Below are 57,671 nucleotides of genomic sequence, written 5' to 3'. Positions count from 1 at the left end.
CGTTGAAGCCGCCCGGCTCCACTGTCTCAAGCAGCGGCGCGAGGGCCGGCACCACCAGCAACAGAATGACCAGGAAGGCGGCGATGGCGGTGGCCATGACGAACAGCGGATAGCTCAGCGCCGCGGCCAGCTGGTCGCCGACCGCCAGCCGGCGCTCCAGCACCTGCGCCGCCCGGGCCAGACCCTCCCCGGCGGCGCCGCGGGCCTCGCCGGCGGCCGTCAGGGCGGCGGCGAACTCGAAGTCGGGACCCATCCGCAGCAGGATGGCGGCATCCAGGGCGCCGCCCCCGGCGACATCCTCGGCGATCTGTCTGGCGACCACGGCGGGGGCGCGGCCCCCGGGCCGCGACGACAGGATCTGCAGGGCGGTGCGGATGTCCGACCCGGCCTTCAACAGGGCGGCCAGCTCCGACAGCAAGCCCAGGGCGTCGCGGCGCGAAAGTCGGCCTGAGCCGGCCTTTGTCCCGCGCCCGGACCGGCTGGCGCTCAGCTTGAGCGGGGACAGGCCCTGCTGGCGAAGCTGGGCGTAGGCCGCGGCCTCATCTGCCGCCGACACGGTTCCGCTGACCCGCCCCTTGGCGGGATCGAGGGCGACGTAGCGGAAGACCGGTTCAGACATGGATCGCCGCCAGGACCTCCTCGACGGTGGTCACGCCGGCGATGGCCTTGGCGCCGCCGTCCCTGGCCATGGTCGTGAAGCCGTCCTTCGCGGCCAGGGCGGCGAGATCGGCGCCGTTGGTCTGGACCGCGACGGCGCGCAGCAGGGTCTCATTGGCCAGGAAGGCCTCGCCGATGGCGACACGCCCCTTGAAGCCGGTTCCCGAACAGGCCTCGCACCCGTCCGGGGCCCGCAGGCTGTCCGGGGCCGAGAGGCCAAGGCCCTCCAGGAAGCTGCGCTGGCCGCTCGTGGTCGCGGCGGCGCCGTTGCAGTGGGGACAAAGCCTGCGGACCAGGCGCTGGGCGGCGGCGCCGCGAAGGGCGGCGGCCAGCTGATAGGCCTCCACGCCCATGTCAAGCAGGCGCGGCGCGATCGCCATGGCGTCGTTGGCGTGGACAGAAGCCAGCACGAAGTGGCCCGTCATCGCCGCCTGGATGGCGACGGCGGCGGTCTCGGGATCACGGATTTCGCCGACCAGGATGACGTCCGGATCCTGGCGCAGGAAGGAGCGCAGGGCGGCGGCGAAGGTCAGGCCGATCTGCGGCGAGACCTGGGTCTGGGAGACGTGCTCGAAGTGATACTCGACCGGATCCTCGACGCTGAGCACCTTGCGGGTCGACCCCGCCAGGGTCTGCAGCAGGGCGTACAGGGTGGTGGTCTTGCCGCTGCCGGTCGGGCCGGTGACCAGGAACAGGCCGTGCGGCGCGCGGGCCGCCCGGCGCAGGATGTCGGCCTCGCGGGCCCCGAAGCCCAGGGCGTCGATGTCCAGTTCCAGACTGGCGCGGTCCAGCAGACGCAGCACCGCGCCCTCGCCGAAGACGGTCGGGGCAGTGGCGACACGCACGTCGATCGACCGGCCCTGAACGACGAAGGTCGTGCGGCCGTCCTGCGGCAGGCGGCGCTCGCCGACGTTGAGGTTGGCGATCACCTTGATGCGGGAGATGGCCGAGGGCGCGACGTCGGCGGCGACCACGGCATGGTCCAGCAGCTGGCCGTCGATACGCAGGCGCACACGGAAGTCATGGCGGCGCGGCTCGAAATGGATGTCGGACGCCCCGGCCGCGACCGCCGCTTCCAGGGCGGCGGCGACGAACCGTGCGCCAGCGCCGGCGCCGCCGAGGTCGGAAACCTGGTCGATCTCGCGGGCCAGTCGCCGCTCGTCGGTCAGGGCCTTGGGGGCCGGGCCTTCGCCCTGACTGGAATGGGCGCGGTTGAGATCGGCGGGCTTGGCGACAAAGGCCCGGATCGTGCCGCCGACGGCGAAAACCAGGCTGGCCAGCGCCTGGTCGTCGAGCGGATCGACGACGGCGCATTCCAGAACCTTGCCGACGCGCTGCAAAGGCAGGATGCGCGATCGCCGCAGGAAATCCTCCGGGACCGGCAGGGACTTGGGATCGAGACGCGGCGGCTGCCGTTCGGGATCCCACAGCGGACAGCCGGCGACGGCGGCGTAGGCGCCCGCCAGGTCTTCATCGGCCAGGGCGCCCAGCTGATTGAGCACCTGTTCGACCGGCTGGCCGGTCCGGCTGGACACCAGCTCGGCCCGGGTCAGGGCCGACTCGTCGATCTTGCCGGCGTCGCGCAGATGATCCAGCACCGCGGCCCGGCTGGCGTTCGGCCCGGCCATCAGCGGGCTCCCGCCGGGCCGCGCGGCAGGCAGGGCAGGACGCCCTGGGGCGTGGCCGCGAGCGCGCGTTCCAGCACTGCCCAGGGATGCCCCGCCTCGCCGGTGAAGCGCAGATAGCGGGTTTCGCTCCAGCCGGCCGGATGCACCGTGCGGATGCGCCAGACCTGGCCGATCCGCCAGCCGCCACGGCTGGCCTTGGGCGCGCGGGGCGCCGCGATCACGCCGTCGCCAACGCCATGCGGCGACAGCATGGAGGCGGCGCAGGCCTGCCACCGGGCCGAGGTGTCGATGCCGCTGACCTGCCCGGCCGGGGCTTCGGGCGTCGCCGCCAGTCTGGTCAGGCCAGCCAGGGCCTGGGCCGGGGCGGCCGGCGACAGCTCGCCCATCGCCTGGGCGTCGCCGCTGGCCTGGGCCCAGCCCAGCTTGGCCGCTTCCGGCTCGGCCAGGACAGCGACCGCCGAGCCGTCGACCGCGAGGGTCCAGGCCAGCCGCTCACTGCCCGGATCGGCCATCACCGCGGCGGCGGCCAGCACCTGGGTGGTCTCCAGCTGGGCTTCCATGCGCGCCTGGTCATAGCCGCGCCTTGCCGAGCGCAGATCGCTGGTCGCCGCGCTCAGGGCGACCGCCGCGGTCAGCGACAGGGCCATGCACCAGGTCATCGCCGCGGCGGTGGCGAAGCCGGAGCGGGCGCGGGGCTCAGGGCTTGAGCAGGCCACGAGCCTGGATCTCCGTCATGTCGGCCAGCAGATCGCCCATGACCCGGTCGGCCGAGGCGTCGTCGCGCATGATGCGGACGCTGAGCAGCACGATCAGTTCGGTCCGCCGGCCATCGGTTCCCTGGGTTTTGAACAAGGAGCCGACCAGCGGAATGTCCTTCATGAAGGGAACGCCGGAGTCCGAGGCGTTGCGCGTCGAGCTGATCAGGCCGCCCAGCGCCACGGTGCCGCCGTCGCGAATCAGCAGGGAGCTTTCCATCCGCCTTTGCTGGATGGTCGGCGAGTCGATGCCCGAGGTCGTGGTCTTCGACACCGAGCTGACCTCCTGGGTGATGGTCAGCATGATGCGGTCGTCGCCGTTGATGCGGGGGGTGACCTCCAGGATGATCCCGGTGTTGCGGTATTCGATATTGGCGACGACGGGGGCGCCGACGACCCCGCTGTCCTGGGTCGAACGGACGACGATGGGTACCTGATCGCCGATCGACAGCCGCGCCACCCGGTTGTCGAGGGCGACGATGCGCGGCGCCGACATGATCTGCACGTCGGTCTTGCCGCCCAGGATGTCCAGGGCCGCCTTGATGTCGTCGTCGATGAAGCTGATGGCGAAGCCGGGCAGGGTCGGGGCGACGGCGCCCGAGCTGCTGCCGCTGGAGGTGACCGTCAGCTTGCCGCCTTCGCCGAGCACCGACCAGTCGACGCCCATGCGGAACTCGTCGGTCAGGGTGACTTCGAGGATCTTGGCCTCGATCAGCACCTGGCTGGGCGTGCGGTCGATTTCGTCGAGGATCTTCTGGATCTGCGCCCGCTGGGCCGGCGCGGCCGAGATCAGCAGGCTGTTGGATTCGGGGTCGACGCCGACCCGGACCTCGCCTTCGCCCAGGGTGCCCGAGATGCCGACGATCGGCGCCGACACCGGAGTCTGCGGCGCGCCGGTGGTCTGCGATCCGCCCTGGCCGGCCAGCGACGGGGTCATCGGCGACACGGCCTGGGGCGCATCGACGCCCAGAACCATGGCCAGGGTCCGCGACAGGGACTCGGCCGAGACGTTGCGCGGCCGGTAGACCCACAGCGACGAGGCCTCGTCGCGGGTCGGGATATCGAGGCGCTCCACCCAGCGGCCGACCTCGTCCAGCAGGGCGTCGGTGCGGGCAAAGGCGAACACGCCGTTCAGCCGGCGAAGGGGAACGATCGACACGCCGCTGGCGCCGGACGCCTGAAGCACCTGGGACAGATCGCCCGCCACCTGGGTGGCCGAGGCGTGGGTCATCGGGAACCAGCGGATGCGCGAGCCCTGCAGACCGCCCCGGTCGAAGACCTTCAGGGTCTGCAGCGCCGCCTCGAGCTCCTTGGGCGTGCCGCCCAGGACCAGCAGGTTGGAATTGTCGTCGGCGTAGACCACGACGTTGGACGACCCGATCGCCTCGAAGGCCTTGGCCACCTCGGAAGGCTTGGCGAAGGCCAGCGGCACCGAAACCACCTCATAGCCGGCGCGTCCACGGCCCTCGGGGCTGGCGCGCACGCCAACGCCGGAACGGGCCTTGGCGCGGGCGGTAAGGACGACCGTATCGCCCTGGCGGACCATGGCGATGTCATTGGCGGCCAGAGTCGCCTCAAACGTCTCGAGCAGTTGAGCGCGCGTCAGGCGACGTTCGACCCGAAGGGAAATCTTGGCGTTGGCCGAGGGGTCGACGGAGTAGCTGAGGCCGAGGGCGCGACCGAGAATTTCCTCGGCGACCAGCGAGAGGTCCGCGTCCTTGAAGGCGAATGCGTAGGACTGGGCCTGTTCCGCGGCGCTGGCCGGGGCGGACAGGCCCACGGCTCCGCCGAAGCCGACAAGCAGGAGCAGCAGGCAGGCCAGCGCACGACCAAAGGTTCTGGACACAATATTCCCCGACACAAGCTGTGCGTTAAAGCAAATCCTGCGCCCTGCCGCTATGGGCGAGGCGCCGCAGCCGGTTCCGGGGGCAGCCGGACCCCCGGCGGCGGACCGCCTTGCGTCGGCGGCGTTCCCGGGGCGGCCCCGGCGGCGGCGCCCTCGAGGGTCTCGCCCAGCGGGACCATGACCGGGCCGTTGATGCCGTCGAACATCGCGCCGTCGCTCTGCACGGAGACCAGCGTCAGCCCCTCGGAGGTTTCGCCCACCTGGATCCAGTTCGGCTCGGCGCCGCCCAGTGCCACCAGGGCCGCCTGGCGGCCGGGTGTCCGCGAGATGCCGATCACGCTGATGCGCGGCATGACGGCGGCGGTTTCGGCGAAGACCGGCCGGCCGGCCAGCACGGTCAGGGCGCCGGCCGAGGCGTCGGCGACCGGGCCGCCGCGGCTCGCCGGACCGCCACGGCCCGAGAGTCCGTCCAGCGCCCGGCTCGGGCCGCCGGCGCCGCCGAGCAACAGCCAGAGGGCCGCCCCGGTCACCAGGCCGGCGAGGGGCGCCCCCCAGATCAGCGGCGAACGGAGGATCATCGCCGGGTCGAGATCGCGCAAAACGCCCTCCCGCTCAGCTTGACCTCGACGCGGCCCGCCTTCGGCCGCAGTTCGAGGCGATCCAGGAAGATGGTCGGCGAGGCGCGTTCCAGGTCGGCGATCAGGGCCAGGACATTCGATTGTCCCCCCGTCGCGGCCAGCTGCACATCCACGGCGCCGAGGTCGGACAAGGCCCGCTCCGGCGCCGCCGGCGCCGTCTGCAGGTCAGAGATGTTCAGTTCGTGCCGCGCCGCCAGGCCGCCGAGCGTCTTCTTGACGGTCTGGCTGGCGGCCACCGTCGCCTGTGCGCAGACGGCTGTGTCCGCGAACCGCCGCTGTCCGGCGGGCGTGGTCGAGACGGCGCGCTGCAGCGTCTCGGCGGCGGCCACGCGGTCCGAAAAGCCGGCCGGCCGGGCCAGCGCGTTCAGGCCCAGGACGCTGGCCGCCGCGCCGAGCAGGAACAGCAGGACGGCCAGGCCGGCGACCAGGGGGTTGATCTCGCCGAGCTTCATGGCGTCGCCTGGGGGGCGACGCCCAGCTCGCTGATGCCCCAGAGGCTGACCCCAGGCCTGACCGGCTTGGCCGCCCGACGCAGCAGGCGATCGCCGGCCGGAAAGGGTTCCTGTTCGCCCCGAACCTCGACGGCGGTCAGGCCGGGTTCCCAAAGCGCCGCCTCGAGGGTGACCCCCTGGGCGCGGCTCTGGCCGATCCAGGCCAGGTCGGCCAGGGCGGCATATGGCCTTTGCGTCTCCAGGCCGGCGCCGGTCAGGATCTGGTCGCGGCGGATGAGCTCGGCCTGCGAGGCGGCCTGGGCCTGCCGGCGATCAAGAGTCAGCTCCAGGCTGGCGAGCCGGGTCTCCGCCTCGCCGCGAGCCTGAAACGCCGCGACGACGGCGAGCGCCGCCACCAGGGTGGCGACGCCGGCGCCGGCGGCGGCGATGGCGAACCGCCGGACCATCGCTTCCCGTCTGCCGGGGGGCAGAAACTCGAAAGCGTGGCTGGCGCCCTCGAAGGTCTCGACCGTCGACAGGCCGTCGCCGATCTCGGCGCGGCGCACATAGGCGGCCAGGTAACGTCCCGCCTGACCCGGGCGCCAGGGCTCGAGCCGGCGCAATCGCCAGGTGACGATGTCGGGCGGCAGCGGCGCCTGCAGGCGGGCTTCCATTTCGGCGGCGCGGCTCTGGTCCCATGGCGGCGCCGGCGGCGTGGTCACCGCGCGCAACAGCACCTGCGGGCCGTCCGCTTCGAAGTCGGCGGACTCCGGGGGGCCTTCCGCACCGAACAGGGCTGGATCTATGGGAGGGGTGAGCGACACTTGGCGGTTATGGAATCGAACAGACAATCCTGAGGTTGCTCCGACCATAGTCGCACGGTGGCGACCGGAGAAGCGCCGCCTTCCGATTGGTCGATCATGGCGATGGCGGTCAACCGGGTCTGGTAGGCCTGGGCCAGCGGCCAATGATCGTAGGTCCCGGTCGTGGTGATGTAGCGAAAGGCCGGCTGGCCAAGGCCGGTCAGCGCCTGCCGCGAGTCCAGGCCGCGCACATGGCTGACCAGGACCGGGCCGGCGCCGAGGGTCTCCAGGTCGAGGCTGCAGGGCGGGGCGGAACAGCCGACCGTCAAACCCCGGGCGTCTCCCGTCAGCCGGTCGGGCAGGGCGACCGAGGGCAGGCCCGGTTGCGCCAGGAAGCGGCTCAGGGCCGCGGCGGCGCGCTCGGCGGTGCGGCCTTCGGCCATGCGCTCGGCGGTTCGCGCCTGCAGCCGCCGGATCGTTCCCAGGCCCTGCACCAGCGCGGTGAAGGCGATGCCGAGGATGAGGACGGCGGCCATCACCTCCACGACCGTATAGCCCGCGCGCCTCACAGCGGCGCGTCTTCACGGGGGCAGGGCGACAGAGCCTGCCAGCTGTACCGCCGTCCGCCGTTGCGGCTGACGGCGGTGAAGGCCTTGCGACAGAGCGCCAGGCCGTCGACCGTTTCGCGGTCGATGCGCACCGACCAGTCCAGGTCGCCTTCCGTTCCCGCTGCCGGGTCGCGCGGCGACGCGGCCAGCGCCTGGCGGCTCAGGGCCTGGGCGCGCCGCAGTTCGGCGGCGACGCGGCCGGCGTTGGTGGCGGCGACCGTGGCCTGCATGCAGAAGGCCAGGGTGATGCTCAGCAGGGTCAGCGCCACCATGGCGTCGACGGCGGCGAACCCCTCTCTCGACCGCGTCGTCATCGCGACCGGGCTCCGGGAAAGACGACCTGTTGCGTCCGCCCCAATCCCTGGGCGCCGCCGTAGGGGAGGCAGGCGGAAATCGCCTGCAGGGCGCGAGCCTCGGCGACGAGACGGTCCTCCTCGGGCCGGCGCAGGTCGGGGCGCAGGATGCGCGGGGGCTTGGCCAGACGGCCATCGCCGCTCAGCGACACCTCCAGGGTGACCGGCACCACCGACCTCAGCGGCAGGCGGTTCCAGCACGGCTCGATCTGACTCCACAGGCCGCCGGCGGAGCTGTCGCCGGAGGCGGCGTCGCCGACCTTTGAGGAGAAGGCGGTGTCCGCCCGCTGGCCGCCGTCGTTGCGCTGGCCGGCCGCGCCGTCGCCTGCGCCCTGCTTTCCCTTGCCGTTGGCGCTGGCCGGGGCGTCGAACAGGCTGGCAAGGCTGCCGGCCGGGGCGGCCGCCTCCTGGCGGGTAGCGAACAGGGGAGAGTTGGCCTCGCGCAGACGCTCCATGAGCTGGTTGAGCTGGGTCTCTGCGGTGACCGGCTGGTCGACGCCCTTGCGGGCCCGCGACGCGGCGCCCTCCCAGCCCGACAGCATGACCTCAACGGACTCGCCCTCGCCGAGTCGCTCCTGGGCGCCCTGGATCAGAGTGCCCGATCCCAGGGTGACGACGCCCAGCAGAAAGACCAGATGAACCGCCACCGCGAGGCTTGTTGCTACGACCCGTTCACGAGGCCGGGACCGCAGGGCGAGGTCGCCCTGCAAGGCCCGCAGGACCTTCTGGTCCCTGGCATCTCTGGAGCCGGTCTGACGCAAACTCGATTACTCCGCCACCGCCCGTCCAGGCGTCAACGCTCACAATGCATAGCCACGCGACCGGCTCAAGGCGTCGGCCTACTGGACGACGACGACAGCCCAACCGAGGGTGACCGTCCCGTTCGTGGTGTGCCCGTGGCCGTCGGAGATGGTGTAGGTGAAGCTATCGCTTCCCGTCTCCTCGGTTGTGTAGGTATTTGCCGCCGCCCAGGTGACCGTCGTGCCCGAGCCGGTGATTGTGACGGTGCCGCCGCTGGCCCCCTGCGTCACGGCCGTGATCGTCAAGGTGTCGTTGTCGGCGTCGGAGTCATTGGCCAGGACGCTGATGACCTTGCTGGGACGCACCGCCGGGTCACCTGGGAAATACTGCTTTACGACGGAGGTGGAGTCGATGCCAGCGACCGGCGCGGAGTTCTCCGGCAGCACGGTCATGTTGACCGTGGCGACGTCCGTGCCGCCCTCATTGTCCGAGATGGTGTAGGTGAAGCTGTCCGGGCCGGAATAGCCGGCCGTGGGCGTGTAGTGCAGGGTCAGCTGCCCGCCGCCGATGATGACCGTCCCGTGCGAGGGGTTGGTCTTGGCGGTGACCTTCAGGGTGTTGCCGTCCGGATCGGTGTCGTTGGTCAGCGGCGAGATGTTGGCGACGGTCGGGTTGGGGCCGGTGGTCTTGCTGTCGTTCACCGCGTCGGGCAGCCGGTTGACCGTGACATTCACCGTCCCGATCGCCGTGCCGCCCTGCCCGTCCGACAGGGTGTAGGTGAAGCTGTCGGCGCCGCCGACGTTCGATGACGGCGTGTAGGTGATGGTCGTCGTGCCGTTGAGAACCGTCGTCCCCAGGCTGCCGTTGCTCTTGCCGACGACGCTGAGCGGGTTGCTGTTGGGATCGCTGTCGTTGGCCAGGACCGAGACGGTCACGGCCGTCAGGGTCTTGGTGTAGGCGCTGTCGTTGACGGCCACCGGCGCGCCGTTGGCGACGCCGTTGGCGACCGCGACCTGGGTGCGATTGCCCGCCGCGTCGTAGGCGTAGGTGATGGTCTTGGAGGTTCCGCTGTTGGTGTAGGTGACGCTGATCAACCGTCCCAGCGAGTCGTATCCATAGGACACGTCTTCCGCCTGCGCCGCGCCTGCCATCAGACAAAAAGCAGCCGCCGCAACCCAACGCCACCGATTCATGAAATTCTCCCCCGAAGTGAACCCATACTATTGACGGTTGAAGCGAGGCCGCAATAGCCTGAGTGCGTAACGGGGGTCTCATGCTTCAATTTTTTGGTGGTGTGGCGCGGCGAGTTCGTCGTGCGGCGGTGGTCGTCCTCGGCCTTGGCGTCATCTCGGCCGGCGTTTGCCATGCGCCGGCGGCGCTGGCGCAGAACGCGACCCCTTCGGTGAAGATCGGCACGGCGCCGTTCATCTCCCCGACCGCATCGAACACCTGGTACGGGGCCGGCACGACGGCGACCTACAGCCTGGGCGCCACCTATGAGCGCCGCGCCGAGGTCAAGGAACTGGCCCGGGCGCTGAACAACGACGTCGACAAGATCTACGACTACGTCCGCAACAATGTGGAGATCTCCTGGACCTACGGCCTGCAGAAGGGCCCGGTGGGGGCCATCGTCGACAAGTCGGGCACCGCCTTCGACCAGGCCAGCCTGATGGTCGAGCTGCTGCGCGAGAGCGGCTACACGGCCAACTACCGGATCGGCTACATCACCCTGACCCCGGCCCAGTTCCAGGAGTGGTCGGGCATCATCGACGCCAAGGCCGCCTGCCAGATGCTGTCGTCGGGCGGCATCCCGGCGATCATCAACAACACCACCTCGGCCACCTGCAGCTACACGGGCAACCTGACCTCCATCAAGGTGTCCCACGCCTGGGTCTCGGTGGTGATCAGCGGCACGACCTACCTGTTCGACCCGGCCTTCAAGCCCAGCACCCGCACCACCGGGGTGATGTCGACCCTGAAGACCATCGCCGGCATGGCGACCGACGAGCCGCTGACCACCGCTGTTTCGGGGGCCGAGACCGACACCGACACCACCACCGGCGTCAACGTCGACTATGTGAAGAACCTCAACGCCGAGCAGCTGAACGCCAAGCTGACCACCTACGCCGACAACATCCAGAGCTACATCGAGGCCAACCTGGCCGACGGCAAGATCGAGGACGTGGTCGGCGACGAGACGATCACCCGCGACGACCCGGTGACGCCGCTGCGCCAGACGGCGCTGCCCTACACGGTGGCGCAGCAGAAGATCTGGACGGGCCGGGTCCCCGACCAGTACCGCACCAGCCTGCGGGTGCAGATCACCAAGCCGGACACGGCCGGGGTCTACAACACCATTATCGACAAGATCTTCTACGTCGACGAAATCTATGGCGCGAAACTGGTGTGGGACACCAACTTCGACGCCAATACCAATGGCGACACGATCTACACCTTCATCGGCAACCTGATGGTGGTTGGGCCCAACAACACGACGCTGTTCTCGACCGGCTCCACCGACGGCACCAATCCCAAGTACAGCCACGGCGTCATCACCCTGACCGCCAACCTGCCCTATGCGACCCCGGTCAGCGGGGCCACGCCGGATGGGACCTACATGGACATCACCTCGGCCAAGGAGGTGACCTACGCCACGCCGCTGACGATCATGAACGCCTGGGGCAAGGCGACGCCGGCCCTGGTCGCCCATTGGGGCTCGCGCAACGACAAGGCGGTGCCGCCGCTCAACACGCCCGCCTGCGAACAATGCATCGGCGGCTTCGTGTCCTCGGCCGGCGACGCCAGGCGCGAGCAGATGGCCGTCAGCTGGATGGCCCAGGCCTCCAAGGCCGCGGAGATCCAGTCGCGGATGACCGGCACGGTCTTCCAGCACCACTATTCGCTGGGCGTGGTCTCGGCCGACGCTGAGATCAAGACGACGGCCTTCTATCCACCCAACGTGACGCCACAGAAGTACGGCTACAGCATCACCGAGAGCTACGATCGGATCGACATCGATTCCGGCTTCAGCCTGACCCCCAAGGTCGCCGACACCGCCGGCGTCACCACCCGCCGGGCCGGGGTGTTCGCTATCGCGGCCACCATGGAGGCGCTAGAGGCCAGTGTCGCCGCCCAGGTCCAGGACCTGCCCGACACCAGTTCGACCTCCACCCGCTTCGAGTGGGGCAACCGCCCGCCGGTGGCGGAGGACCCCGCCAGCAGTTCGGGGCAGTTGCCGCGTCGCTTCTATGAGTTCAACAGCGGCAACGTCGCTCAGGCGCTGGCTCTGGCCAGGACAGAAGCCGCCGTGACCACCACCAACGATGGCCATCACGACGGCCATATCGACGAGATCGGGGCCACTGAGTTCTCCAGCCGGCGGAACGTCCTCGCCAACGCCATCACCGCCTATGTCGGGGCCGGCTACCAGGTCGTGTCTTCCGAGGAGGCCTTCCTCGGCCCGGGCCAGCGGGCTGGGGCCTTCAAGCAGGTCCAGGATGGCACGAGCCCCGATGGCGCGCCCGTTTATCACTACGAGCACTACTATTCGAAGCAACGCGGCGGCGCCCTGGTGGCGGTGAAGTACACCGGTGATGACCCGACAGACATCGCCTTCGTCGTGGTCGGCCCGGACGGCACCTTCAAGGGCGGCGGCGGCGGCTCGCAGGTCTGGCACAGAGCGCAGTACGATCCCGCCAAGGCGGCCGACATCATGAAGACCCGGTTCGTCGATCGCTCGACCGCCGTCGGCGTCGATCTCAAGAAGGGCGGGGTGACCTACAAGAGCCCGGCCACCCTGTCGGTCGGTTCTGGATCGTTCCCCGAGAAACTGGACGCCGAGCTGTTCTGGCGCGGCGGCCTCAAGCCGACCGACGCCTTCGGCCTGCGCAGCGAGACCGAACCCCAGGCCCCCTGGTCGACCAACTGGAACAACTCGCTCAGCGTCTCGGGCAGCGGCCTGGAAGCCATGGGCGAGACCGACATCCGCGCCACCGCCGGCACGATCGCCAGCTTCCTGGCCGCCCAGGAGGTCTACCGCTCCGCGCCCTCGGCCGAGCGGGACGTGGCCGGCATGCTGGTCAACGCCTGGTGGCTGCGCCAACTGCAGGGCAACACCATCTCGGTCAATATTGGCTCCGACACCCGCCAGTTTGTCCGCAAGTACAACGGCCAGTGGTTCGCGCCAGGGGCCGGTAGCTACGCCACCCTGACCCAGACCGGTTCGCGGGTCGCGTTCGCGGACAACGGCTGCAGTCAGTATTCGGACGTGACCTATGTCACCACCCGGGGGTGGAATTCCGCGGGCATGACCTACGCGGTGACCAACGCCAATGGTGACGTCCAGAACTTCGGCTACTGGATCAAGTACACCACCGACGGCATTTCCAGCTGTGCCAACAACAAGGGCTTCCGCCTCAACAGCTGGGTGTTCCCACAGGGGACCACGGTCAACCTGACCTACACCCCGACCGGGTCCAACATGGACCTGGACCCGCTGACCTCGGTCAGCAACAGCCTTGGCCGGCAGATCACCTTCATCGACAGCGGCCTGGGCGGCTTCACCGACGGAACGCGGACGGTCACGGTGACGGCCAACGATCCCTTCTATCCGACGCAATACACCCACACCGACACCACCGGCGCCCAGAGCAAGTACGACGTCGGCATCGTCGGCGGCGAGTACCGCCTCAACAAGGTCTACGCCCCCGACAACCTGACCACCCCGGCGCTCGAGTACACCTACGATACCCTCGGCCGGGTGAAGGAAGCCAAGGACGCCGTCGCCCTGCAAGTTGGTGGCCGGCTGCCTTACGAGTTCCGCATCGCCGACGGCGTGCGCGGCGAACGGGCCGACCCCCAGACCCCGACCCGGGGCCGCTACACCGTCATGTACAATGACGAGGGCCACCCCTTCCGCGTGATCGACGAGATCGGCCGCAAGACCGAGATGACCTACGACGGCCGCGGTCGCGTGACCGGCTACACCTATCCCGAGGGCGACAAGGAACTGCTGGCCTACGACAACCGCAACAACGTCGTGACCATGACGAAGAAGGCCAAGCCCGGGTCCCTCCTGTCGGACATCGTGGTCAGCGCCACCTACGACACGACCTGGAACAAGCCGCTGACGATCACCGACCCGCTCGGCAACGTCACCGACTTCACCTACTTCAACTCCGGCAATGGCAAGTCGCAGATGGCCACCGCCAAGCGGCCCGATCCGGAAGACACCCCGGCCGACGCCGACCGGCCGCTCTACCAGTTCACCTACAACGCCGCCGGCCAGCCGCTGACCATGACCGACCCGGAAGGGCTGGTGACCCAGAACGCCTACACCAATGGCTATCTGACCAGCACGACGGTCGATCCCACCGGGATCAACGCCGTCACCACCCTGACCTACACCAGCTTCGGCGACGTGGCCTCGGTCGACGGGCCGCGCACAGACGTCACCGACATCAGCTACACGATCTACGACGCCGCCCGTCGCAAGACCTTCGAGATCGGCGCCGACCCGGACGGTGCCGGCGCGTTGCTGCGGCCGGTGACCAAGACCACCTACGACCTGCGCGGCCAAGTGATCCAGGTCGATAAGGGCAAGGGGACCGCTATCGATGGCTCAGACTTCGTAGCGCTGCAAACCGAGACCATGAGCTTCAGCCCGAATGGTAGGCCTATCAAGAAGGTCACCTCCGCCGGCATAATCCAAACCAGCTATGACAGCGTTGATCGCATACTGTGCACGGCCGTGCGCATGAACCCGGTCGGCTACGCGAACCTGCCGGCGGATGCCTGTAGCTTATCGACCAGCGGAGCTGCTGGCCCAGACCGCATTGTGCGAATGGAGTATGATTTGGCGGGCCAGTCGCTAAAAACTGTTCAGGCTTACGGGACAGCTGACCAACGAGATTACGCCACCTACGGGTACACCGCCAACGGCCAGCAGGACTGGGTGCAGGACGCCCGCGGCAATCGCTCGAACATGGACTACGACGGCTTCGATCGTCTAGAGTATCTATACTTCCCGGTCACCACCGTGAACGGCCAAGCCGCCAACCCCGCCGACTACGAACTGTACGTCTATGACGCCGTCGGCAATCGCACTTCCGTGCGCCGCCGCGACGCGCAGGTCATCAGCTATCAGTACGACCGGCTGGGCCGCGAGATCGTCAAGGACATGCCCAGCGGCACGGCGGCGGATGTGCGCACCCGCTACGACAAAGCGGGCAAGATCGTCAGCTCGCTGTTCAACGACGTGGCAGGGCAGGGGGCGACTATCACCTACGACACCGCTGGCCGTATGCAAACCGAGACCGCGTTCGGCAAGGCGCTGAGCTATCAGTACGACAAGGCTGGCAACCGCACGCGGATCACCTGGCCGGATGCCTTCTACGCCCAGTGGACCTATGACGCTCTGAACCGGCCCAAATCGGTCGGCGAGAATGGAGCCACCTCGGGCGTCGGCCTTTTAGCGACCTATACATACGATGACCTCGGCCGTCGTAGCAGCCTCGTCCGTGGCAACGGCACGACCACCGGCTACAGCTACGACACGGCCGATCGGCTGACCGGGCTCACCCATGACCTGCCGTCGACAACCTACGACCAGACCTACGGCTTCGGCTACAATCCGGCCAGTCAGGTCCTAACCCGAACGACGAGCAACACCCTGTATCAGTGGACACCGCCGACAGCCGGGACAGCGAGTAGCAATAGCTACGATGGCCTCAATCGTGATGCGGCGATCGCTGCGCTCTCTGGCGGCTATGACGCCCGCGGCAACCTGACCAATGACGGCAGCCGCCTCTTCACCTACGACGTCGAGAACCGGCTGACCTCGGTCGGCGGATCGGTCAGCATGACGCTGGTCTACGACACCATTGGCCGGCTACGACAGACGACGACCTCGGCCACGACTAGCTTCCTCTATGATGGCCCCAATCTGATCGCCGAATACGACAACGGGGGGGCGCTGGTCCGTCGCTACGTCCATGGTCCCAACACCGATGAGCCCTTGGTTTGGTACGAAGGCGCCGGAACCACCGACCGCCGCTGGCTGCACACCGACTGGCAAGGGTCAGTGATCGCCCAGTCGAACAGCTCCGGGACTGTGACCAAGACCTATGCATATGGGCCTTGGGGCGAGCCAAAAGACGAAGACTGGACTGGTTCGCGATTCCGCTACACCGGCCAGACGATGCTCGCGGAGGCTAGGCTCTATCACTATAAGGCTCGCGTATATGATCCCTATGCTGGACGGTTTCTGCAGACTGATCCAATTGGCTATAAGGACGATATGGATCTGTATGTGTATGTAGGTGGCGACCCGATCAATAAGGCTGATCCTACAGGTCTACAACAGACCGGCTTTTCGGACATGTCGATCAATTGCGCAAAGATCGGATGTCCTCAGAACTCGAAAACTCCCACTGCCAGCGAAGCGGGCTTGCGGGGAAGTCAAGCGGCCCCCCCCCCGCCGCCGCCTCCGCCCGCGTTGCCGGTGCGGCCTACCGAGACGGGCGGGCGAATAAATGTGAACTCGGATTTCGGGCCCCGAAAGCGCCCACCCGGTGGTGGTTCCACCTATCATAAGGGAGTTGATCTCCGAAATCGTGCCGGGGGACCTGTGTTTGCGCCGCAGGATGGCACGGTGTCTAGGGTTGAGACCGGTAGGGGACAGGAGAACGGCGGAAATAGTATTACTATAGACAACAAAGATTCGAGTAGTAATACATTTTACCATACGCGAGCGCTCCCGGGAATCGCGCCTGGGGTAGAGGTATCGCGCGGGCAGCAGATCGGTACGTCCGATGGATCGGGATCGGGCCCACCCCATACGCATATTGAGTATATCCCGCCGGGTGGCGTGCGGCAGGCTGATCCTCTTAGCACTCAATACAGAGGGCAAGAGGGTTCGTTTAAACAGTAGGGAGTTGGCGATGAATAATATTAGCCGTTCGCTCGTCGGTGGATTTTGCTTCCTCTTGATCGGGTGCGGCCCTGCTGATCCGAGGCTTGATCAGCCGAAAAGCAGGGTGAACCAGGCGGCAACGGACATAGCCGTGAATAGGTCGCCCGAAGGAAGTTCGGTGCAGCCGAATTCGAACTCGATAGATTCCACCGCAATAGAATTTCTGGACGCGTTGAAGAGGCAAAATATGATCAAGCTTTCGCAGTTTGATCCTGACAAGCGCTTCTTTTCGGACGGAAATCTTCACCCAGATATCTATGATTTCATTTACAAAGGGGAAGTTGGAAATCTTATTAACGATTCAAATTTAGTCATCCACCCTGTCGATCAAGAGGATGGTACATACATAGTTATCTACACAAGAAGGGTTGATGAAGCCAAAATTCAGAATGCAAAATTCTTGTCATCGGCTTGGCCGGAACGCTATCTCGCATGCCATTTCCGAGAAGAAAGCGGATATTGGGCATTAAAGCAAAACTTCTGCTTTGCAGAGACCGGCGGACCTTTCACGGAGTTCTAGGTTGCGGTGATAGTTCACTAATTGTGTGATAGCCGATGCTCTGCAGCAGGGCGAGAATTAAGGTGATGGTGTGGACAGCGCTCGCTAGCGGCATCTGCGTGCCATGATGAGGTCGTTAGGCATCATCAACGGGAGCACCGTCCATGGAGAAGATTACCACGGTTGGGCATTGATCTGGCCAAGAGCATCTTTCATGTCCACGTGTGAAGCCCTTTGTGCGCCGCCAGAAGAACGACGCGGCTGACGCGGCGGCGATCAGCGAGGCGGTGAGCCGCCCCTCTATGTTCCGCTCGGGCCGCGAGTTCGCCGCCTTCCTGGGCCTTTGCGCCGCAACAGTCATCCAGCGGCGGCGTCGAGCGGCTGGGCCGGATATCCACGATGGGAGACCGATACCTGCGCACCCTTTTGGTGGTTGGCGCAACCGCCGTGCTGCGCCACGCCAAGGCCAGAGACACGACCTCACGGGTCTGGGCGCGGGAAAGTCGGGACACACACCACTTTCAGCACCTCCAGTAGATCGGGGCGGGGATCAACATGAAGCGGTTGCCTCGTCCGAGTGAAGCACTTGCCGATGGCACGGCAGGTCAGGCTAACCGGCCACGTGGGCAACGAAGGTTGCTCACAAGCCTGTCCTTCGCCCGGATGACGACCGGTCTAGCCGCCCTCGGGATTCCCCCGCCACGCCCCCAAATTCCATTGACGGTTGAACCCCCGCCGCCATAGCCTCCGACTCCTACGGGGGTTTCATGTTCCATAAATTCGTCTCCATGGCGCGTCGCGCCTGCCGCGTGGCCGCGATCATGTTCGGCGTCGGCGCGCTCACCGCAGCCCTGTTCGGCCTTGCGCCAGCAGCCTTCGCCCAGACCCCCGCCGCCTCGGTGAAGATCGGCACAGCGCCGTTCATCTCGCCCACCGCCGCCAACACCTGGTACGGGGCCCCGACGACGGCGACCTACAGCCTGGGGGCCAGCTACGTCCGGCCCAATGAGATCAAGGAGCTGGCCCGGGCGCTGAACAACGATCCCGACCAGATCTACGACTACGTCCGCAACAACATCGAGATCACCTGGCTCTACGGCCTGTCCAAGGGCCCCGTGGCGGCCATCACCGACAAGTCGGGCACCGCCTTCGACCAGGCCAACCTGATGGTCGAGCTGCTGCGCGAGAGCGGCTACACCGCCAACTACCGCGCCGGCTACATCACCCTGACCCCGGCCCAGTTCCAGGCCTGGTCGGGCATCACCGACGCCAAGGCGGCCTGCCAGCTGCTGTCCTCGGGCGGCATCCCCGGCATCATCAACAACACCACCAACGCCACCTGCGCCTATACCGGCGCCATCACCAGCATCAAGATCTCGCACATCTGGGTCTCGGTGGTGATCGGCGGCACGACCTATCTGTTCGATCCGTCCTACAAGCCCAGCACCCAGATCGCCGGCATCAACCTGGCCACCGCCGCCTCGATGACCAGCGGCGAGGCCCTGACCCAGGCGACCAGCGGCGCCACCATCAGCACCGACACCAGCTCCGGCTCGAGCGTCGACTACGTCAAGGACCTCAACGGCGCCCAGCTGGACGCCAAGGTCCAGACCTACGCCGAGAACATCCAGGCCTATATCGAGGCCAACGTCGCCACCGGCGACATCGACAATGTGGTCGGCGGCCAGGAGATCGACCGCTACGAGACCCCGACCGGCGGCCTGCGCCAGACGGCGCTGCCCTACACCGTGGCGCAGCAGAAGATCTGGACCGGCCGGATTCCGGACCAGTACCGCGCCAAGCTGCGGGTGGAGATCACCAAGTTCCGGCCCTCGACCAACCTCGAGACGATCGTCGACAAGACGCTGTACGCCGACGAGATCGGCGCCCGGAAGCTGCGCTTCAACACCGTCTACGACAGCAATTTCAATCTCGACAAGAACGTCACCTTCGTGGGCGGGCTGGAGCTGGTCGACGGACAGGAGAACGTCACCAGCCTGGGCGGCTTCAGCGTCACCGCCGACATCATGACCGAGAACCCGGTGATGAGCTTCGGCGAGCTCAAACTGACCGTCGATCCGCCCTACGCCACGCCGGTCTCGGGCTCGACGCTCGACGGCCTCTATATGAACAGCGTCAAGGTGTCGGCGGTCAGCTACCATGTGCCGTTCACCATCGTGAACAGCTTCGGCGCGGTCAGCCCCGACATGGTCGGCAAATGGGGCTCCCGCCAGGACCGTAGTGTCCCGCCGACGCCGATCCCGGAGGTCGTCGGCGTCCAGCCCCATGACCGTTGCGACAACTGCCTGTCGCCCTATGTGTCCACCGCCGGCGACGGCCGGCGCGAACAGCTGGCCATCGGCTGGATGGCGCAATCCTACCGCGCCGCCGACATCCAGGCCCGCATGGCCGGGTCGATCTACCAGCACCACTATTCGGTCGGCGTGGTCTCGGCCGACACCCAGATCCGCATGGGCGAATCCGGCTACAACGGCGCCTCGGAAGTGCCGCCGTGGGAACAGGCCAACTACACCCGCTTCTTCTTCACCATCGACAGCGCCGATCGCATCGATGTCGACACCGCCTTCAGCCTGACCAGCAAGACGGCCGACGCCAACACCCGTCGCCCGGCCGTCCACGCCATCGCCGCCAGCCTGGAGGCGTTGGAAGGCAGCGTCGCCGCCCAGCAGGTCGACATGCCCGACACCAGTTCGGTGGCCACTCGTTTTGCCTGGGGCAACAAGCCGCCGGTGGCGGAAGACCCCGCCGCCACTTCGACGCCGATCGGCCGCCGCTTCTACGAGTTCACCTCCGCCAACGGCTCGGCCTCCAGCGCCCTGGTCAAGGTCGAAACCCTGACCTCCACTTCGGCCGACGGTATCCATAGCGGCCAGACGGTCGAAATCGGCTCCACCGAACTGGGCAACCGCCGCACGGCGCTGGCGACCGCCATCCAGGCCTACACCACGGCCGGCTACACGGTTGTCGCCTCGGAGGAGGCCTTCCTTGGCCCCGGCCAGCGGGCCGGCGGCTTCTTCTTGCCCAATCCGGACCAGCAAGCGAACTACAAGCACAAGGAGTCGAAGCAGCGCGGCGGCGCCTTCACGGCCACCCGCTACGAGAACGGCGAGCCGGTCGAGATCGCCAACGTCGTCGTCGGTCCCGACGGCGCCTTCAAGGGCGGCGGCGCCGGGGCGCAGCTGTTCAACCAGGCGCAATACGACCCGGCCACCGCGGCCGACGTGCTCAAGTCCCGCTTTGTCGACCGCTCGGTCGTCCTGGGCGTCGATCTCAAGACCGGCCAGGTGACCCACACAAGCCCCGCCGCCATGTCGGTCGGGACCGGAGAATTCCCCTACAAGCTCGAGGCCCAGCTGATCTGGCGCGGCGGCCAGACGCCGCAGCCGGTGTTCAACGCCACCAACGACATCAATCCCGGCGGCCCCTGGATCACCAACTGGAGCAACAGCCTGTCGATGTCGGGCAGTGGCCTGGAAGCCATGGGCGTCAGCGACGTGCGCAGCCTGGCCGGCAGCCTGGCCGCCTTCCTGGCCGCCCGCGACATCTACAGCGCCACGCCGTCGCGCCAGCGCGACGTCGCCGGCGTGCTGGTCAACAGCTGGTGGGTCAAGCAGCTGATCGGCAATGTCGTCACCGTTTCGGTCGGGGCCGACAGCCGCCAGTTCCTGCGCAAGCCCAACGGCGCCTGGCTGTCGCCCGGCGCCGCCCAGCCCTCCAGCCTGGTCGTCACCGGCGCCCGCCAGGTGGTCGAAGAGCTGCCCGGCTGCGACACCGGCCTGGTCACCGTGGTCGGCACCCGCGGCTACAACGACGCCGGCCTCGGTTTCACCGTCACCGGGCCGAACGGCGACGTGCAGAACTGGGTCTACTGGCGCACCGACGTGCCGGACGGCCAGAGCTGCTCGTCAAAGGTCAAGGGCTTCCGCCTGACCAGCTGGGCCTTCCCGCAGGGCGTCACGGTCAACCTGACCTACCAGAACTTCAACACGCTGAACGGCGAGATGCCGGCCCTGCTGTCGGTCAGCAACACGCTCGGCCGCCAGATCAACTTCACCAAGTCGGGCCTGGAGGGCTTCAGCGACGCCACCCGCACGGTGACCATCGCCAACGACGCCTTCTACGGCCCCACCGTCTTCACCCACACCGACGCGGTCGGTTCGGTGACCAAGTACGAGACCTTCAAGCTGCCCAACGGCGACTACCGCCTCAGCAAGATCTACGCGCCGGACAACATGACCGTCCCGTCGCTGCAGTACGACTACGACACCCTCGGTCGCGTGAAGGAGGCCAGGGACGCCATCGCCCTGCAGGTCGGCGGCCGCAATCCCTACAGGTTCCAGATCGCCGATGGGGTTCGGGGGGAACGGATCGACCCGCAGGTCCCGACGGCGGGGCGGTATGTGGTGATGTACGACCTCGATGGCCGGCCGTTCCGGGTGGTCGACGAACTGGGTCGCACGACGGGGATGACCTACGACGGCCGGGGGCGGACGCTGAGCTACACCTATCCTGAGGGCGATAAGGAGGTTCTGACCTACGACGGGCTGAACCGCGTCACCGAGATGCGGAAGAAGGCCAAGCCGACCTACGCCTCGATGGCTGATATCGTGGTGACGGCGGAGTATGAGACGATCTGGAACAAGGCTAAGAAGATCACCGACCCGCTCGGCAACGCCACGGACTTCACCTATTTCAGCGCAGGCAACGGCAAGTCGCTGATGGCCACCGCTTCCCGGCCGGATCCTGATGGCGCGGGCCCGCAAACGCGGCCGGTCTACACCTTCACCTACAACGCCGCGGGCCAACTGCTGACCTCGACCGACCCTACCAACGTCGTCACCAGCAACGCCTACACGGCAGGCTATTTGACGAACGCTACGCTCGACCCGACTGGCGTCAATGCGATCACAACGATGACTTACAACACCCAGGGGGACGTGGTCAGCGTTGATGGCCCTCGCGCCGACGTCACGGACGTTGGCTACGCCATCTATGATTTCAACCGGCGCAAGGTCTTCGAGATCGGCGCGGATCCAGACGGGGCGGGCAGTCTGCAGCGGCCAGCAACCAAATACACCTATGACCTACGTGGCTTGGTCACCCAGATCGAGAAGGGCAAAAGCACCGGAACCGACGGGACGGTGGTTGGTACTAACTTCACACCGCAACAGGTGGACACCAATACCTATGACCCCGTCGGCCAAGTCGTCAAACAGACCACGCCAAGTTCAGTGACCCAAATCAGCTACGATGCGATGGATCGCGTGCTTTGTACCGCGTTGCGAATGAATGTTTCTGTGTACAACGCCCTGCCGGCCAACGCCTGCAACTTGTCGACTTCGGGCGTTGCGGGGGCGGACCGAATTACGCGAACTGAGTATGATGTTGCCGGTCAAACGGTTAAAACCATTCAAGCTTACGCAACGGTAGATCAGCGAGATTATGCCGCCTATACGTATACCCAAAACGGCAAGCGAGCCACGATCACCGACTCCCGCGGTAATCGGTCAACAATACAATACGATGGTTTTGATCGGCTTTGCCGGTTGAACTACCCAACGACTACAGTTGGAAGCAATCAGTCGGCAATTCCGAACATTCTTTGCCGCGATAGTGCGACGTTGGCGCCGGACGCAGCGACTGTTGGAGATTTCGAAGAGTATCACTTCAACACTAATGGAAACCGCACTTGGGTGCGAAGGCGAGATGGCCAAGTTGTCCATTTTGGCTACGATGCGCTAGGGCGTGAAGTGCTGAAGGATATTCCGGGCGGAATATTGGGCGATGTTGAGACAGCGTATGACCCCGCTGGCCGAGTGTCCACGTCGCTGTTCGCGGCGGCGCCGACAGACGGGACAACATTCACTTACGATTCCGCTGGGCGCGTGGCTTCAGAAACGGCGTTCGGACTCACCGTGGGCTATCAGTACGACAAGGCGGGCAATCGGACCCGGATGACTTGGCCTGGCGGGACGTTCTACGGTCAATGGAGCTATGATGCGCTCAATCGCCCCTTAATCGTCGGAGAGAATGGGGTGGCAACGGTGCTTGCCAGTTTCACCTACGACGAACTCGGCCGCCGGACGAGTCTAAGCCGTGGTAACACCACGAGTACGACCTATGGCTATGATAGCATTGATCGGCTGACCAGTCTGACACACGAACTACCCGCGACGACCTACGATCAGAGCTACACATTCAATTACAGCCCGGCAGGCCAAGTTTTAAGTCGTACGACGAGCAATGCGATTTACAGCTGGACGCCGCCAGCGGCGGGAGTGCAGGCGAGCAATAGCTATGATGGGCTAAACCGCGACGCGGCGATCGTGGCCCTTCAGCCCGATTGCACCCATCCTGATGCTGGCTATGACTGTCGTGGTAACGTGGCTAACGACGGCGCGCGCCGGTTCACCTATGATATCGAGAACCGACTGGTTGCCGTCAGTGGCAGTCTCAACATGACGCTTGCCTATGACACGGTTGGTCGCTTGCGAAAGACAGTAGTCTCGTCCGTCGAGACGCGCCTGCTGTATGATGGGCCAAACCTCATCGGTGAGTATGATGCTACCAACGGCCTCCTGCGCCGGTACATTCATGGCCCTAACCCGGATGAACCACTAGTCTGGTACGAGGGTTCAGGTTTGGCTGACAAGCGTTGGCTGCATCAGGATTGGCAAGGCTCCGTCGTTGCGCAATCTGACAGTTCTGGGACCGTCACCCAGACGTATGCCTATGGTCCCTGGGGCGAGCCAAAAAATGGCGACTGGAGTGGCTCGCGTTTTCGCTACACTGGGCAGACGGCGCTCGCGGCAGTTCAGCTCTATCACTACAAAGCCCGTGCCTATGATCCGATGAATGGGCGGTTTCTCCAAACCGATCCGATCGATGCTCCCGACGACCTCAACTTCTATGCTTATGTTGGCAATGATCCGATCAATAGCGTCGATGGAACAGGACGTGTCCGAGAGATAATCTACAAGGCGGACGGAACTACCGTTGTCAGAATTCCAGTCCGTATCGTTGGCTCTGGCGTGCAGCCGGATACCTACTCAAAATTGCAAGCGGCCGCAGCGAAAATTCAAGCACCCGCAGGGGAGAGTCCAATCAAGGTCGAGATATTCGAACCTGCCGGTCCGGACATCGACCTGATCACGATGGACCTTTCACCGGGGAAAGATTTTGTGAACTACAACAATGGGCAGGGAGAGGGCGTCAATCTTCAGACCCGCCAGGGGCATATCGACTCGAGTCGGGCCGACAAGCACGAGGCAACGGTTCATGACATCCTTCATCCCGGTAGAAATGGCGCGCAAGCAGCCCAAGATAGATACACTCAAGTGAAGGATGCGGCCGGGAATGTGGTAAGTTCGGTGCCGGAGGGTGGGATTAGTGGTCCGTATAAGAATAACATTATGGCGACGACTACTGGCAAGGAGCTTACAAATGCGCAAATCACAAACGAGATTAAGCCTCAATCCGACCATTGTACGCAAACGGCGTCGACGTCATGTTAGGCTCGTCGGGGTTGTGGCTTCCTTCTTGGTTGCAGGCTCATCCGCCGCGGACATAGGCTCCCCCAACGCCAATACAATTTTTGGGAGGACGTGTGGCTACGTAGTCCCCGAAGAAATTGAAAGGATTGAACGTTCAAGTGTTGGCCGCGACCGCATTGCTACGACCACCGTCCGGTTCATCGATGGTAGTGAGATCACGCTTACCGAACGCGAAGCAGGCAATGTGATCTGTGAGCCGAGCAAAAGATTTCGTTATTATATTGACGAAAACGCATTCAAGTCTTCAGCGTGTCTCGTGAGAAACGGTGAGAGGGAAGCGTCAATAAAAGTGTCCTTGATCGCATCAGGTGCTGATCGAGAAGGGGCGAAGGCGGCGGCGCTTCGGCTTTGGTCCGTCGCGGTGTGCGAGTTCGATGCCGGCGGACAGGTTCTAATTGATAAAGTAGAACTAAGGTTGGGTCCGGCCGTTGTGCTCGACACCACCGGGCTTGATTGATCATAGACTTATGCTGTCGCCCAATGCTCATTGAGCTGAATTCGTCCGAGCGGCAGAATCAATTACAGTGACAGTGCACTAGTTGCTCGCCAACCGGAATCTGCCATCTCTGCAATCCCCGACATTCTGCGGGTTTGCGGATTGAATGGGACCCGGCGCAACTAGCTGCTTAGGCTATTTGAACGATTGGCGGAGAGGGTGTCCGTAGAACCCATATCCCGGAAAGACCCGACTATTCCCGGACAATCCCGGATAATCTTGATAAAACAAAGACATAATTGCAGTTCGGCGGACGCCCTGCCATGAGCTCCTGTAAGGCGGCAACTCCCACGCGGCGAAAATGCTGGCTTTGCTGGGGTTGATGATGGTCCGGGTTGTCGGGAAGCTGAATCCCGAGAAGGTCGCGGGCGCCCTGGCGCCAGGCCGCCACAGTGACGGCGGAAACCTCTATCTCATTGTCGAGAAGGGAGGTGCACGGCGACGGTTGTTCACCATCGGGCGGAATGGCCGTAGCAGTGGCGAACTTAGTTTTCCGGGAATGCCACGGGGTGACGCCCAACTCGACCGTTGGTCAAAAAATTCAACTGAGACAGTGGGCTAGGAGCGGTGGGTGCCGGAGGATTCGAACCTACGACCCGCTGATTGAGAGTTGGCAGCTCCCATATAGGTCTGCGCCACCGCCAAGAAGCCGCCCCATGCAAATGAAATATGTCGGCCCTTTCAGTGGTTGGCCGGGTGGTTGCAGATACAATCGCGGCTCCCACGGTTGCCAGTCGCGAAGTTGCTTTTTGCGTCCGGCGGATCGCAGGCGTTCGCTCCTGCCGCTCACCGACCGCGCGCCGACGCGCGCGTCCGCTACGCCGCCGTCTTGATGCCTGTCGGTCGATAGGCGGACGAGTCCGTCGTGAACTCTGCGTGGCCGTACCTCGCCAGGACCTTCCGCAGCTTTCGCACCAGCAGGGCGTCGGCCGCGCGACGCAGGCCTGGCGCCTGGTTGGCGATGGCAAAGGGCAGCATCCGCCCCGCGATCAACAGGCCAACCACGATGGCGCGGAGGTAATCGGCCAGCCCGACATCAACGCCCACGGCGGCGGCGCGGCGGCGCTCTCCGCCCATGAAATTGCGCATGAAGAAGACCTTGGAAAAGCTGCGCTCGAAGCTTGCGTGGAGCCGGCTGGACCAGGAGTCGTCCGCCTCGAGATTGGCGGCCATGGTTGCACGCAACAGTTCGCCACAGGTGGCGTCGTCAAAGCCCTTGCGCAGGGTTGCATGCCGCGTCGCCATGATGTCGATGATGCCCTGCGGCGTATCGGCAAGCAGATCCTCAGGCAGGCCCAGCAGATAGCAACGATAGCGACTGAGCTCGACGCGCGCCCGTTCGGCCGGCGTGAACCTTGAACGACCCCGCTGCACCACCTTCAGGGACATCAGGAAGACGCCGATCAGACCGGCCGGCATCTGATCGACCTGGGGGATGGGGACGCCATAGACGTTTGAATCCCAACGCCCCCCTCGCAACGCGTTGAAACGCACCATGGAGTGCATCAGCCGCACCATCGCGGCGGCCTTGAAACCAGGCCCAAAGCGACCAAGCGCCCCGGGCATCACGGAGGTGGTGAAGAAGCTCGCCGTTTCCTTCGTCCGCCGCGCGGCCGTCTCGCTTGAAAGCGCGCCGGTAAGCGCCATCGGCAGCGCCGAGTATCGATTCATGAAGGTCGCGATCAGGCCCCCTCTGATGATGAAGGGCGCCAGGTGCGCGAAGGCGTTACGGTCAAGCCGGGCGCCCTCTTCCACCAGTCGCATATCGAGCCAGTCCGGAAGGGTCTCCATGTCCCGCATGAAAGCGCGCAGTTCAGGGGGCGCGCCCTCGACCGCTTCAATCCCTCGGTCGCAGGCCTCAGTGAGCATGCTCACCAGTCCACGGAAGCCGTGTTGCGGCATAAGGGCGGCGTAGGCGTCGGCGACCAGATCGCCCATCAAGGTGTAGGCCTTGATACGGGCGATCCGGTCCTTGTTCGCAAGAAGCGCTGGCCGCAGCGCCGCCTGGTCAGCCCGGATGACACTTTCCGCATCGATCGAATCGACGAAACGCTCCGGGGCGGAGGAGAAGTCGACGTCCCCGTACATGACCGGCAGGCGCGTTTTTTGGCTGGCGACCTTCGCCTCAAGCTCGGCAATCGACGTCTGCATCGGACATTGTCCCGGCGCGGCCGGCCATCGGCTCGCTTTCAATAAAAGTATATCATGTGATACTCTTTGTCGAGGAGCCGGGTGACGCTACGACGATGAAGCTGCGACGAAGCTGCTTCTGGGTCTGCGGATTGTCGGGCCTTCGGACAGGGTTCGCATGGCGTCCTCGACCACCTGCCGATCATGTTCGATTTCGGCCAGCCTCCGGCGACATTCGGCAATCATCGCGGTGTCTCGAGCGGCCTCGTCCTCAACATCTCCAAGAGCCAGAAGGTTGAAGATCCGGTCGAGCGGCAGGCCGACGCGGCGGGCCAGGGCGATGAATTCCAGGCGACGGACAGCCCGTTGGTTGTAGGCCCGGTTTCCCCGCCTGTCGCGCCCCACCTCGACCAGTCCACGTTCCTGGTAGAGGCGTATGGCCCGAACCGTCAGGCCGCACTGTCGCGCGATCTGGGTGATCGTCTGGCTGTTGAGTACGGCGACGTTGCTCATGGTCGTCATGGTGTCAGGCCTCCAGGATCACGACAGCGGACAGCCCCGGTGCGCCATAGACCTGGGAGTATCCGAGTCTGGCGCTCTCGACCTGCCGGCCGTCGGCGCGTCCGCGAAGTTGTTGAACATTCTCGTAGACCTGCCGCAGCCCGGAGGCGCCGATGGGTTCGCCGCAGGCCAAGCAGCCGCCATCCGTGTTGACCGGCAACTTCCCGCCCAGTCGGGTCGCGCCGTCGGCGATCAGCTGTTCCTGCTCACCGTCGGCGCAGAAGCCATTCTCCGCCATATGCATGACTTCGGCGCCGCTCTCGGTGTCCTGAAGCTGCGCCACGTCGATGTCGGCCGGGGCCAGGCCGGCCATCTCGAAGGCGGCCTTGGAGGCGAGTTGGGTCGGGGAGGGGCCTCGTTCAATGTCCAGGGATGGGGCGAAGACCTCGAACGAGCCGGCCACGCGCGTACGCACCGCCGCGCCCCGCAGCTTCGGTCCAGCAAGACCCAGCTCGCGCATCTTGCGGTCCGACGCCAGGATCAGCGCCGCGCCCCCTTCGGCGGGGGAGCAGAACATGAACTTGGTCAGGGGGTCCGAGACCATGTCGCTGTTCAGGATGGCGTTCAGCCCGACCGGCTCGCGCCGCCAGGCGTGCGGCGTGAGGGCGCCGTTCGCATAGGCCTTTTCCGCGACCCGCCCGAGCGTCTCGGCGCTGACGCCATGCAGATCCATGTAGCGGCGGATCTTCATGGCGAAGAACTGGGTGGTCAGCATCAGACCGGTCTCGCCATACCAGCGCGGCAGGCCGGACGCTTCCGGGTTGGCGTTGAAGGCGCCGCGGGGATGCTTGTCGAACCCAAGCACGACGCCGAGGTCGAACTCGCCGGACTTGATGGCCCAGTAGCCGGACAGCAGGGCGGAACCTCCCGTCGCGCACCCGTTGGCGACATTGATGAACTGAACACCGGTCAGCCCCAGGCGTGGGAGCACGGCGTCGGCGTGGCCCGCCGCGGCGGATCCGCCAAAGGCGAACTGGATGTCGGTCCAGTCGATCCCCGCGTCCGCCAGGGACTCCCGCACGGCATGGAGGCCCTGATCCAGGCCGCTTTTGCCCTCGGTGCGGCCGAAGGGGTGGATGCCCGCGCCGACAATGTGAACGTCTGTCATGTCTTGATCCTCAGGCGGGGCGGAAGGCGTAGGTCAGGACGTCCGCGCCGGACTCGTCCGTTCGGAAGGTCTGCAGGGTGAAGACCATCGGCATGCCGATCTTGAGGTCGTCGAAATCGTCGATCTCGATCCGGCTCTCGACGATGAGTTGGCCAGGCAGCTCGATGTAGCCAACGGCGTAGGGCTTGAAAGCGCCGTCATCGCCAGGCCCGGCGTAGGGGGACTTGGGGCGGAAACGCTGCACGGTGTGCGACCAGAGGGCGCCCCTGTCTGACAGCGCCACGGGCTCAAAAAGATCCGCCTCCGCGCCCTTGGGAAGCGGAAAGACGACCTTCCCGTCACTCCGCCGTCGCCCACCCAAAAGCCGAGCCGATGGGCCTTCGCCCACGATCAGTCCGTCCGCGATGATCTTCCCACCCATGCCCGGCTCCCTCTGTCGTTGCCGATAAAAGTATACCAGTGTGCAATAATCGCCAAGGGCCCTTTCGCGCCGTCAGGCGCCGCCGGCTGGTCGGGCCTGGGGTCTGGCGCGCGCGTCAAATCTGTGTGGCATGGAGCTTGGCCGCTCAAAACTAATGCGCGTGATAGAAAACGATATTGACACATGAGCTACTTTGTCAGAGCCTCGCGTCAACGCCTGAGGGGGGCGACATCCGCTCGTGGCGATGGAGTAACGCGTTCGGACCCTGTCGGCTGACCGCCGGCGTCGGGCTCCAGATCGAAGTAACGACCGCGGAAGAGTCGGCCTTGAGCCGGCGGCACAAAATGAGCGCCTCGCTTGAACGGGGCGCGATCACAGGGGAAACACGATGCTTTCAGGCAAGCGGCAGCTATTCGGCGCGAGCGGGATTTTGACCTGCCTCACCCTTCTCGGCGCACATCCGGCGATCGCCGCCGAGGCGGCGCCTCCGCCTCCGGTCGCGGAGCCTTCGATGGAGGTTGAAGAGGTCGTCGTCACGGCGCGCCTTCGCAGCGAGGCCTTGGCGGAGACGCCCGCGGTCGTCACGGCGGTCTCTGGGGAATCGCTTGAGCAGCAGGGCATCACCACGATCTCTCAGCTCACCCAGGTGGTGCCGCTGGTGACGATCGCGAGGGGCCAGCTGGCGGACACCTTCTACATCCGCGGGATCGGCACCCAGGCCAACAATGCCGGGTTCGAGCAGTCCGTCGGCCTGTTCATGGACGGGGTCTACTTCGGCAACGGCCGCTGGGTCGGCCAGGGCGGCATCGACGTGGAAAGCGCCCAGATCCTGAAAGGCCCGCAAGGGGTCTATTTCGGGAAGAACACCGTCGCCGGGGCGGTCAGCCTGACCTCGCGCAACCCGTCGCAGGACTTCGAGGGCTATGCCCGCGTCGGATACGAGGTCAATGCCGACGAGCGGTACCTCGAGGGCGCCGTGTCCGGCCCGCTCAACGATCAGCTGAGCGCCCGCCTGGTGCTGCGGTATAGCGAGATGGAAGGGTGGTTCCACAACACCAACGGCAATGAATCGCCCTCCAGCAGTGAGCAGTTCGGCCGCTTCACCCTGCTTTGGGAACCCACGGACACCTTCATGGCGAACCTGAAGGTTTCCGCCGATCACTACGAGGATGACGGTCCGACGGCCTTGAGCCAGCTGATCAGCTGCGCGGGCCCCGGCGGCGGGCCGAGCACGCTCGCCAATGGCTTTGGCCTCACGGCGACCGAGAACTGCAAGCTCGATTTCACCGGCTCCACCAATCTCACGACGGCGGTCGGGCCGACCTTCACCGACTACGATTCCTATACCGTGACCCTCAACACCACCTGGGATGTCGGGCCAGGCAAGTTGACCTCGGTGACCGGCTACAACCGCTTCGACCTGAGGTGGCTGGGCGACTTCGACTACTCCAATGCGCCGGCGATTTTCGCCGCCGAGACGACGCGCAATACCGTCTTCTCCGAAGAGCTGCGCTATCAGACGGACTTCGACGGGCCGGTGAACGTCCTGGTCGGCGCCTACTACGCCAGCTCCGACTTCTTCCACTCGAACGACTCGCGGGTCTTCCCCACGGCCCTGCAGGGCACGGGCTGTTCGCCCGCCTGCGGCACGCCGGGCTTCACCTGGTATCGCCCCTCGACGCAGGACGGCATCACCATGGCCGCCTTCGCGGAAGTCCAATGGGAGATCACCCCGACCCTGGAGCTGGACGTCGGCGGCCGGTACACCAGCGAGGAAAAGAAATCCCGCATGCGGAACGTCTCGGCCGCCTCCGGCGGTCCCGCGTTCATTCCGCCGGGCTTGACGATCAACCAGCTCTTCCTGACGCCGCTGATCAAGTCGACCTACGAAGATGAGGACTTCTCGCCGCAGGCCATCCTGAGGTGGAAGCCCAGCGATGACGTCATGCTCTATGGCGCCTACAAGACGGGCTACAAGGCCGGCGGCTTCTCCCACGGCGCGGTGATGAACGTCGCGACCACGCTCGCCTCGCTGGAATTCGGGCCCGAGCAGGTGAAGGGCTTCGAGCTCGGCGCGAAGTTCTTCCTCCTTGAGCGCCGGCTGCAGGTCAATGTCGCGGCCTACGACTACAAGTTCGACGATTTGCAGGTGAATGCGTTCAACCCCGCGACGACGAGCTTCACCGTCCAGAACGCGGCGAAGGCGGAAACCAAGGGCGTGGAGCTGGAGGGCATCTTCCGCATCACCAGTGACCTGCGCCTGACCGGTACGATCGCCTACAACCAGGGTGAGTTCAGCGAGTTCACCGGGCAATGCTACACCGGCCAGACCGCGGCCCTGGGCTGCAACGTTCCGGTCGGCGCGGGCTTCGGACAGGACCTCGCGGGCAAGCCAACCGCCTATTCGCCCGAATGGGCTGGTCGCCTGGACCTCAACTACACCCATGAGTTCGATGGCGGATTGCGGATCATCGCCGGCTTCGGCGCGCAATACAGCGGTCGGTACCAGCTGGACCAGTTGAACCGGCCCGACCTGGCCCAACCGTCCTACTGGCGTTACGACGGCAACCTGGCGCTGACGCCCGCGGACGACAAATGGCGGCTGTCCTTGATCGGGCGCAACCTGAGCAACGAAGCCATCCTGCTTGGCGGGACCGAGCGTCCGTTGGGCGGGGCTGACCTCGTCGGCGGCGTCGATCGCAAGCGCCAGATCGAGTTGCAACTCACCTACCGGTTCTGACCGGGGCGGGAGGTGGTCCTCACTGGCCTCCCGGTCCTCGAATTCCGAGCCGAACTCTGGCGGTGGAGCGAACCCAATCGCGGTTGGGGTCTCCGCCGCCAGATTTTTTGGGGATCGCGCCCCGTCGAATATCCACGGAGGAGAGCCAATGACCCTTGCCGCGCCGCAGCCTTCAGAGGCTGATCCGAGCCTCGATACACTGCTGGAAATCTATCGGCGTACGGTCCTGATCAACCGCACGGACGAACGGTTCCGTTCGCTGCTGATGAGCGGCACGATCCGCTTCGTCTACTATCCCGTGCGCGGGCAGGAGGTGCTTTCGGCGGCGATGATGACCGCCCTGCGCCCGGACGACTACCTGGTGACCACCTATCGCGGGGTGCACGACCAGCTGGCCAAGGGCATCGACCTCAAGGAGCTGTGGGCGGAGTTCACCGGCAAGGTCACCGGAACCTGCAAGGGCAAGGGCGGCCCCATGCACATCACCGATCCGAAGACCGGCGTCATGGTCACGACCGGCATTGTCGGCTCCGGCCTGCCGATCGCCAACGGTCTGGCGCTGTCGTCTCTGCTGAAGGACGACGGGCGGGTCACCGTCGTCTGCTTTGGCGATGGCGCCTCCAACATCGGCGCCTTCCATGAGGCGCTCAACATGGCCTCGGTGTGGAAGCTGCCGGTCATCTTCCTCTGCCAGAACAATCGCTACGCGGAGCACACAGCCTACGCCGACGGCACCTCCGCCAAGCAGATCATCGACCGGGCGCCGGGCTACAGCATGACCGGCGTTCGGGTCGACGGAAACGACCCGGTCGCCATGTACAAGGCGGCCAAGGCGGCGGTTGACCGGGCTCGGGCCGGCGAGGGGCCGACCCTGCTCGAAGCCATGACCTACCGGATGCTGGGCCACACCTTCGGGGCAAACTTCAGCTACGTGCCCAAGGACCTGCAGCAGGAGGCGACCGAGCGGGACCCGGTGCCGCTGTTCGGGCAACAGCTCTTGGACCTCCAGGCGCCCGAAGCGCTCCTGACCGAAATCGAGGCCGGGGTCAGCGCCCGGATCGACGACGCGGTGCAGCACGCGCTCGCCAGTCCCTATCCCGACCTCGCCGAACTGCGCATCGACGTCCTGAAAGAGGAGATCGCCGCGTGAGCGCCGACAGCAACATCAGCTTTTCGCAGGCCATCAACCTGGCGCTCGATGAGGCCATGGCGGCGGACCCGACGGTGTTCCTGATGGGGGAAGACATCGCCGACGCCCAGGGCGGTGGCGTGTTCAAGGCGACCAAGGGCCTGTCGGAGAAGTATGGCGTGGCGCGGGTCCGCTCCACCCCGATCTCGGAGCAGGCGATCATGGGGGCCGCGGTCGGAGCCGCGATCACCGGCATGCGGCCGGTCGCGGAGATCATGTTCATGAACTTCCTGACGGTCTGCATGGACCAGATCGTCAACCACGCGGCGAAACTCCGCTTCATGTCGGGGGGGCGCACGTCGGTGCCGCTGACCATCCGCTGCGGGACGGGGGCCGGGGTGGGCTTTGGGGGGCAGCACTCCGACATGCTCGAGGCCTGGTTCGCCCATGTGCCGGGGATGAAGGTGGTGACAGCCTGCAATCCGGCGGAAGCCAAGGGCCTGTTGCTGTCGGCCATCGAGGACGACGACCCCACGCTGTTCATCGAAAACGTGGCGATGTACTCGGCTCAGGGACCGGCCCCCGCGGCGGGCTTCAAGGTTCCGCTCGGCAAGGCCAATGTGCGCCGGCAGGGCAGTGATGTGACGGTCATCTCCTATGGCCGCCCGGTGCTGGAGGTCGATGCGGTGGCCGAGGCCCTGGCGGCGGAAGGCGTCTCCGTCGAGGTGATCGACCTGCGGACGATCGCGCCCTTCGACGCGGAGACCGTCCTCAACTCCGTCGCCAAGACCAACCGGGCCGTTGTCGTTCACGAGGCGGTCAAGGCGTTCGGCGTCGGGGCCGAGGTGTCCTCCCGTATTCACGAAGAACTCTTCGGGCAGCTGAAGTCGCCGGTCCTTCGGGTCGGCTCCAAATACGCCCCGGTTCCGTTCTCGCCGCCTCTGGAGAAGGCGTTCCTCTACAGCCGTGACGAGATCACGGCGGCAATCAAAGCAACGTTGGGCTAGCATGAGCATCGAGATCAGAATTCCGAGCCTGGGCGCGGGGATGAGCGAAGGCACGTTGACCGAATGGCTGGCGGCGGACGGGGCGCTGGTCTCAGTCGGCGACCTGATCTACTCGCTGGAGAGCGAAAAGACGGTGCAGGAGATCGAAGCCCCGGGTTCGGGCGTCCTTCGGCGGATCGCGTCGGAAGGCGAAGTCTACCCGGTGGGGGAACTGATCGGCCGGATCGAGTAGCTGCTAGCGCTTCGGGGTCCGGGCCGGTTTCGCCTTGTCCTCGCCAGGCGCGGCGGTGATCTCCGCTTCGGCGGGCTTGAGGCGCTCCAGCAAATCGTCCACCCGAGGCCGGAATTTCGGGCGCAGGAAGGCGCGGACGCAGAGGAGGAAATTGGCCTGCGCCCGCAGGGTGAACTCCTGGTCCGAGATCCGGCTCGCCGCCCAGTCGGTGACGTTGGCGTAGTTGACGTTCATCAGCAGGGCGGTCAGCCGATCGCGCTCCTGGTGCGACAGCTTCAGCAGGACCTTGCCCGCCTCCGCCCGCCGGACCCAGTCGCCGGAGCCGGAGAGCGAGATGTGCCGCAGGGAATCGTAGATGCGGCGGTCGATGGTCGGCGAAAAGAAGACGCTGACCATGGCCGTCGCGTAGCGGCGCAGGCCGATGGTGCGGCGGGCGATGGCCTCGACCCGGACCAGATGGGCCTCGATATCCTCGATCGGCGGCGGCGGGGGCAGGTCCTTGAGGAGGCCGGCGAAGTGCTGCTCGATGGCGGAAGACACGATGTCTTCCTTGCTGCCGAAGACGTTGTAGAGCGTGCGCTGCGCGACGCCGGCGCGCCGCGACAGCTCCCGGATCGTGAACCCGTCGACGCCATGCTCGTCGAGCAGGGCCTGGGCCTCCGAGAGGATCCGCTGCTTGCGGTCGTGCATGAGCGGACTGGCGTACTTGCGCCGCGCGGCCAATGTCGTGGGCGGCGTCGTTTCGCCCCCCGGAATCGCTTGCTTCAAGTCCTGCACCAGCACCTTCCTGAGTTGCCCGAAATAGCACGCGTTGACGTGAGGATGTCAAACCCGGGCGGGATCGCGAGCGTTCCGCCCGCCTCCGGATCGGGCTCCGGACGGCAATGAGAGATTGACACGCGTGTTATTTTTGGCTCGGATGAGAGGAACGTCGCACCGCCTGTAGGGGCAGGCGCCTTCCCCGAAAATTCGTGGAGCGCAGCGCAAGAACAAGGATGGTCCATGGCCGGCACAGCTCGACAGATCCAGGTCGCGCGGACCCCCGGCGCGCGCGTCAGCCCTGAGGATTTCGCGCTGGTGGAGGTTCCCCTGCCGGCGGTGGGCGAGGGCCAGGTGCTGGTCCGCAACAGCTGGATGACGGTCGACCCCTACATGCGCCTGGCCTTCGTCAGCCGGCTCGGCGTCACCCCCGGCAAGCAGGTCGGCGACTGCATGCACGGCGCGGCGGTCGGGGTGGTGGAGCAGTCGAACTTCGCCGCCCTGCCGGTGGGAACCCAGGTCGTCAGCCAGTTGGGCTGGCGCGACGCCTTCGTCGCCTCTGGCCATGAGCTGCAGCCGCTGGACGATGGCCCGGGCCCGCCGAGCTGGCGCCTGGGCATCCTCGGGCTCACCGGAATCACCGCTTATGTCGGCGTCGAATATGTGCTCAAGCCGGAGGCCGGCGAGACGGTCTATGTGTCCGGCGCGGCGGGGGCGGTGGGGTCCGTCGCCTGCCAGCTGGCCAAGCGTCGCGGCTGCCGGGTGCTGGCCTCGGCCGGCTCGGACGAGAAGGTCGACTGGTTGGTGCGCGAACTGGGGGTCGACCTGGCGGTCAACTACCGGACCACCGATATCGAAACCTTCCTGCGGGGCGCCTGTCCGGGCGGCCTGGACGCCTATTTCGACAACGTCGGGGGCGCGACCCTCGACGCCGTCCTGCGGTCCATGCGGCCGTTCGGGCGCATCGCCGTCTGCGGCGCGATCTCGCAATACGATGGCGATTACCGGGCCGGTCCCGCCGACTTCTTCACCATCGTCGAGAAGGGGCTGACGGTCACCGGCTTCAATGGCGGCGTCTGGCGCCACAAGGCCCACGAGATGATTCCGGCGCTGGCCGGCCTGCTGGCTTCGGGCGAGCTGGTCTGGAAGGAGACCGTGGTCGAGGGCCTGGAGAACGCCCCCGCCGCCTTCGCCTCGCTCTTCGACGGGGCCAATACCGGCAAGATGATCGTCCGGCTGGCCGCCTGACCTCGCAACCTTCAACAAGAGGGGGATGAGGTGACTCTCACCCACGTTCATACGCCGATCCGCATCGGCGCCGTCGAGATCAAGAACCGGGTGGTCCGCACCGCCCACACCACCATCATCGGCGGCGGCACGCTCTCGGACGATCTGGTCGCCTATCATGAGGCCCGGGCCCGGGGCGGCGTCGGCCTGACGGTCATGGAGGCGATGTCGGTCCATCCGTCGTCGCTGGCCACCTTGAACATCATCGATCCGTCGCTGGCGGAGAAGTATCCCCGCATGGTCGAGCGGCTGGCGCCGCACGGGATGCGCCTGTTCCAGCAGCTGTTCCACGGCGGCCATCACGGAACCCAGATGGACGGCTCGCCCCCCTGGTCGGCTTCGGATGTGCCGAGCGTGCAGGTCGGCGTTCCCCCGATCCCGATGACCCAGGGCATGATCGACGCGGTGGTCGAGGGCTATGCGAACACGGCGCGGGCGCTCGAGTCCTGGGGCGTCGACGGCGTCGAGATCCACTGCGCCCACGGGTTCCTCATCCAGCAGTTTCTGTCGACCTACGCCAACCGGCGGGAGGACGACTACGGCGGGTCGTTCGAGAACCGCGCCCGGTTCATGATGCAGGTCCTTGAGGCGGTGCGCGGCGCGGTGTCGAAGGACTTCGTCGTCGGCATCCGCGTGGCGCCGGACCTGATGGCCGGGGGCGTGGACGTCGAGGACAATCTCCGCGCCTCCCGGATGGCCGAGGCCCGAGGCCTGGCCGACTATGTCAGCGTCTCGTCCGGCACCTTCCAGACGATGCACAAGATGATCGGCGGCATGCATGAGCCGGCCGGCTTCGAGCTGGTCACCAGCGCGCCGGTCACCGTGCCCCTGACCCTGCCGACCATGCTGATCGGTCGTTTTCGCACCCTGGAGGAGGCCGATCAGGTCATCCGGGCCGGCGAGGCCGACATGGTCGGGATGGTCCGGGCGACCGTCGCCGATCCCGATCTCGTCCGGAAGACGCTGGACGGTCATCCCGAGCGCGTCCGGCCCTGCATCGGCTGCAACCAGGGCTGCATCGGTCAGGTGTTCGGCCCGCCTGGGCGCATGGGCTGCGCGGTCAATCCCGCCGTCGGGTACGAGCTGAAGATGGGCGACGACCGGCTGACGCCCGTGGATCAGCCCAGGACCGTCATGGTGATCGGCGGCGGTCCCGCCGGCATGGAGGCGGCGCGGGTGGCGGCCACGCGCGGTCACCGGGTGATCCTGGCGGAGGCGGAAACGGCCCTGGGCGGCGCGGTCAAGCTTGCCGGCGCGGCGCCGAACCGGGGCGGCATCCGGGACATCATCATCTGGATGGAGGAGGAGATCTTCCGGCTGGGCGTCGATGTCCGCCTCAGCACCTATGTCGATATCGACGATGTTCTCGCGCAGGCCCCCGACTGCGTCATCGTGGCGACCGGCTCGACGCCCCGCCTGGACGGCATCCAGGCCAGCAACCCGGGAGAGCCGGTGGAGGGCATGGGCCGGAGCAATGTCCTGTCCAGCAACGATCTGCTTCAGGGGCTCAATCGTGACCTGGGGCGCTCGGCCGTCGTCATCGATGACCTCGGCCACTACGAGGCTGTCGCCGCGGCGGAACATCTGGTCGCCCGGGGTCTGGAGGTCACCTTCGTCACCCGCCACATCGCCTTCGCGCCGCTGGTGGAATCGGCCCTGATGACCGAGCCGGCGCTGCAGCGGCTGAGCCGGGGAAAATTCACGACGATGCTGAGGACGCGCGCCATCTCGATCGACGACACGGGCGTCGTGGTCGGACCCACCTACCTGCCGAAGGGCAGCAACCAGACCGTCCGGGTCCCGGCCGACACCGTGGTCTTCGTGTCGCGCAATCGGCCCGACCGGAGCCTGTTCAACGATCTCAAGGCGCGCGGCGTCGATGTCCGGGCGGCGGGCGACGCCAACTCGCCCCGCTTCATTCCCACGGCGATCCGCGAGGGCAACCTGGCCGGCGCCGCCGTCTAGGGCCGGTTCAGCCTCCGACCTCTCCTCCATGGGCTGTCATCCTCGGCGCCGCGCGGCTTGGCCGGTGCGGCATGGCCCGGTTATCGAAGCGGCGACCATTATACCGCCGCTGGCCGGACCCACAAAAAAGCCGGCGCCGCTCGAAGGGGCTGGAAAGCGGGCCAAAACCCCAGCGCCTGTTGGCTTTGGCGTAGGTTCAGGCGACGGGGATGTAGTCTGGGGCGTTGGTCGATCCGTAGGTCGATGGGTGGGGAATGTGGGTCGGAGAGGGCAACGCGGCGACCAACGCCTCCGAGCGGGCCCTCGGCGGCGGCCGAAAAGGCGGTGAATATGTCTAGACATATTGGAAAAGCCCAGGCGGGCGGGCGTTTCTTGGCCTTTGGCGCGTCGGTTTGAGTGAGATTTGCGCCCGTTTTTGAGGCAGGGGCATCACATATGGCCGCGCGCAGACCTTTGTGAGTTCGCCTCGGGGCGCCCTTCTCCCCTTGTGGGAGAAGGTGTCGGCGGAGCCGACGGATGAGGGGTCGCACCGGCCTCCGACACAGCCTGTCGCAACCGTCCCAGCGCAGCTGAAAGACCTATCGACCCCTCATCCGGCGCTTCGCGCCACCTTCTCCCACAAGGGGAGAAGGGACCCCTCACGGCGGCTGACCCAGTCTTGGCAGCCGCCCCTCACCCCCCGATCGTGCGGTCCGAGGGCCAGAAGCGGCGGCGCAGTTCGCGCTTGTTGACCTTGCCCATGGCGTTGCGGCCGATGTCGTCGGCGAACTCGTAGGAGCGAGGGCATTTGAAGCCCGCCAGGCGCTCGCGGCAGAAGGCGTCGAGCGCCTCGGGGGAGGGGGGATCGGAGGGCTCCAGCGGGACGATGAGGGCTTTCACCTCCTCGCCCATCTCGGCGTTGGGGGCGCCGACCACGGCGACGTCGGCCACGCCGGGATGCTGGGCCAGCACCTGCTCGGCTTCGGCCGGATAGATGTTGACCCCGCCGCTGACGATCATGTCGGAGACGCGATCGGTGATGAAGACATAGCCCTCGTCATCGACGTAACCGACCTCACCAAGGGTGAAGACGCCCGGCTCCAGATGCGCCTCCCGGGTCTTCTCGGGGTCGTTGTGGTAGACGATCCCCCGCCCGGTGGTGTCCCGGAAGTAGAGCTGGCCGACCTGGCCGGGGCCCAGCCGGGCGCCGTCCTCGGCGACGACGATCAGTTCGAACGGCGCGACGGTCTGGCCCACGGAGCCCGGCTTGCGCAGCCACTCCTCGGAGGTGATCAGGTTGGTCGTTCCGGACTCGGTCGCGCCGTAGGCCTCGTTCAGGACGGGGCCGAACCAGGCGATCATCTGCCGCTTGACGTCGGTGGGGCAGGCGGCGCCGGTATGGCTGACCAGCTGCAGGCTGGAGAGGTCGTACCGCTCGCGCGTCGGCTGGGGCAGCGACAGCAGGCGCTGGAAATGGGTCGGCACCATCATGGTCGTCTGGACCTTGAAGGTCTCGATGGCGGCAAGGACCTGTTCGGGGTCGAACCGCGAGGCGATGACCAGCGACATGCCGGCCCCCAGCTGGCGGACCGCGCCGAGCGGGCCGGTGTGGTAGAGGGGGCTGACGACGAGGCCGACCGTGCGGTTCCCGGCCGCCTGGCGCACGGCGCGCAGTTCGGCGAACAGCGCCGCCACGGTGGCGGTCCTCGGGAGCATCGCAGGCGGGGTCTCGGTCCCCTTAGGGCGGCCGGTGGTGCCGGAGGTGTAGTGGAGATGAGGCCTGGGCGGCATGTCGGCGGGCGGTTCGGCGTCGGCGCCGGTCTGCAGCCAGTCCTCCCATTGGACGACGCCGGGCAGGTCGCCGCAACGCCAGCCGATGACCGTCTCGATGCCGCATCTGGCGGCCGCCTCGAGGCCGACCGCCGCCGTCTCTGGGCCGACGAACAACACCGTGCTCGCCGAGTCCTTCAGGATGTAGGCAACCTCGTCGGCGGTGAGGTGGAAGTTGACCGGAACGCTGGAGACGCCGGCGTGCAGGGCGGCCAGGTAGGCGAGGGCGCCTTCGACGCTGTTGGGCGCGAAAACCGCGACGCGCGAACCGGCCTGTCCGGGACCGGCAATCAGAGCGTTGGCCGCGCGATTCAGCCGGCTGTCGAGCTGGCGCCAGGTCAGGGTTTGGCGCTCGTCGGCGAGCGCCATGCGGTCCGGCGTAAGCCGGGCATTCTCCGCGGCGGCTAGAGACATCGGGTCATCCTGTTCAATGTCGGTCTGGCTGTCGGGAGCGGGCCTAGAGGCCGAGCGCCACGCGCGCCAGAATGTTGCGCTGGACTTCGCTGGAGCCGCCGAAGACCGTGCTGGCGCGTCCGTTGAGGTATTTGGCGACCGGCGTGGCGGCATACTCCGGCCCGACCGGCGGGGCGTTGGCGCCGGCGCCCAGGGCCATCCGCTGATCGGCCGTGGCGTAGACGCCCAGGGCTTCGACCCCCAGTTCGGCGATCTGCTGTCCTCGCTCGCTGGCCATCAGCTTTTTCATCGAGGCCGCGCTGTTGCCGACGCTTTCCCCGGTGGCCGCTCCGGAGCTGAGCCGGCGTTCGGTCCAGTCGGCCGCCATCAGCTGGATTTCGAGACTGGCGGCCGCGCGGCGAAAGTCGGGATCTTCGAACAGGGGCGCCCCATCGTCGCCGGTCTCCTGCCTGGCGATCTCCAGGACGCGCTCCATGGCGACGCCCATTGCCGCGCCCGAGGCGCCGCCGCCGCGTTCGAACTCCAGCAGGTATTTGGCGACCGACCAGCCTTCGTTCTCCTCGCCCATGCGGTTGGCGACGGGAATGCGGACATTGTCGAAGAACACCTGATTGACTTCATGCTCGCCGGATATCGACAGGATCGGCCGGACCGAGATGCCCGGCAGGTCCATCGGCGCCACCAGGAAGCTGATGCCGCGCTGCGGCTTACCCTCGGTGGAGGTGCGGACAAGCAGGAAGATCCAGTTGGCGTAGTGGGCGTGGGTGGTCCACATCTTCGAGCCGTTGACGACATAGTCGTCGCCGTCCCGGACGGCCCGGGTCTGCAGCGAGGCGAGGTCCGACCCCGACTGCGGCTCGGAGTATCCCTGGCACCAATAGTGCTCGCCCGACAGCATGCGGGGCAGGAAGAAGGCCTTCTGCTCGTCCGTGCCGTAGCGCATGATCACCGGCCCGCACAGGCTGAGACCCATGGCCGGAAGGTGGGGCGTGCCGGCGCGGGCGCACTCGACCTGGAAGATCTGCCGCTGGCGGCTGGTCCAGCCAGGCCCGCCGTATTCCCTTGGCCAGGCGGGCGCGATCCAACCCCGTTCGAAGAGGATGCGGTGCCAGCGGCGGGCCAGATCGCCCTCGGCGAACACCCCGGCCTGGCGCGCCGTCTGGGCGCGCAGATCGGCGTCGAACTTTTCCGACAGGAAGGCGCGGACTTCGGCGCGAAAGACCTCGTCCTCGTCCGGCGTGGCTTCAGGCATGTTGGTCATTCGGGCTTGATGCGCGGGCTGGAGGGCGGGATCAAAGAGCGCCCGCGACCGACATCGCCGATCCCTCGGCGATGTAGCGGTCGATCATCCTGTGCAGATGCCGGATGCGCATTTCGGAATAGCGCGCGAAATGCACGACGCCGGTTCCCGAGGCGCGGAGCCCCTCCTGCACATAGGGCAGATTGCCCATGTCCTGCTCGAAGATCACCGCCAGCGAGCCCAGTTCGGTGGCGTCGCTCCAGGGCTCGTCCAGGCCCAGTTCCCTGACCGGGGCCGGCTTGGGGCGCGGCCCGTCCTTCGGGCAGGGCTTGAGCAACATGACGTCCATGATGCAGCTGTCCGGATCCTGGCCATTGGGCCGCCAGCGGTAGGTGAGATTGGAGGTGTAGCCGGCCCAGAAGCTCATGTTCGGGAAGACATTGTAGAGCAGCGCGTCCAGCATCTCGGCGTCGGCCGCGTGGGCGTAGTCGTATCCCGTCTCCTGGCTCAGGGACTGGCGCGCCAGTTCGGCGACCGCAATGCGCGCCGTCGATCCCTCCGGCAGGGTCGGCCCGGCCCCCTCGCTCGTCGCCACCCGGCGACTGCCGCCGCCGGTCATGAAGGCGAAGATTTCCTGCTCGGTGAGGGGCGGGTTCAGGAAGGGACTGGAGACCCCGCCGGCCGAGAAGTGGCGCGAGACATGGTCGTTGGGCAGGTCGTACTGGCTGTTGGCGTCGCCCAGCGCCGGCAGGATCTGCGGATGGGTGGTGACGCTGTGGTGGCTCTCCATGAAGGCCTCGGCGGTCGCCTTCCAGTTGGCCCGCACCTTCTTCTGCACCCAGACCGCCCGATACCGGTTGGGGAAGTCGAAACGCTCGAAATCCCGCGCCATCGGCGCGATGACCTCGGCCAGCGGCCTGGCGTTGGGGTCGAAGTTGATGAAGACGAAGCCGCCCCAGGTGGCCACCCTGGCCTCCGGCAGCCGCATGTCGTTTTCCGACCACTGCGGGAAATCCCAGCTGATCGGGTTTTCCTTGAACGATCCGTCGCAGTTCCAGGTCATGCCGTGGAACGGGCAGCGGAACTCCAGCTTCGAGCCGTTCAGAGTGACCAGCTTGCGGGCCCGGTGAAGACAGGCGTTGTAGAGCGCCTTGATCTCGGTTTCGGAGGTCCGGACGACGATCAGGGATTTTCCGAGGATTTCGTAGATGTGGTAGTCGCCGACGGAGCGGATGTCCTCCTCGCGGCAGGCCATCTGCCAGACCCGGCTCCAGACATGCTGGGCTTCCTTCTGGAAGAAGGCTGGATCGAAATAGCGGTCGACGGCCACCGGATCGACGCCGATGTCGGGGACCCGGCCTTCCCGCAGATAGTCGGGAACGGGGCGGCTGTCCCGGTTCAGGATGTCCTCGTAGGTATCCCCGGGGTGCCGATCCGCACGACCAACACCAGCTGACCCGTCCATGCGTGTTCTCCCAAAAGCCCGGCCGGTCTGATCGCCGCCTTCGCCGCAGCGGCCCCTGAAATTCAGCCCTGCGAACACCGCGAGCTAACGCCCCGGCGTGGTCGCCTGTCAATTCAAATATGCTGCATGTGTTAATTTCAACAAGAGCGCTGAGGCGTCCCGCGAGAGCCGACGGGATAATTTGCTTCCGCCCCTTGATGGCGTATGCGATAGAACAGAAAATGCACGGTGAGATAGTTTTGGTTGTCCGGGGCCGTTTGATGACACCTGCCGTTCCGGCCAAAGCATGCCAGGTCAGGCGCCTCGCCAGGCCGTTTCGCGCTGACCCTTCGCCGCGCCGACCGAACGATGTCCATGTCTGAAGATCCGTCCCTCAAGACAACGACCTACAACAGTCCGTCGATCCAGGAGCGGCGGCGTCGCATCCTGCGGGAAACCCGGATCATGATCGCCGAGCGCGGCGTGCAGGCCTTCAACGTGCGGGATCTTTGCGCGCGCGCCGGGATCGCGCAGCGGACGCTGTACAACGCCTTTGGCGGCCGGGAAAACGTCATCGCCCTGGCCATCAACGAATACTATCTCAAGTTCGCGGGCACGATCGAGCCGAACCATCCGCACACGACCCTTCGGGGACGCATCGAGCGCATGGCCCTGATCCACCATCGGAACCTGCAGATCAAACCCTACACGACCGCGATCATGAGCGTGTATTGGTCCGGCACCGTCGCCCGGCCGATCCGCAACGTCATCCGGGACATGTCTCACGAGACGAACGCCGTCTTCGTCGACGAACTGGAGCGGCGGGGCGAACTTCAGCCGGGGATGTCGGCCGCCCGGCTGGTCGAGATGCTGACCATCCAGGGCTACGGCACGCTCACCGACTGGTGCCTGGAAGAGTTCAAGGACGAGCAGCTGGTCCCCATGATGATCGAGGGCCTGCTCATCATCCTGTCCGGCGCGACGGTCGGCGAAACCCGCCGCGAGACGCTCTACTGGCTGGACCAGGTGCGCGGCCGAGGGCCCGATTGGCTTGAAGTCCTCGCCTACGCCGCCTCGGGCGGCGTCACGCGGCCCAGTCATCCGGCGACTCGACGAGCGACCTGAAGCTCCGCAGCCAGTTTGCGCCGGTGGCTCCGTCGACGGCCCGGTGGTCGCAGGTGAGGGTGGCTTCGAGCACCGTCGCCACGTAGGGCGTGTCGCCCCTGAAGCGATACTGCTTCTCCGCCTGGCCGACGGACAGGATGCAGCCCTGGGGCGGGTTCAGCACCGACCCGAAGCTGGTGACGCCATACATGCCGAGGTTGGAGATGGAAAAGGTCCCACCCGAATACTCGGCGGGCAGCAGGCGTCTGGCCCGGCCGCGGGCCGCCAGGTCCTTCATCTCGCTGGCGATCTCCGTCAGGCTCTTGGTTTCGGCGGCGCGAAGGATCGGGGTGACGAGCCCGCCCTCGATGGCGACCGCGACCGAGATGTCGGCGTGGTGGTGGAAGACCAGGCCCTTCGGCGTGTAGCTGGCGTTGGCCTCCGGCGCGGCCATCAGGGCCAGGGCGGAGGCCTTGATGATCATGTCGTTCAGGGAAATGCGAACGCCGCCGCGGTCGTTGAGGCGCGCGCGGGCGGCCAGCAGCCCGTCCAGCTCGATCTTCATCAGCAGGGGGAAGTGCGGGACGTCGCGAAACGACTCCGTCATCCGCCGGGCGATCGTTCGCCGCACGCCGTCCAGGGGCCGGAAGTCGTAGGTTCCCGGCGCGATGCCCTGGATTTCCAGCTCCTGGACGAGATCTTCCGGAGGCGGGCGCCCGGGCCGGCGGGCCTCGCCCGTGAGCGGCGCGACGGGGACAGCATCGGACATGGGGTTCTCCGGCATGCGGGTGGCGCTGGCTTGACGTCGGACGACCTTCCGACCGCGCCGTCGTGTCGTAGCCGGGAGGCTGGTCAAATACAATAACATGTAGCAATATTGTGGAGTTCCTCCGCCAGGCGGCGGGACGGGTCGTCGCCCTCCATCGCGCGGCTCCAGCAAGAACAGAACAAGGCATCGGAGGGATTCACATGGGCCTGCTGACAGGGAAGACGGCCGTCGTCACCGGCGGGAGCAGCGGCATCGGCCTGGAGATCTCACGCGCCCTCGCCGAGGCCGGCGCCCAGGTGGTGATGTTCGGCCGCCGCCGGCAGGTGCTGGAAGAGGCCGCGGCGTCTATCGGACATGGCGCGGATTTCGTCGAAGGCGACGTCACGCGGGTGGCGGACATCGAACGGCTTTTCGACCATGTCCGGACGACATACGGGCGGTTGCAGATTCTGGTCGCCAACGCCGGATCGGCCGGCGGCGGCTCGCTGACGACCGGCACGGAGCGGGAGTTCGACGACCTGATGGGCCTGAACGTCAAGGGCGTCTTCTTCACCATGAAAGCTGCGCTTCCCCTGCTTGAAGCGCCGGCCTCGGTGGTGGTTGTCGGGTCGGTCGCCAGCGCCATCGCCCTGCCCGGCGGCTCGGTCTATTCGGCCAGCAAGGCGGCGGTCCGCTCCTTTGTCAGAACCTGGGGCGTCGAGCTCGCGCCGGCCGGTATCCGGGTCAACCTTCTGGCGCCGGGCATCACCGAGACGCCGTTGCTTGACCGGCTGCAGGCGAGGGAAGGGGGCCAGGAGGGCTTCGACCGGCTCATCGGCGAGCGGACCCCCATGCGGCGCCGGGGGAGGCCCGAGGAGGTGGCCGCCGCCGCCCTGTTCCTGTGCTCCCCCCAGTCGTCCTACACGACCGGGGGCGTGCTCTACGTCGATGGCGGCCTGGCCCAGATGTGACCGGTCTCAGGCCGGGGTTGGACGGTATGACCCGGTTTCGATGTCCTCCAGGACATCGACCCGGGTCGGCGCCCAGCCGAGCTCGCGGCGGGTGCGCGGGGACCGGGACCGGCTGCTGACGCCGAAGTATAGCGGCCCGGCGACCGGGCCCCAGATCTCCCGCGCCTCGTCGAGGGTCACGCTGCGCGGCTCTGCGCCGGTCGTCCGGGCGACGGCCGTGGCGATGCTGCGCCAGTTCGCCTCTCCCGCGACCGCATGATAGAGGGCCGACGAGGTCCCCTTCTCCAGGGCCAGCCGATAGACCTGGGCAAGGTCGTCGACATGGACGTGGCTGTAGAGATTGAGCCCCTGGCCGATGTAGCAGGCGGCGCCGGTCGTGCGAACGGACTGGAAGATGGCCGGGATCTGCTTGCTGGCCCCGTTTCCCCAGATCTGCGGCGGGCGCACGACCATGGCCCGGACCCCGTTCTGGCCGGCCTCCCGCACCCTGTTCTCGGTCTCGACCCGGGTGGCGATCCAGGCCGGCGGCGTGAAGGCGTCGTCCTCGGCATAGGTCTCCTCCCGCCATTCGCCGTTCGGCGTCTCGTGCGAGAGGACCGCCGTTCCGGTGGTCAGGATGAAGGTCTTGCCGCTGCCGGCCATGCGTTCGAGGACCGGCTGAAGGCTCGGCCATTCGCGGTCGAACGGGATGGCCGCGCAGAACACCACCGCGTCGGCGGCCATGGCGGCGTCGGCGAAGGATTCGTCACCCAGGTCGCCGGCGACGGGCGTCAGCTTGCGGGCCGCGAAGGCGGCGGCCTTCTCGCTGTCCCGGGCGAGGGCCAGGACATCATGGCCGGCGGCGGCCAGGCCACGGCCGACGGCGGCTCCAAGATAGCCGCCGGCGCCAACAATCAGCACACGCATGGAATTTCCTTTCGGGAGGAGCGCTGTCTAGGCGGTCAGGGGTTCGTTTCGGGCCACCGCGTAATCGCCGGCCTTGCTGTCGTCCTCGATCAGCTCTTCGATGATCTGGCGGGCGATCTCTTCCGGCTTCCACAGCCGGACGTTCTGCATCAGCGGCTGCAGCCAGTCGGGGCGTTTGCCGGCCCCGAGCTTTTCGAGAATGGGCGTCTCGGTGATGCCGGGCAGGATGGCGTTGACGCGGATGTTGTGCATCGCCTTCAGGTCCTTGCAGGACTGGCTGAACATCAGCACGGCGGCCTTGGAGGCGGCGTAGGGGGCGTCGGCCAGATACGGACTGAGGGCGCCGGTCGAGGCGGTGTTGATGATCACGCCGCCGCCGCTGCCCTTCATCAAGTCGATCGCCAGCATCGTTCCCATGATCACGCTGGTCAGATTGATGTCGATCAGCAGCTTCACCCGCGCGATCGCCGTCTCCGGGAAGGCCGGCGGTCCGGAGACGATGCCGGCGTTGTTGAACACGACGTCGAGCCCGTGCGCCCTGTGGGTATCGGCCAGGGCCTTGCGCAGGGCCTCGGTGTCGGTGACGTCGAACCGGAAGACCTCGGCCGAAGCGCCATGCCGGCGAACCAGACCGGCGGTTTCCTCGAGACCGGCCTCGTCCAGGTCGCACAGGGCGACGTGACGCAGGCCGCACTCGGCGAAGGCGATCGCCGTGGCGCGCCCGATGCCGGCGCCCGCGCCGGTGATCAGCGCCGACCTGTCCTTGAGTTGCATGAAACCTCCCGCTTTTGTTGTTCGTGGTCTGATGATTGGGCCATCTCAGGCGACGGGCGGTTGCGAAGCCGACCGCGCGCGCCATCGGGCCTGGGCGACCTGAAACAGGCCGCGATCCCCCTTCTCCCAGGTGACGGTCAGCGTGCAGGCATGGATCTTCCAGCCCTCAGGGCCGCGGACGAGGCGGTTGGTGTAGTAGCCGCCGATGGACTGCATCTGATGCTGCCCGTCCTCGAGCAGGTAGTGCAGCGCCATCATGTAGGAGACGCAGGTGGCTTCGTCGCCGTCCAGGGTGATGACGTGATTGCTGCTGACGTGCTGGGTGGCGTCGAACCCGGAGAGGCTGGCCGCCACGCCGGCGGTCCAGGTGTCGGCCGCCATCCGGGACGGGGCCGCCCCGTTCCAGCTCGAAAAATCCAGCGCCACCTCGTCGGCGAAGATCGATCGGAACAGCGACCAGTCCCGCCGGTCGATGCCCGTGGCGTAACGATGCACGACATCGCTGATCGCGGCGCGGGCCAGCAGATCTTCGACGGTCAGGGCCTGGGTCATCAAAAAATCCTCCTGCGACCGGGCGGGTCCGTCACCGGGCCCATTGTGCAAAAAGTAGAACGCATTGCAATGGTTGGAAAGGCGGGCGCGGCGGCCGACCGACCCGGATTCCCTCGGTCAGGTGGTCCGTCGCCCAAATGGGCGGGCGTTCGTCGTCGCCGAAGAAAATAACCTAAGTGGCAAATTTCAATTGCCTCGCCGCGCCGGACGTCTAGGCTCGCGGCCATAAAATGGGCGGCGCCGGCCCCGGCCGGCGGAACGCACCGGCGGAGGATTCCAATTGCTGACCCACGTCCACACGCCCTTCCGTATCGCCGGCGTTGAGATCCCCAATCGCGTGGTCAGGACCGCCCACGCCACCGCCCTGGGCGCCATGAACGAGGATCTGATCGCCTATCACCTGGCCCGGGCCCGGGGCGGCGTCGGTCTCACCTTCATCGAGATCCTGTCGGTCCATCCGACCAGTCCGGCGGCCTTGAACATCTTCGATCCGGGTCTGCCCGATCGCTATCGCCGGCTGGTCGAGGCGGTGCGTCCCACGGGGATGAAGCTCTTCCAGCAGCTCTGGCACGCCGGCCACAACGGCCTGCCTCTGGACGGCTCGCCGCCATGGTCCGCCTCCGACATCCCCGGGCCGACGATCGGGGCGCCGCCGATTCCGATGACCAGGGCGATGATCGACGAGATCGTCGGCGCCTATGCCCACACCGCCGCCCAGTGCCGGGAATGGGGCCTGGACGGGGTCGAGGTGCACTGCGCCCACGGCTATCTGCCCAGCCAGTTCCTGTCGGCCAACAACAACGACCGTGAGGATGAGTATGGCGGCGTGTTCGAGAACCGGGCGCGGTTCATGCTTGAGGTGCTTCGCGCCGTTCGCGCGGCGGTTCCCAGGGATTTTCCCGTCGGCGTGCGTGTCGCCCCCGATCTCATCGAAGGCGGCGTCGGCCCGGCCGACAGCCTGCGGGCCGTGCAGCTGCTGGAGGCCGAGGGCCTGATCGATTTCGTCGATATCTCGGCGGGCAACTACCAGAGCTTCCCGAAGATGATCGGCGGCATGCATGAGCCCTCGGGCTATGAGATGCCGACCAGCCTGCCGATCGCCGAGGGGGTGACGTCTCCGCGCATTGTCACCGGCCGGTTCCGCACGCTCGAAGAGGCCGACCTGGTCATCCGGGCCGGGGAAGCCGACCTCGTCGGCCTGACCCGCGCCCACATCGCCGACCCCGATCTGGTCAGGAAGACCCTGGCGGGCCACCCCGAACAGGTTCGTCCCTGTATCGCCTGCAACCAGGGCTGCGTCGGCAACCTGCTGGGGCCGCGCCGGCGGCTGGGCTGTGTGGTCAATCCGGCCGTGGGTCATGAAACCCGGATGGGGGACGATCTGCTGGCGCCCGCCGCCGCCGCCAGGACGGTCTATGTCGTCGGCGGCGGCCCGGCGGGTCTGGAGGCGGCCCGGGTGGCCGCTCTGCGGGGACACCGGGTGATCCTGGCGGAAGCCGAACCGAGCCTGGGGGGAGCCCTCAAACTCGCCGCCCGGGCGCCGACCCGCCACGGCATGATCGACTTCGTGAGCTGGCTGGAGGCCGAGGTCTACCGGCTCGGCGTCGATGTGCGCCTCAGCAGCTATCTGGACGCCGAGGACATTCTGCAGGCGGCGCCCGACGCGGTGATCATCGCCACCGGCGCCGCGCCGAGGATGGACGGCGTCCAGCTGTCGAACCCTGGCGAGCCGATCACCGGGATGGACCGGCCGAACGTCATGTCCAGCAACGACCTGTTCGCCCAGCCCGGCCGTGACTGGGGGCGCACCGCCGTCGTCATCGATGACCTGGGGCACTACGAGGGCGTGGCCTGCGCCGAGCATCTGATCAGGCAGGGGCTGGCAGTGACCTATGTCTCGCGCCATCCAGCGTTCGCCCCGCTGGTGGAAACCGCCCTGATGACCGAGCCGGCCCTGCAGCGGCTGAGCCGTGGGTGCTTCACCCTGCGCCTCCGCTCACGCGCCTTCGCTATTAGGGACGGCGGCGTGGTCATCGGCCCGACATACCTGCCGGCCGGGAGTAACCTGGCCGAGACCGCGCCGGCCGACGTCGTCGTCTTTGTGTCGGCCAACCGGCCCAATCGCGAACTCTACGACGCCCTGGCCGGTCGCGTCGGCGACCTGCGCATTGTCGGCGACGCCAACGCGCCCCGGTTCCTGGAGACGGCCGTCCGCGAGGCGCGTGTCGCCGGCGCCGCTATCGCATGAGGCCTTTCGATGACGCTTGAACAGCTCGCCGCCCATATCGAAATCCAACAGGTGCTCTATCGCTACTGCCGGGGCGTCGACCGGGGCGACGCGGCCATGATCGCCAGCGTCTATCACCCGGGCGCCATCGATCACCACGGCGCCTGGACCGGCCAGGGGCGGGACTTCGGCGCCTACCTGGTTCCGGCCATGGACCAGGTTCCGCTGGTCGGCCAGCACCACATCACCAACGCCCTGATCGAGGTGGAGGGCGAGACGGCGCGGGTGGAGAGCTATTTCGTCGCCTTCCACCCGGAAAACGGCCCCGATGGCGGGCCGCGCCATGTCCTGGTCGGCGGTCGCTATCTCGACCAGTTCGCGCGGCGGGACGGCGCCTGGAAGATCGTCGAGCGTCGGGTGGTGCTGGACATCACCCGTCCGCTGGACAGCGCCCCGCCCTGGGCCGGGGCCGCCTATTTCCCAGCCGGCGCCCGCCGTGAGGCCGATCCGTCGTCAGCCCTGTTCGGTCAGGGCGCGACCTAGGCCGGGCGCCGACCATGCAATCCGGTGGCTATCCTCAAACTGCACCTCTGACGCCGACTACTGGGCCAGGAAGCCGCCGTCGATCACCAGGCTGGCGCCGGTCATGTAGCGGGAATCGTCACAGGCCAGAAACACGGCGGCGCCGACCACATCCTCGACCGAGGCCAGCCGTCCCAGGGCTGTCTGGTCGCGCCAGTAGCGCATCAGCGGAACCTCGTCGGCGATCAGCTGGTCGCTGATCGCCGTCGCCACCACGCCGGGCGCCAGGGTGTTCACGCGGACGCCGTCGCGTCCGTAGTCGATCGCCGCCGACTTGGTCAGGCCCTCGACGGCGTGCTTGGCCGCCACATAGTGGGCGGCCGAATACTGGGTCGCGCCGGCCATCGCCACCTGGCCCAGCACCGACCCCATGTTGACGATGACGCCCCCGGTCCCCTGGGCCAGGAACTGGCGGATCTCGTGCTTCATGCACAGCCAGACGCCGCGCAGATTGATCCGGAACAGGGCGTCGAACTCGTCGTCTTCGATGTCGGCGGTCTTGGCGCCGCCGCTGCCGATGCCGGCGTTGTTCACCGCCACATCCAGCCGACCGAATCGCTCGACCGTCTGGGCCACCAGGGCGCGAATCTGCTCGGCCTCGGCCACGTCGCAGGGGAAGAAGGCCGCTTCGCCGCCCGCCTGCCGTATGGTCTCGACCACGGCCTCGCCCTCGGCGGCGCGCCGACCGCAGATCACCACCCGCGCGCCCTCCGCGGCGTAGCCACGGGCGATCGCCTCGCCGAGACCGCTCGTCGCGCCGGTGACCAGGGCGACCTTTCCGTTCAATTTTCCAGCCGTCATTTCTCTCCCCTTTGGTTGTGCTGGCCGCCTTGGCCGGGGCGCCTTGACACCCGGCTCGCCAGTACGAAACTATAACACGTTATTATTTTGTCATGGCAACAGCCAGGCGCGACAGGGGTGGAAATGAACCAGGCGGCAAATCCGGCTCACCCGGACGACCTAACCGTGGGCTGGCTGACGGGGCGGCTTCGCGCGGCTGGCGCCATCGGCGGTGAGGTCGTGACGAGCTTCAGCACGACGCCCATCGGCGAAGGGGTCGGAATCCTGGGCGTGCTGGCGCGGGTTCAGCTCGTCTATGATCCGCCGGCCCCGAACGCGCCGCGATCCCTCATCGCCAAGTTCGCGACCCCGCACGTGGGCAACCGGGCCGTGGCGATGCACTTTCGGCTCTATGAGCGGGAAGTTCGCTTCTACCAACATGTGGCGCCGGGGCTGGGGCCGGTCAGCCCGCGGTGTTTCGCAGCGGCGGTCGACCCCGACAGCGGCGACAGCGTCCTGTTGCTTGAAGACCTCGGCGACTACCGGACGGGCGACCAGATCGATGGCTGCAGCCCCGAGGAGGCGCGGGCGATCATCGACGTCGTCGCGCCGATGCATGCGCGCTACTGGGGGAAGAGCGGCGATCCGGCCATGGCCTGGGCGCCCAGGATCGACGGCGATATCCAGATCGAAGGGATAACGGCCGGCTGCGTCGCGGGCTGGGAGCCCTGCGTGGCCCAGTTCGGCCATGTGATGGCCCCGGAGATCCTGGCGCAGCGAGACCGCTTCCTGGCGGCCGTTCCGGCCCTGCATCGGATGATGGCGCGGCCCGTCCAGACGCTGATCCATGGCGACATCCGGCTGGACAACCTGATGTTTGGCCAGCAGGCCGGCCAGCGGCCCGTCGTCGCCCTGGACTGGGTGGTCACCTTCTCGGCCGCGATCCACGACCTGGCCTACCTGCTCAGCCAGAACATGAGCGCCGAGGACAGGCGGGGCCACCAGACCCGCCTGGTCGAATACTACCACGCCAGCCTGATGGACCTGGGCGTCACCGGGTATTCGATCGAGCAGTGCTGGGACGACTACCGGACCGCGGTGCTCTACGTGTTCGGCTACGCGGTGCTGATCGCCGGAACGCTGGATTCGGCCAACGAGCGGGGCCGGCGTCTCATGGAAAAGCTCGTCGGGCGCGCGTCGGCCGCCGTGATGGACCTCGGCCTCCTTCCACTCCTGCCGGAATAGTTCGGGCGGGCGCGAGGCGACGGACGGCGATCAGCGACCAACGGGACAGGAACCCCAAATGACCAATGGCTTTCAGGGCGGCGCGGTGCTGATCACCGGCGGCGCCACCGGGCTGGGCGCGGCCGTCGCGGACCTCGTCTCCGCCCAGGGCGGCAGGGTCGCGATCCTGGACGTCAATGCGCAGGCCGGAAGGGCGGTGGCCGAGCGCGCCGGGGGAGGCTTCTGGTCCTGCGACGTCTCCGCCCCCGATCAATGGGAAGCCGTGGTGGCGTCCGTCGAGAAGGAGATGGGGCCGATCCGCTATGCCCATCTCAACGCCGGCGTCATGACCCAGGGCCCCGACTGGGTCATGGGACCGGCCCGGGTGGAGGAGATCAGCGCGGCGCGATACAGGACCGTGCTGTCGATCAACCTCGATGGCGTCTTCTTCGGCCTCAAGACGCTGCTGCCGCGCATGCTGGCCCACGGCGGCGGGGGCGTCACCGTCACCAGCTCCGCCGCGGGCCTGACGCCCATCCCCTTTGATCCGGTCTACGCGGCCAGCAAGCATGCGGTGATCGGCCTCGTCCGCAGCCTGGCCCTGGCCTATGCCGACACGGCGGTCAGGATCAACGCCCTGTGTCCCGGCGGCTTCGACAGCCCCCTGCTGCCCAGCCAGGTTCAACGAGGCGACGTCCAGTCCTGTCAGGAAGTGGGAGGCGAGGCCGTGGATCTGCTCCTGAGCGGGGTCAGCGGCGAGACCCGCCTGAAGCTCCTGCGCGGGGTTCCCGGGGCGGCCCTTCCGCCGCCCGACCTCCTGCTCGGCGCGCGCGGACCGGGAAAGGCGCCATGAGCCCGGTCACCGCTTCCGAGCGCCGACTGCCGCTGGCCATGGTCATCGCCTTCGCGGCGACGAGCCTGCCGCTTACCGCCGTGAATACGGCCATCGCCATCTACCTGCCGCGGCACTTCGCCAGCCATATCGGCATCAGCCTGAGCGCCGTCGGGGCCGCGTTCGCCATCGTCCGACTGATCGATATCGGTGTCGACCTCGGCCTTGGCCTGGCCATGGACCGGACCCACACGCGCTGGGGCCGGTACCGCGTCTGGCTGGCGGCGGGCGCGCCGGTGCTGATGCTCGCCATCTACATGCTGTTCGTGTCGCCGTCGGCGACCGGCATGGCCGGGCTGATCGTCTGGCTGCTGGTGCTCTACCTGGGCACCTCGATCCTTCTGCTGTCCCATTCCGCCTGGGCCGCGACCCTCGCGCCCAGCTACAATGAGCGGTCGCGGGTGTTCGGGATCATCGCCGCCCTGGGGGTCATCGGCTCCCTGCTGGTGTTCCTGATCCCGGTGATGCTCGGGCAGTTTGGCGTCGCGGACTCGGCGGCGGTGCCGGCCATGGGCTGGTTCCTGCTGCTGGCGATTCCGATCGCGGTCGCCGCCGTGCTGGCCGCCACGCCTGAACATGTCAGGCCCAACCCGGGCGGCGCCGGTTTTCGTCTCGCCGACTATTGGGCCCTGATCGCGCGGCCCACCATGCGGCGCGTCCTGCTGGCCGACTTCTGCCTGGCGCTCGGACCGGGGTGGCTCGCCGCGACGGTGCTGTTCCTTCTCACCGACGCTCGGGGATTTACCCTGACGCAGGCGAACATCCTGCTGGCGATCTCGATCAGCGCCGGCTTCCTCGGCGCCCCGCTGATCGGCCGCCTGGCGATGCGGGTTTCCAAGCACCGCGCCCTGATGGTGGTCGCAGTCGGCTATTCGGCGACCCTGTGCCTGATGCTGCTCCTGCCGAAGGGCTCTCTGGCGTTCGCCGTGCCGAACATGTTCGCCATGGGCTTCTGCACCGCCGGCTTTTCGGTTCTGCTGCGCGCGATGACGGCCGATGTTTCGGACGAGCTGCGGCTGGAGCAGGGCCAGGAGCGCGCCGGACTTCTCTATGCGGTCATGACCTTGACCGCCAAGGTCGCCGGCGCCCTGTCGATTTTCCTGACCTTCTCCGTGCTGGAACAGGTGGGCTACAACGCCGCCGCCAGTCTGAAGAATTCCGATGACGCCATTCACGGCCTGGAGATCGCCTCCATCGCCGGCCCGATGCTGTTCGTGCTGCTCGGGGCCGCCTGCCTGGTCGGCTATAGGCTGGGGCCGGATCGCCATGCGGAGATTCGCCGCCAGCTGAACATCCGCGACTCGGAAGCCGGCCAACGGTCCTGACTGCGGCCCGACGGCGCTACGCGAAGTGGGAATAAAAGTATCACAAGAAGCAATTTTTAGCCATTTCAAGACATTGACACGTGTGGTAATTTTAGGTCTGCTCCCCTTGAGCTCCGGCCAGCCCGGACTCGCCATTTTCTCCGCCACGCGAGGGTGCGTGAGGGCCGGGGTTGGCGAGGCATCGCAGAGGAACGCGCTATGGAAGACCCGAAAACCTGTCCTGTCGAAGGGGTCATGGAGCTGGACCTCAACTCCGAAGCGTTCGGGCGGCGCTACAAGGACATCTACGGCCAGCTGCACGGGAGCGGCTGTCCCTACGCCCATTCAAGCGACGGCGACTTCTATGCCCTGGCCGCCCACAAGGACATCGTCGAGGCCTGCGTCAAACCGGCGTTGTGGAGCAGCAAGTACGGCCCGGGGCTTCAGTACCAGCCGCCGGAAACGCCCGGCGTCCTCGTCACGGTGGATCCTCCGGAGCACACCTTCGAGGCCAAGCTCGTGGGGAAGGCGTTCACCAAGGCCTACTTCGAGTCCTTCATCCCCGGCATCCGTGAGTTCCTGAACGCGCGCATCGACGCGCTGTTCAGCCAGGGCCGCTGCGACATCCACAAGGAGTTCTCCGAGCCGCTCCCCCTCTGGGTCATCTTCAAGATGTTCGGCAAGCCGATCGACGCCGAGGGCATCCAGGACTTCCGCGACGGCTTTGTGGCGGGCGTGGGACAGATGCTGAAGCGTCAGGCGCCCGCGGTGCGCACGAACGAGGCGGCTCATTTCCTCGCCGACCACCTCGAGGACACCAAACGGCGGCTGGCCTCCGGCGAGGCGCGGCCCGACGACAACCTGCTCACCAAGTTCATCTCCACCGAGCTCGACGGCCGGCGACTGACTGACGAGAAGATCCTGGGCTTCTGCAGCTTCCTGCTGACGGCGGGCAGCGGCACCACCACGATCATGCTGTCGAACCTGCTCCACCGGCTGCTGCAGTCGCCCGAGCAGTTCGAGAAGCTCAAGGCCAACCGCGACCTCATCCCCGTGGCCATCGAGGAGTGCGTGCGGGTCGACGCGCCCGTCCACGGCCTCTTCCGGACCAACAACGAGGCGATCGAGATCGGGCCGCTCAAGCTCCAGCCGGACACCAAGGTGATGATGATGTGGGCCGCCGGCAGCCTGGACCCCACCGTCTTTCCCGATCCGCAGAAATTCGATCTGGATCGCGATATGTCGGAAATCCGCAAGCACGTCTCGTTCGGCTACGGCATCCACATCTGCCGCGGGGCGCCGCTGTCCCGCATCGAGGGCCAGCTGTTCCTCGAAGTGCTGCTGGACCGCCTGCCCAATCTGCGGCTGGACGGCGAGCCGATGCCTGAGACGCGCATTCCGGTCCTGCAGGGCCTCCGGACGCTGCCGGTGGCCTGGGACGCCTGAACAAAGCCAGGCTTGTTTGGGTAGAGCGCGCCAAGTTGACGGCGCGCGCCATTCTGGCGCCGTCGGACAGGGCAGGGCAATCCCGCGCCTGCCGGTCGGTCACCGCCTCAAGGTGCTCAAGGAAGGCTACCTCGAAGAGCGCGTTAAGGATGTCGGAAGCAAGAGTCATCTCCCTTGAGCAGAGGTCGGCCGTCGCCTTCTGGCCAAGCCAGATCCGCATACGATGCTAGTTGTTGTGAGGTGCGATGGCCGCTTCCCGGTGCGCACCCAAGTTCCGCAATTGGCGTAATGCCGACCTTCGGAGGAGGGCCGCACGGACGCTACCTGCCGGCCGCGAGGCCTAGCGGCTATCGAACCGTCGATCGCTGGGATTGTTGCCGGGGTGCTCCCGCCCGGCATCGAAAATGCTAAATAATCTGAATATAGAACAAACGGCGCTGGCGGAGAGAGCGGGATTCGAACCCGCGGTAGAGTTTCCCCTACACACGCTTTCCAAGCGTGCGCCTTAAACCACTCGGCCACCTCTCCACGCATGCCGACGGCCTGCGGTTGCGCCGCTGGGGCTTGTCGCCCCCGGCGCGGGAAGGCGCGCAATATACTCAGGCGCGACCCCGGGGCAAGGGCAGTGTTCAAGGCCGGTGTTCGGCGAGCCGGGCGGGGTTGAAAAGCGAGGCCGCGGCCTCTCGCTCCAGGGTCGCGGCGAGGTCCTCGGGGCGCCAGGCGGCCAGCTTCGCGGTGGCCTCCGGCGCACCGGCGCGCACCGCCTCCGCGGCCGCCGCGAGGGCGGCGTCGGCGCGGCGCAGGGCGGCTCGGCTGGCCTCCAGGCCGGGGTAGCGCTCGTCGATGCGGCCGAGGCTGGCGCGGGCGGCGGCGATCATCGTCAGGGCGGTGGGGGCGTCGCCGGCGGCCAGCGC

Annotated in this window: 43 protein-coding genes, 1 tRNA gene and 1 pseudogene (1 of these 45 running past the window's edge); 19 read left to right on the top strand and 26 right to left on the bottom strand. The window is 66.7% G+C overall.

Features of this window, described 5'->3' with window-relative positions; all coding sequences use genetic code 11:
• The 11 genes from AC1RSK_RS10510 to AC1RSK_RS10460 form a co-directional block, all read right to left on the bottom strand.
• Positions 1-619: the 5' portion of a type II secretion system F family protein gene (locus tag AC1RSK_RS10510; RefSeq protein WP_492907467.1), read on the bottom strand. 581 nt of this gene lie to the left of the window's left edge; the window shows 619 of its 1,200 coding nt (coding positions 1-619); its start codon is at positions 617-619; the stop codon falls past the left edge of the window.
• Entirely contained in the window at positions 612-2,285 is a 1,674-nt protein-coding gene (locus AC1RSK_RS10505; protein ID WP_492907466.1) for a GspE/PulE family protein, read from the bottom strand. Before AC1RSK_RS10505 ends, AC1RSK_RS10510 begins: the two co-directional genes overlap by 8 nt.
• The gene (locus AC1RSK_RS10500) at positions 2,285-3,001 is read right to left on the bottom strand and encodes a hypothetical protein (RefSeq protein ID WP_492907464.1); all 717 of its coding nucleotides are present in this window, start codon (positions 2,999-3,001) and stop codon (positions 2,285-2,287) included. Before AC1RSK_RS10500 ends, AC1RSK_RS10505 begins: the two co-directional genes overlap by 1 nt.
• Positions 2,982-4,886: a type II secretion system secretin GspD gene (gene gspD, locus AC1RSK_RS10495; RefSeq protein ID WP_492907463.1), complete on the bottom strand. Its 1,905-nt coding sequence runs from the start codon at positions 4,884-4,886 to the stop codon at positions 2,982-2,984. Before gspD ends, AC1RSK_RS10500 begins: the two co-directional genes overlap by 20 nt.
• 50 nt (positions 4,887-4,936) lie before the next feature.
• Positions 4,937-5,485 carry a hypothetical protein gene (locus tag AC1RSK_RS10490; RefSeq protein ID WP_492907462.1) on the bottom strand — a complete coding sequence of 183 codons (549 nt, stop codon included), beginning with the start codon at positions 5,483-5,485 and terminating at the stop codon, positions 4,937-4,939.
• Positions 5,461-5,976 carry a GspMb/PilO family protein gene (locus AC1RSK_RS10485; protein WP_492907461.1) on the bottom strand — a complete coding sequence of 172 codons (516 nt, stop codon included), beginning with the start codon at positions 5,974-5,976 and terminating at the stop codon, positions 5,461-5,463. Before AC1RSK_RS10485 ends, AC1RSK_RS10490 begins: the two co-directional genes overlap by 25 nt.
• Positions 5,973-6,779, bottom strand: coding sequence for a hypothetical protein (locus AC1RSK_RS10480; RefSeq protein WP_492907460.1), 807 nt, complete (start codon positions 6,777-6,779; stop codon positions 5,973-5,975). The genes AC1RSK_RS10485 and AC1RSK_RS10480 overlap by 4 nt, the downstream gene beginning before the upstream one ends.
• Entirely contained in the window at positions 6,758-7,294 is a 537-nt protein-coding gene (locus tag AC1RSK_RS10475; RefSeq protein ID WP_492907459.1) for a hypothetical protein, read from the bottom strand. The genes AC1RSK_RS10480 and AC1RSK_RS10475 overlap by 22 nt, the downstream gene beginning before the upstream one ends.
• A gap of 29 nt (positions 7,295-7,323) precedes the next feature.
• A complete protein-coding gene (locus tag AC1RSK_RS10470) occupies positions 7,324-7,680 on the bottom strand; it encodes a hypothetical protein (protein ID WP_492907458.1) in 357 nt (118 codons plus the stop codon).
• Positions 7,677-8,366: a UCP034077 family protein gene (locus tag AC1RSK_RS10465; protein ID WP_492907457.1), complete on the bottom strand. Its 690-nt coding sequence runs from the start codon at positions 8,364-8,366 to the stop codon at positions 7,677-7,679. Before AC1RSK_RS10465 ends, AC1RSK_RS10470 begins: the two co-directional genes overlap by 4 nt.
• A 192-nt stretch (positions 8,367-8,558) precedes the next feature.
• Complete coding sequence (locus AC1RSK_RS10460) at positions 8,559-9,584, bottom strand: Ig-like domain-containing protein (protein ID WP_492907456.1); 1,026 nt, start codon at positions 9,582-9,584, stop codon at positions 8,559-8,561.
• Between the two features lie 149 nt (positions 9,585-9,733).
• Between AC1RSK_RS10460 and AC1RSK_RS10455 the strand changes: the two genes are divergently transcribed.
• The 5 genes and pseudogenes from AC1RSK_RS10455 (at position 9,734) to AC1RSK_RS10435 (ending at position 24,962) form a co-directional block, all read left to right on the top strand.
• Positions 9,734-16,390 (top strand): RHS repeat-associated core domain-containing protein, encoded by a 6,657-nt coding sequence (locus AC1RSK_RS10455; RefSeq protein ID WP_492907455.1) that lies wholly within the window; start codon positions 9,734-9,736, stop codon positions 16,388-16,390.
• Positions 16,391-16,619: 229 nt separating this feature from the next.
• The gene (locus AC1RSK_RS10450; protein ID WP_492907454.1) at positions 16,620-16,952 is read left to right on the top strand and encodes a hypothetical protein; all 333 of its coding nucleotides are present in this window, start codon (positions 16,620-16,622) and stop codon (positions 16,950-16,952) included.
• A 203-nt stretch (positions 16,953-17,155) separates the two neighbouring features.
• A pseudogene (locus AC1RSK_RS10445) lies at positions 17,156-17,396 on the top strand (transposase); the annotation flags it as partial.
• Between the two features lie 302 nt (positions 17,397-17,698).
• A complete protein-coding gene (locus AC1RSK_RS10440) occupies positions 17,699-24,466 on the top strand; it encodes an RHS repeat-associated core domain-containing protein (RefSeq protein ID WP_492907453.1) in 6,768 nt (2,255 codons plus the stop codon).
• Positions 24,396-24,962, top strand: coding sequence for a hypothetical protein (locus AC1RSK_RS10435; protein ID WP_492907452.1), 567 nt, complete (start codon positions 24,396-24,398; stop codon positions 24,960-24,962). The genes AC1RSK_RS10440 and AC1RSK_RS10435 overlap by 71 nt, the downstream gene beginning before the upstream one ends.
• Positions 24,963-25,817: 855 nt before the next feature.
• Here the strand turns inward: AC1RSK_RS10435 and AC1RSK_RS10430 are convergent.
• The 4 genes from AC1RSK_RS10430 to AC1RSK_RS10415 form a co-directional block, all read right to left on the bottom strand.
• The gene (locus AC1RSK_RS10430) at positions 25,818-27,152 is read right to left on the bottom strand and encodes an oxygenase MpaB family protein (RefSeq protein ID WP_492907451.1); all 1,335 of its coding nucleotides are present in this window, start codon (positions 27,150-27,152) and stop codon (positions 25,818-25,820) included.
• Between the two features lie 87 nt (positions 27,153-27,239).
• Positions 27,240-27,653, bottom strand: coding sequence for a MerR family transcriptional regulator (locus AC1RSK_RS10425; RefSeq protein WP_492907450.1), 414 nt, complete (start codon positions 27,651-27,653; stop codon positions 27,240-27,242).
• Positions 27,654-27,657: 4 nt separating this feature from the next.
• On the bottom strand, positions 27,658-28,800 hold the full coding sequence (locus AC1RSK_RS10420; protein WP_492907449.1) for a thiolase family protein: 1,143 nt from the start codon (positions 28,798-28,800) through the stop codon (positions 27,658-27,660).
• A gap of 10 nt (positions 28,801-28,810) precedes the next feature.
• A complete protein-coding gene (locus tag AC1RSK_RS10415) occupies positions 28,811-29,083 on the bottom strand; it encodes a Zn-ribbon domain-containing OB-fold protein (protein WP_492907448.1) in 273 nt (90 codons plus the stop codon).
• A gap of 649 nt (positions 29,084-29,732) precedes the next feature.
• On the opposite strand from AC1RSK_RS10415, the gene AC1RSK_RS10410 reads away from it, so the two are divergent.
• The 4 genes from AC1RSK_RS10410 (at position 29,733) to AC1RSK_RS10395 (ending at position 34,329) form a co-directional block, all read left to right on the top strand.
• Complete coding sequence (locus AC1RSK_RS10410; RefSeq protein WP_492907447.1) at positions 29,733-31,961, top strand: TonB-dependent receptor; 2,229 nt, start codon at positions 29,733-29,735, stop codon at positions 31,959-31,961.
• A 148-nt stretch (positions 31,962-32,109) separates the two neighbouring features.
• Positions 32,110-33,111, top strand: a complete 1,002-nt coding sequence (locus AC1RSK_RS10405) for a thiamine pyrophosphate-dependent dehydrogenase E1 component subunit alpha (RefSeq protein ID WP_492907446.1) — start codon at positions 32,110-32,112, stop codon at positions 33,109-33,111.
• The gene (locus tag AC1RSK_RS10400; RefSeq protein WP_492907445.1) at positions 33,108-34,097 is read left to right on the top strand and encodes an alpha-ketoacid dehydrogenase subunit beta; all 990 of its coding nucleotides are present in this window, start codon (positions 33,108-33,110) and stop codon (positions 34,095-34,097) included. The genes AC1RSK_RS10405 and AC1RSK_RS10400 overlap by 4 nt, the downstream gene beginning before the upstream one ends.
• A 1-nt stretch (position 34,098) precedes the next feature.
• Positions 34,099-34,329 (top strand): biotin/lipoyl-containing protein, encoded by a 231-nt coding sequence (locus tag AC1RSK_RS10395; RefSeq protein ID WP_492907444.1) that lies wholly within the window; start codon positions 34,099-34,101, stop codon positions 34,327-34,329.
• Between the two features lie 3 nt (positions 34,330-34,332).
• Here the strand turns inward: AC1RSK_RS10395 and AC1RSK_RS10390 are convergent, their stop codons facing one another.
• Positions 34,333-35,097, bottom strand: a complete 765-nt coding sequence (locus AC1RSK_RS10390; protein WP_492907443.1) for a TetR/AcrR family transcriptional regulator — start codon at positions 35,095-35,097, stop codon at positions 34,333-34,335.
• 234 nt (positions 35,098-35,331) lie between these two features.
• Here AC1RSK_RS10390 and AC1RSK_RS10385 point away from each other — a divergent pair, with 234 nt between their 5' ends.
• The gene (locus AC1RSK_RS10385; RefSeq protein WP_492907442.1) at positions 35,332-36,336 is read left to right on the top strand and encodes an NADP-dependent oxidoreductase; all 1,005 of its coding nucleotides are present in this window, start codon (positions 35,332-35,334) and stop codon (positions 36,334-36,336) included.
• Positions 36,337-36,366: 30 nt separating this feature from the next.
• On the top strand, positions 36,367-38,340 hold the full coding sequence (locus AC1RSK_RS10380) for an oxidoreductase (RefSeq protein ID WP_492907440.1): 1,974 nt from the start codon (positions 36,367-36,369) through the stop codon (positions 38,338-38,340).
• Between the two features lie 672 nt (positions 38,341-39,012).
• On the opposite strand, the gene AC1RSK_RS10375 is transcribed toward AC1RSK_RS10380, so the two are convergent.
• The 3 genes from AC1RSK_RS10375 to AC1RSK_RS10365 are packed head-to-tail and all read right to left on the bottom strand — an operon-like array spanning position 39,013 to position 43,268.
• A complete protein-coding gene (locus AC1RSK_RS10375; protein ID WP_492907439.1) occupies positions 39,013-40,563 on the bottom strand; it encodes an AMP-binding protein in 1,551 nt (516 codons plus the stop codon).
• 43 nt (positions 40,564-40,606) lie between these two features.
• The gene (locus AC1RSK_RS10370) at positions 40,607-41,815 is read right to left on the bottom strand and encodes an acyl-CoA dehydrogenase family protein (protein WP_492907650.1); all 1,209 of its coding nucleotides are present in this window, start codon (positions 41,813-41,815) and stop codon (positions 40,607-40,609) included.
• Positions 41,816-41,855: 40 nt separating this feature from the next.
• On the bottom strand, positions 41,856-43,268 hold the full coding sequence (locus AC1RSK_RS10365; protein ID WP_492907438.1) for an aromatic ring-hydroxylating oxygenase subunit alpha: 1,413 nt from the start codon (positions 43,266-43,268) through the stop codon (positions 41,856-41,858).
• A gap of 354 nt (positions 43,269-43,622) precedes the next feature.
• Between AC1RSK_RS10365 and AC1RSK_RS10360 the strand changes: the two genes are divergently transcribed.
• Positions 43,623-44,372 (top strand): TetR/AcrR family transcriptional regulator, encoded by a 750-nt coding sequence (locus tag AC1RSK_RS10360; RefSeq protein ID WP_492907437.1) that lies wholly within the window; start codon positions 43,623-43,625, stop codon positions 44,370-44,372.
• Here the strand turns inward: AC1RSK_RS10360 and AC1RSK_RS10355 are convergent.
• Complete coding sequence (locus AC1RSK_RS10355) at positions 44,332-45,120, bottom strand: dihydrolipoamide acetyltransferase family protein (RefSeq protein ID WP_492907436.1); 789 nt, start codon at positions 45,118-45,120, stop codon at positions 44,332-44,334. The two genes, AC1RSK_RS10360 and AC1RSK_RS10355, sit on opposite strands and share 41 nt — an antisense overlap.
• Positions 45,121-45,320: 200 nt before the next feature.
• Between AC1RSK_RS10355 and AC1RSK_RS10350 the strand changes: the two genes are divergently transcribed.
• Positions 45,321-46,070 carry an SDR family NAD(P)-dependent oxidoreductase gene (locus AC1RSK_RS10350; RefSeq protein ID WP_492907435.1) on the top strand — a complete coding sequence of 250 codons (750 nt, stop codon included), beginning with the start codon at positions 45,321-45,323 and terminating at the stop codon, positions 46,068-46,070.
• A gap of 6 nt (positions 46,071-46,076) precedes the next feature.
• Here AC1RSK_RS10350 and AC1RSK_RS10345 read toward each other — a convergent pair whose 3' ends face one another.
• From AC1RSK_RS10345 to AC1RSK_RS10335, 3 genes are read right to left on the bottom strand one after another with little or no spacing between them, the layout of a single operon-like run.
• On the bottom strand, positions 46,077-46,976 hold the full coding sequence (locus AC1RSK_RS10345; RefSeq protein ID WP_492907434.1) for an NAD-dependent epimerase/dehydratase family protein: 900 nt from the start codon (positions 46,974-46,976) through the stop codon (positions 46,077-46,079).
• A gap of 27 nt (positions 46,977-47,003) precedes the next feature.
• Positions 47,004-47,750, bottom strand: coding sequence for an SDR family NAD(P)-dependent oxidoreductase (locus AC1RSK_RS10340; protein WP_492907433.1), 747 nt, complete (start codon positions 47,748-47,750; stop codon positions 47,004-47,006).
• A 45-nt stretch (positions 47,751-47,795) separates the two neighbouring features.
• On the bottom strand, positions 47,796-48,302 hold the full coding sequence (locus tag AC1RSK_RS10335; RefSeq protein WP_492907432.1) for a nuclear transport factor 2 family protein: 507 nt from the start codon (positions 48,300-48,302) through the stop codon (positions 47,796-47,798).
• Between the two features lie 280 nt (positions 48,303-48,582).
• Here AC1RSK_RS10335 and AC1RSK_RS10330 point away from each other — a divergent pair, with 280 nt between their 5' ends.
• On the top strand, positions 48,583-50,550 hold the full coding sequence (locus tag AC1RSK_RS10330; RefSeq protein ID WP_492907431.1) for an oxidoreductase: 1,968 nt from the start codon (positions 48,583-48,585) through the stop codon (positions 50,548-50,550).
• A gap of 9 nt (positions 50,551-50,559) precedes the next feature.
• Positions 50,560-51,072: a nuclear transport factor 2 family protein gene (locus AC1RSK_RS10325; RefSeq protein ID WP_492907430.1), complete on the top strand. Its 513-nt coding sequence runs from the start codon at positions 50,560-50,562 to the stop codon at positions 51,070-51,072.
• 57 nt (positions 51,073-51,129) lie between these two features.
• Here the strand turns inward: AC1RSK_RS10325 and AC1RSK_RS10320 are convergent, their stop codons facing one another.
• Complete coding sequence (locus AC1RSK_RS10320) at positions 51,130-51,912, bottom strand: SDR family NAD(P)-dependent oxidoreductase (RefSeq protein ID WP_492907429.1); 783 nt, start codon at positions 51,910-51,912, stop codon at positions 51,130-51,132.
• A gap of 123 nt (positions 51,913-52,035) precedes the next feature.
• Here AC1RSK_RS10320 and AC1RSK_RS10315 point away from each other — a divergent pair, with 123 nt between their 5' ends.
• From AC1RSK_RS10315 to AC1RSK_RS10300, 4 genes are all read left to right on the top strand, one after another.
• On the top strand, positions 52,036-53,136 hold the full coding sequence (locus AC1RSK_RS10315; RefSeq protein ID WP_492907427.1) for an oxidoreductase family protein: 1,101 nt from the start codon (positions 52,036-52,038) through the stop codon (positions 53,134-53,136).
• Between the two features lie 58 nt (positions 53,137-53,194).
• Positions 53,195-53,968, top strand: a complete 774-nt coding sequence (locus tag AC1RSK_RS10310) for an SDR family NAD(P)-dependent oxidoreductase (protein ID WP_492907426.1) — start codon at positions 53,195-53,197, stop codon at positions 53,966-53,968.
• Positions 53,965-55,332, top strand: coding sequence for an MFS transporter (locus AC1RSK_RS10305; RefSeq protein ID WP_492907425.1), 1,368 nt, complete (start codon positions 53,965-53,967; stop codon positions 55,330-55,332). The genes AC1RSK_RS10310 and AC1RSK_RS10305 overlap by 4 nt, the downstream gene beginning before the upstream one ends.
• A 198-nt stretch (positions 55,333-55,530) precedes the next feature.
• Positions 55,531-56,757 (top strand): cytochrome P450, encoded by a 1,227-nt coding sequence (locus tag AC1RSK_RS10300; RefSeq protein WP_492907424.1) that lies wholly within the window; start codon positions 55,531-55,533, stop codon positions 56,755-56,757.
• A gap of 438 nt (positions 56,758-57,195) precedes the next feature.
• Here the strand turns inward: AC1RSK_RS10300 and AC1RSK_RS10295 are convergent.
• Positions 57,196-57,285, bottom strand: a tRNA-Ser gene (locus AC1RSK_RS10295).
• Positions 57,286-57,386: 101 nt separating this feature from the next.
• Positions 57,387-57,671, bottom strand: a 285-nt coding sequence (locus AC1RSK_RS10290; RefSeq protein ID WP_492907423.1) for a hypothetical protein, incomplete at its 5' end; no start/stop codon positions are given.

This window comes from Caulobacter sp. GW821-FHT11A05 (genome assembly GCF_058809015.1).
The sequence above is the reverse complement of the archived record's forward strand: the minus strand, read 5'-3'. Positions and strand labels throughout refer to the sequence as shown.

Excerpts from the sequence above, each read along its gene's own strand:
- AC1RSK_RS10505 (WP_492907466.1), bottom strand. The coding sequence starts at position 2,285 with ATGGCCGGGCCGAACGCCAGCCGGGCCGCGGTGCTGGATCATCTGCGC.
- AC1RSK_RS10485 (WP_492907461.1), bottom strand. The coding sequence starts at position 5,976 with ATGAAGCTCGGCGAGATCAACCCCCTGGTCGCCGGCCTGGCCGTCCTG.
- AC1RSK_RS10475 (WP_492907459.1), bottom strand. The coding sequence starts at position 7,294 with ATGGCCGCCGTCCTCATCCTCGGCATCGCCTTCACCGCGCTGGTGCAG.
- AC1RSK_RS10470 (WP_492907458.1), bottom strand. The coding sequence starts at position 7,680 with ATGACGACGCGGTCGAGAGAGGGGTTCGCCGCCGTCGACGCCATGGTG.
- AC1RSK_RS10455 (WP_492907455.1), top strand. The coding sequence starts at position 9,734 with ATGCTTCAATTTTTTGGTGGTGTGGCGCGGCGAGTTCGTCGTGCGGCG.
- AC1RSK_RS10450 (WP_492907454.1), top strand. The coding sequence starts at position 16,620 with ATGATCAAGCTTTCGCAGTTTGATCCTGACAAGCGCTTCTTTTCGGAC.
- AC1RSK_RS10440 (WP_492907453.1), top strand. The coding sequence starts at position 17,699 with ATGTTCCATAAATTCGTCTCCATGGCGCGTCGCGCCTGCCGCGTGGCC.
- AC1RSK_RS10435 (WP_492907452.1), top strand. The coding sequence starts at position 24,396 with ATGCGCAAATCACAAACGAGATTAAGCCTCAATCCGACCATTGTACGC.
- AC1RSK_RS10430 (WP_492907451.1), bottom strand. The coding sequence starts at position 27,152 with ATGCAGACGTCGATTGCCGAGCTTGAGGCGAAGGTCGCCAGCCAAAAA.
- AC1RSK_RS10425 (WP_492907450.1), bottom strand. The coding sequence starts at position 27,653 with ATGACGACCATGAGCAACGTCGCCGTACTCAACAGCCAGACGATCACC.
- AC1RSK_RS10420 (WP_492907449.1), bottom strand. The coding sequence starts at position 28,800 with ATGACAGACGTTCACATTGTCGGCGCGGGCATCCACCCCTTCGGCCGC.
- AC1RSK_RS10410 (WP_492907447.1), top strand. The coding sequence starts at position 29,733 with ATGGAGGTTGAAGAGGTCGTCGTCACGGCGCGCCTTCGCAGCGAGGCC.
- AC1RSK_RS10405 (WP_492907446.1), top strand. The coding sequence starts at position 32,110 with ATGACCCTTGCCGCGCCGCAGCCTTCAGAGGCTGATCCGAGCCTCGAT.
- AC1RSK_RS10395 (WP_492907444.1), top strand. The coding sequence starts at position 34,099 with ATGAGCATCGAGATCAGAATTCCGAGCCTGGGCGCGGGGATGAGCGAA.
- AC1RSK_RS10385 (WP_492907442.1), top strand. The coding sequence starts at position 35,332 with ATGGCCGGCACAGCTCGACAGATCCAGGTCGCGCGGACCCCCGGCGCG.
- AC1RSK_RS10375 (WP_492907439.1), bottom strand. The coding sequence starts at position 40,563 with ATGTCTCTAGCCGCCGCGGAGAATGCCCGGCTTACGCCGGACCGCATG.
- AC1RSK_RS10370 (WP_492907650.1), bottom strand. The coding sequence starts at position 41,815 with ATGCCTGAAGCCACGCCGGACGAGGACGAGGTCTTTCGCGCCGAAGTC.
- AC1RSK_RS10365 (WP_492907438.1), bottom strand. The coding sequence starts at position 43,268 with ATGGACGGGTCAGCTGGTGTTGGTCGTGCGGATCGGCACCCCGGGGAT.
- AC1RSK_RS10360 (WP_492907437.1), top strand. The coding sequence starts at position 43,623 with ATGTCTGAAGATCCGTCCCTCAAGACAACGACCTACAACAGTCCGTCG.
- AC1RSK_RS10355 (WP_492907436.1), bottom strand. The coding sequence starts at position 45,120 with ATGTCCGATGCTGTCCCCGTCGCGCCGCTCACGGGCGAGGCCCGCCGG.
- AC1RSK_RS10350 (WP_492907435.1), top strand. The coding sequence starts at position 45,321 with ATGGGCCTGCTGACAGGGAAGACGGCCGTCGTCACCGGCGGGAGCAGC.
- AC1RSK_RS10345 (WP_492907434.1), bottom strand. The coding sequence starts at position 46,976 with ATGCGTGTGCTGATTGTTGGCGCCGGCGGCTATCTTGGAGCCGCCGTC.
- AC1RSK_RS10340 (WP_492907433.1), bottom strand. The coding sequence starts at position 47,750 with ATGCAACTCAAGGACAGGTCGGCGCTGATCACCGGCGCGGGCGCCGGC.
- AC1RSK_RS10335 (WP_492907432.1), bottom strand. The coding sequence starts at position 48,302 with ATGACCCAGGCCCTGACCGTCGAAGATCTGCTGGCCCGCGCCGCGATC.
- AC1RSK_RS10325 (WP_492907430.1), top strand. The coding sequence starts at position 50,560 with ATGACGCTTGAACAGCTCGCCGCCCATATCGAAATCCAACAGGTGCTC.
- AC1RSK_RS10320 (WP_492907429.1), bottom strand. The coding sequence starts at position 51,912 with ATGACGGCTGGAAAATTGAACGGAAAGGTCGCCCTGGTCACCGGCGCG.
- AC1RSK_RS10315 (WP_492907427.1), top strand. The coding sequence starts at position 52,036 with ATGAACCAGGCGGCAAATCCGGCTCACCCGGACGACCTAACCGTGGGC.
- AC1RSK_RS10310 (WP_492907426.1), top strand. The coding sequence starts at position 53,195 with ATGACCAATGGCTTTCAGGGCGGCGCGGTGCTGATCACCGGCGGCGCC.
- AC1RSK_RS10305 (WP_492907425.1), top strand. The coding sequence starts at position 53,965 with ATGAGCCCGGTCACCGCTTCCGAGCGCCGACTGCCGCTGGCCATGGTC.
- AC1RSK_RS10300 (WP_492907424.1), top strand. The coding sequence starts at position 55,531 with ATGGAAGACCCGAAAACCTGTCCTGTCGAAGGGGTCATGGAGCTGGAC.